Annotated in this window: 69 protein-coding genes, 3 tRNA genes and 1 other RNA gene (2 of these 73 cut by a window edge); 37 read left to right on the top strand and 36 right to left on the bottom strand. The window is 61.7% G+C overall.

Annotated features, from left to right (window positions below; all coding sequences use genetic code 11):
• The 7 genes from aroA to MU848_RS08015 all read left to right on the top strand — a co-directional run.
• A protein-coding gene (gene aroA / locus MU848_RS08045) for a 3-phosphoshikimate 1-carboxyvinyltransferase (protein ID WP_247231129.1) crosses the window boundary here: on the top strand, positions 1–503 show its end. 808 nt of this gene lie to the left of the window's left edge; only the last 503 of its 1311 coding nucleotides appear in the window; its start codon lies beyond the left edge, outside the window; its stop codon occupies positions 501–503.
• Complete coding sequence (locus tag MU848_RS08040; RefSeq protein WP_201514053.1) at positions 500–751, top strand: CBU_0592 family membrane protein; 252 nt, start codon at positions 500–502, stop codon at positions 749–751. The genes aroA and MU848_RS08040 overlap by 4 nt, the downstream gene beginning before the upstream one ends.
• Positions 748–1383, top strand: coding sequence for a (d)CMP kinase (gene cmk, locus MU848_RS08035; RefSeq protein ID WP_097091604.1), 636 nt, complete (start codon positions 748–750; stop codon positions 1381–1383). The genes MU848_RS08040 and cmk overlap by 4 nt, the downstream gene beginning before the upstream one ends.
• Positions 1384–1553: 170 nt before the next feature.
• On the top strand, positions 1554–3266 hold the full coding sequence (gene rpsA, locus MU848_RS08030) for a 30S ribosomal protein S1 (RefSeq protein ID WP_097091605.1): 1713 nt from the start codon (positions 1554–1556) through the stop codon (positions 3264–3266).
• Between the two features lie 161 nt (positions 3267–3427).
• Positions 3428–3715 (top strand): integration host factor subunit beta, encoded by a 288-nt coding sequence (locus tag MU848_RS08025; protein ID WP_097091606.1) that lies wholly within the window; start codon positions 3428–3430, stop codon positions 3713–3715.
• Between the two features lie 51 nt (positions 3716–3766).
• A tRNA-Leu gene (locus MU848_RS08020) sits at positions 3767–3852 on the top strand.
• Between the two features lie 74 nt (positions 3853–3926).
• Complete coding sequence (locus MU848_RS08015) at positions 3927–5711, top strand: cation:proton antiporter domain-containing protein (protein ID WP_201514057.1); 1785 nt, start codon at positions 3927–3929, stop codon at positions 5709–5711.
• Here MU848_RS08015 and MU848_RS08010 read toward each other — a convergent pair.
• Both MU848_RS08010 and alaS read right to left on the bottom strand, forming a co-directional pair.
• A complete protein-coding gene (locus MU848_RS08010; RefSeq protein WP_247231128.1) occupies positions 5708–7237 on the bottom strand; it encodes a DUF1570 domain-containing protein in 1530 nt (509 codons plus the stop codon). The genes MU848_RS08015 and MU848_RS08010 overlap by 4 nt on opposite strands.
• A gap of 111 nt (positions 7238–7348) precedes the next feature.
• A complete protein-coding gene (alaS, locus tag MU848_RS08005; protein ID WP_247231127.1) occupies positions 7349–10003 on the bottom strand; it encodes an alanine--tRNA ligase in 2655 nt (884 codons plus the stop codon).
• Positions 10004–10155: 152 nt separating this feature from the next.
• On the opposite strand from alaS, the gene MU848_RS08000 reads away from it, so the two are divergent.
• Both MU848_RS08000 and MU848_RS07995 read left to right on the top strand, forming a co-directional pair.
• A complete protein-coding gene (locus tag MU848_RS08000) occupies positions 10156–12423 on the top strand; it encodes an NADP-dependent malic enzyme (protein WP_247231126.1) in 2268 nt (755 codons plus the stop codon).
• Positions 12424–12453: 30 nt separating this feature from the next.
• The gene (locus MU848_RS07995; RefSeq protein WP_201514061.1) at positions 12454–13131 is read left to right on the top strand and encodes a L,D-transpeptidase family protein; all 678 of its coding nucleotides are present in this window, start codon (positions 12454–12456) and stop codon (positions 13129–13131) included.
• Positions 13132–13137: 6 nt separating this feature from the next.
• Here the strand turns inward: MU848_RS07995 and MU848_RS07990 are convergent, their stop codons facing one another.
• The 12 genes from MU848_RS07990 to MU848_RS07935 form a co-directional block, all read right to left on the bottom strand.
• Positions 13138–13722, bottom strand: a complete 585-nt coding sequence (locus MU848_RS07990; protein WP_380800500.1) for a hypothetical protein — start codon at positions 13720–13722, stop codon at positions 13138–13140.
• Complete coding sequence (gene hisI / locus MU848_RS07985) at positions 13655–14026, bottom strand: phosphoribosyl-AMP cyclohydrolase (RefSeq protein ID WP_247231125.1); 372 nt, start codon at positions 14024–14026, stop codon at positions 13655–13657. The genes MU848_RS07990 and hisI overlap by 68 nt, the downstream gene beginning before the upstream one ends.
• 62 nt (positions 14027–14088) lie before the next feature.
• Positions 14089–14165 (bottom strand) — tRNA-His (locus MU848_RS07980).
• A 256-nt stretch (positions 14166–14421) separates the two neighbouring features.
• Positions 14422–14694: an HU family DNA-binding protein gene (locus MU848_RS07975; protein WP_097091614.1), complete on the bottom strand. Its 273-nt coding sequence runs from the start codon at positions 14692–14694 to the stop codon at positions 14422–14424.
• Positions 14695–14877: 183 nt separating this feature from the next.
• Entirely contained in the window at positions 14878–17274 is a 2397-nt protein-coding gene (lon, locus tag MU848_RS07970; RefSeq protein WP_247231124.1) for an endopeptidase La, read from the bottom strand.
• 133 nt (positions 17275–17407) lie between these two features.
• Positions 17408–17731 carry a YbaB/EbfC family nucleoid-associated protein gene (locus tag MU848_RS07965; protein WP_097091616.1) on the bottom strand — a complete coding sequence of 108 codons (324 nt, stop codon included), beginning with the start codon at positions 17729–17731 and terminating at the stop codon, positions 17408–17410.
• Entirely contained in the window at positions 17728–19329 is a 1602-nt protein-coding gene (locus MU848_RS07960) for a DNA polymerase III subunit gamma/tau (RefSeq protein ID WP_247231123.1), read from the bottom strand. Before MU848_RS07960 ends, MU848_RS07965 begins: the two co-directional genes overlap by 4 nt.
• A 50-nt stretch (positions 19330–19379) precedes the next feature.
• Positions 19380–19477, bottom strand: an RNA gene (gene ffs, locus MU848_RS07955) — signal recognition particle sRNA small type.
• A gap of 41 nt (positions 19478–19518) precedes the next feature.
• Entirely contained in the window at positions 19519–20457 is a 939-nt protein-coding gene (gene blaSGM / locus MU848_RS07950; RefSeq protein ID WP_247231122.1) for an SGM family class A beta-lactamase, read from the bottom strand.
• A 3-nt stretch (positions 20458–20460) separates the two neighbouring features.
• On the bottom strand, positions 20461–20796 hold the full coding sequence (locus MU848_RS07945; RefSeq protein WP_097091619.1) for a 2Fe-2S iron-sulfur cluster-binding protein: 336 nt from the start codon (positions 20794–20796) through the stop codon (positions 20461–20463).
• Positions 20797–20814: 18 nt separating this feature from the next.
• Positions 20815–21906 carry a cysteine desulfurase family protein gene (locus tag MU848_RS07940; RefSeq protein ID WP_315862460.1) on the bottom strand — a complete coding sequence of 364 codons (1092 nt, stop codon included), beginning with the start codon at positions 21904–21906 and terminating at the stop codon, positions 20815–20817.
• On the bottom strand, positions 21903–22940 hold the full coding sequence (locus MU848_RS07935; RefSeq protein WP_247231121.1) for a cysteine desulfurase family protein: 1038 nt from the start codon (positions 22938–22940) through the stop codon (positions 21903–21905). Before MU848_RS07935 ends, MU848_RS07940 begins: the two co-directional genes overlap by 4 nt.
• A gap of 146 nt (positions 22941–23086) precedes the next feature.
• Here MU848_RS07935 and MU848_RS07930 point away from each other — a divergent pair, with 146 nt between their 5' ends.
• Both MU848_RS07930 and MU848_RS07925 read left to right on the top strand, forming a co-directional pair.
• Entirely contained in the window at positions 23087–23743 is a 657-nt protein-coding gene (locus MU848_RS07930; protein WP_037463024.1) for an alpha/beta hydrolase, read from the top strand.
• A 138-nt stretch (positions 23744–23881) separates the two neighbouring features.
• Positions 23882–24973 (top strand): HPP family protein, encoded by a 1092-nt coding sequence (locus MU848_RS07925; protein ID WP_247231120.1) that lies wholly within the window; start codon positions 23882–23884, stop codon positions 24971–24973.
• Here MU848_RS07925 and MU848_RS07920 read toward each other — a convergent pair whose 3' ends face one another.
• Complete coding sequence (locus MU848_RS07920; protein ID WP_201514070.1) at positions 24974–25171, bottom strand: hypothetical protein; 198 nt, start codon at positions 25169–25171, stop codon at positions 24974–24976.
• A 103-nt stretch (positions 25172–25274) separates the two neighbouring features.
• Here MU848_RS07920 and rpiB point away from each other — a divergent pair, with 103 nt between their 5' ends.
• The 4 genes from rpiB to MU848_RS07900 all read left to right on the top strand — a co-directional run bounded on the left by rpiB (position 25275) and on the right by MU848_RS07900 (position 28351).
• Complete coding sequence (gene rpiB, locus MU848_RS07915) at positions 25275–25712, top strand: ribose 5-phosphate isomerase B (protein ID WP_247231119.1); 438 nt, start codon at positions 25275–25277, stop codon at positions 25710–25712.
• A gap of 12 nt (positions 25713–25724) precedes the next feature.
• Complete coding sequence (glyA, locus tag MU848_RS07910) at positions 25725–27044, top strand: serine hydroxymethyltransferase (RefSeq protein WP_247231118.1); 1320 nt, start codon at positions 25725–25727, stop codon at positions 27042–27044.
• A 92-nt stretch (positions 27045–27136) separates the two neighbouring features.
• Positions 27137–27598 (top strand): transcriptional regulator NrdR, encoded by a 462-nt coding sequence (gene nrdR, locus MU848_RS07905; protein WP_097091624.1) that lies wholly within the window; start codon positions 27137–27139, stop codon positions 27596–27598.
• A 21-nt stretch (positions 27599–27619) separates the two neighbouring features.
• Complete coding sequence (locus tag MU848_RS07900) at positions 27620–28351, top strand: RNA methyltransferase (protein WP_247231117.1); 732 nt, start codon at positions 27620–27622, stop codon at positions 28349–28351.
• On the opposite strand, the gene MU848_RS07895 is transcribed toward MU848_RS07900, so the two are convergent.
• Positions 28348–28644 carry a chorismate mutase gene (locus MU848_RS07895; protein WP_247231717.1) on the bottom strand — a complete coding sequence of 99 codons (297 nt, stop codon included), beginning with the start codon at positions 28642–28644 and terminating at the stop codon, positions 28348–28350. The two genes, MU848_RS07900 and MU848_RS07895, sit on opposite strands and share 4 nt — an antisense overlap.
• 177 nt (positions 28645–28821) lie before the next feature.
• Between MU848_RS07895 and rpsD the strand changes: the two genes are divergently transcribed.
• From rpsD to MU848_RS07865, 6 genes are all read left to right on the top strand, one after another.
• Entirely contained in the window at positions 28822–29436 is a 615-nt protein-coding gene (rpsD, locus tag MU848_RS07890) for a 30S ribosomal protein S4 (protein WP_097091626.1), read from the top strand.
• A 130-nt stretch (positions 29437–29566) separates the two neighbouring features.
• Complete coding sequence (locus tag MU848_RS07885) at positions 29567–31213, top strand: M28 family peptidase (protein WP_247231116.1); 1647 nt, start codon at positions 29567–29569, stop codon at positions 31211–31213.
• A gap of 223 nt (positions 31214–31436) precedes the next feature.
• Positions 31437–31949: a PilZ domain-containing protein gene (locus MU848_RS07880; RefSeq protein WP_247231115.1), complete on the top strand. Its 513-nt coding sequence runs from the start codon at positions 31437–31439 to the stop codon at positions 31947–31949.
• A gap of 82 nt (positions 31950–32031) precedes the next feature.
• A complete protein-coding gene (locus tag MU848_RS07875) occupies positions 32032–33021 on the top strand; it encodes an agmatine deiminase family protein (RefSeq protein WP_247231114.1) in 990 nt (329 codons plus the stop codon).
• 111 nt (positions 33022–33132) lie between these two features.
• A complete protein-coding gene (gene aguB / locus MU848_RS07870) occupies positions 33133–33981 on the top strand; it encodes an N-carbamoylputrescine amidase (protein WP_247231113.1) in 849 nt (282 codons plus the stop codon).
• Between the two features lie 18 nt (positions 33982–33999).
• Positions 34000–34290 carry a putative quinol monooxygenase gene (locus MU848_RS07865; RefSeq protein WP_201514078.1) on the top strand — a complete coding sequence of 97 codons (291 nt, stop codon included), beginning with the start codon at positions 34000–34002 and terminating at the stop codon, positions 34288–34290.
• Positions 34291–34315: 25 nt separating this feature from the next.
• On the opposite strand, the gene MU848_RS07860 is transcribed toward MU848_RS07865, so the two are convergent.
• Positions 34316–34972 carry a uracil-DNA glycosylase gene (locus MU848_RS07860; RefSeq protein WP_247231112.1) on the bottom strand — a complete coding sequence of 219 codons (657 nt, stop codon included), beginning with the start codon at positions 34970–34972 and terminating at the stop codon, positions 34316–34318.
• A gap of 23 nt (positions 34973–34995) precedes the next feature.
• Between MU848_RS07860 and folK the strand changes: the two genes are divergently transcribed.
• Positions 34996–35508, top strand: coding sequence for a 2-amino-4-hydroxy-6-hydroxymethyldihydropteridine diphosphokinase (gene folK / locus MU848_RS07855; protein WP_247231111.1), 513 nt, complete (start codon positions 34996–34998; stop codon positions 35506–35508).
• Positions 35509–35552: 44 nt separating this feature from the next.
• A tRNA-Lys gene (locus MU848_RS07850) sits at positions 35553–35628 on the top strand.
• 128 nt (positions 35629–35756) lie between these two features.
• Here the strand turns inward: MU848_RS07850 and MU848_RS07845 are convergent.
• The 18 genes from MU848_RS07845 to MU848_RS07760 are packed head-to-tail and all read right to left on the bottom strand — an operon-like array spanning position 35757 to position 45698.
• A complete protein-coding gene (locus MU848_RS07845; protein ID WP_281494384.1) occupies positions 35757–36113 on the bottom strand; it encodes a DUF4326 domain-containing protein in 357 nt (118 codons plus the stop codon).
• Between the two features lies 1 nt (position 36114).
• Positions 36115–36687: a hypothetical protein gene (locus tag MU848_RS07840; RefSeq protein WP_247231109.1), complete on the bottom strand. Its 573-nt coding sequence runs from the start codon at positions 36685–36687 to the stop codon at positions 36115–36117.
• Entirely contained in the window at positions 36684–37073 is a 390-nt protein-coding gene (locus MU848_RS07835; RefSeq protein ID WP_247231108.1) for a hypothetical protein, read from the bottom strand. Before MU848_RS07835 ends, MU848_RS07840 begins: the two co-directional genes overlap by 4 nt.
• A complete protein-coding gene (locus tag MU848_RS07830; protein WP_247231107.1) occupies positions 37070–37609 on the bottom strand; it encodes a hypothetical protein in 540 nt (179 codons plus the stop codon). Before MU848_RS07830 ends, MU848_RS07835 begins: the two co-directional genes overlap by 4 nt.
• A complete protein-coding gene (locus MU848_RS07825; RefSeq protein ID WP_247231106.1) occupies positions 37606–38034 on the bottom strand; it encodes a hypothetical protein in 429 nt (142 codons plus the stop codon). Before MU848_RS07825 ends, MU848_RS07830 begins: the two co-directional genes overlap by 4 nt.
• Positions 38031–38768 carry a hypothetical protein gene (locus tag MU848_RS07820; RefSeq protein WP_247231105.1) on the bottom strand — a complete coding sequence of 246 codons (738 nt, stop codon included), beginning with the start codon at positions 38766–38768 and terminating at the stop codon, positions 38031–38033. Before MU848_RS07820 ends, MU848_RS07825 begins: the two co-directional genes overlap by 4 nt.
• Positions 38765–39898 (bottom strand): hypothetical protein, encoded by a 1134-nt coding sequence (locus MU848_RS07815; RefSeq protein WP_247231104.1) that lies wholly within the window; start codon positions 39896–39898, stop codon positions 38765–38767. Before MU848_RS07815 ends, MU848_RS07820 begins: the two co-directional genes overlap by 4 nt.
• Positions 39895–41190 carry a hypothetical protein gene (locus MU848_RS07810; protein ID WP_247231103.1) on the bottom strand — a complete coding sequence of 432 codons (1296 nt, stop codon included), beginning with the start codon at positions 41188–41190 and terminating at the stop codon, positions 39895–39897. The genes MU848_RS07815 and MU848_RS07810 overlap by 4 nt, the downstream gene beginning before the upstream one ends.
• On the bottom strand, positions 41190–41420 hold the full coding sequence (locus MU848_RS07805; RefSeq protein ID WP_247231102.1) for a hypothetical protein: 231 nt from the start codon (positions 41418–41420) through the stop codon (positions 41190–41192). Before MU848_RS07805 ends, MU848_RS07810 begins: the two co-directional genes overlap by 1 nt.
• Positions 41420–43048, bottom strand: coding sequence for a DNA cytosine methyltransferase (locus tag MU848_RS07800; protein WP_247231101.1), 1629 nt, complete (start codon positions 43046–43048; stop codon positions 41420–41422). Before MU848_RS07800 ends, MU848_RS07805 begins: the two co-directional genes overlap by 1 nt.
• On the bottom strand, positions 43048–43461 hold the full coding sequence (locus MU848_RS07795) for a hypothetical protein (protein ID WP_247231100.1): 414 nt from the start codon (positions 43459–43461) through the stop codon (positions 43048–43050). Before MU848_RS07795 ends, MU848_RS07800 begins: the two co-directional genes overlap by 1 nt.
• Positions 43461–43814 (bottom strand): DUF7694 domain-containing protein, encoded by a 354-nt coding sequence (locus MU848_RS07790; RefSeq protein ID WP_247231099.1) that lies wholly within the window; start codon positions 43812–43814, stop codon positions 43461–43463. Before MU848_RS07790 ends, MU848_RS07795 begins: the two co-directional genes overlap by 1 nt.
• Positions 43814–44296 (bottom strand): hypothetical protein, encoded by a 483-nt coding sequence (locus MU848_RS07785; protein ID WP_247231098.1) that lies wholly within the window; start codon positions 44294–44296, stop codon positions 43814–43816. Before MU848_RS07785 ends, MU848_RS07790 begins: the two co-directional genes overlap by 1 nt.
• A complete protein-coding gene (locus tag MU848_RS07780) occupies positions 44296–44814 on the bottom strand; it encodes a hypothetical protein (RefSeq protein WP_247231097.1) in 519 nt (172 codons plus the stop codon). Before MU848_RS07780 ends, MU848_RS07785 begins: the two co-directional genes overlap by 1 nt.
• Positions 44811–45125, bottom strand: coding sequence for a hypothetical protein (locus MU848_RS07775; RefSeq protein ID WP_247231096.1), 315 nt, complete (start codon positions 45123–45125; stop codon positions 44811–44813). The genes MU848_RS07780 and MU848_RS07775 overlap by 4 nt, the downstream gene beginning before the upstream one ends.
• Positions 45122–45265, bottom strand: coding sequence for a hypothetical protein (locus tag MU848_RS07770; RefSeq protein ID WP_247231095.1), 144 nt, complete (start codon positions 45263–45265; stop codon positions 45122–45124). Before MU848_RS07770 ends, MU848_RS07775 begins: the two co-directional genes overlap by 4 nt.
• On the bottom strand, positions 45265–45402 hold the full coding sequence (locus tag MU848_RS07765; RefSeq protein ID WP_247231094.1) for a hypothetical protein: 138 nt from the start codon (positions 45400–45402) through the stop codon (positions 45265–45267). Before MU848_RS07765 ends, MU848_RS07770 begins: the two co-directional genes overlap by 1 nt.
• Positions 45399–45698 carry a hypothetical protein gene (locus MU848_RS07760; protein ID WP_247231093.1) on the bottom strand — a complete coding sequence of 100 codons (300 nt, stop codon included), beginning with the start codon at positions 45696–45698 and terminating at the stop codon, positions 45399–45401. The genes MU848_RS07765 and MU848_RS07760 overlap by 4 nt, the downstream gene beginning before the upstream one ends.
• Before the next feature lie 170 nt (positions 45699–45868).
• Between MU848_RS07760 and MU848_RS07755 the strand changes: the two genes are divergently transcribed.
• A complete protein-coding gene (locus MU848_RS07755) occupies positions 45869–46288 on the top strand; it encodes an HIRAN domain-containing protein (RefSeq protein ID WP_247231092.1) in 420 nt (139 codons plus the stop codon).
• Here the strand turns inward: MU848_RS07755 and MU848_RS07750 are convergent.
• On the bottom strand, positions 46242–46859 hold the full coding sequence (locus MU848_RS07750) for a S24 family peptidase (protein WP_247231091.1): 618 nt from the start codon (positions 46857–46859) through the stop codon (positions 46242–46244). The two genes, MU848_RS07755 and MU848_RS07750, sit on opposite strands and share 47 nt — an antisense overlap.
• A gap of 333 nt (positions 46860–47192) precedes the next feature.
• On the opposite strand from MU848_RS07750, the gene MU848_RS07745 reads away from it, so the two are divergent.
• From MU848_RS07745 to MU848_RS07690, 13 genes are all read left to right on the top strand, one after another.
• Positions 47193–47618: a hypothetical protein gene (locus MU848_RS07745; protein ID WP_247231090.1), complete on the top strand. Its 426-nt coding sequence runs from the start codon at positions 47193–47195 to the stop codon at positions 47616–47618.
• A gap of 196 nt (positions 47619–47814) precedes the next feature.
• Entirely contained in the window at positions 47815–48963 is a 1149-nt protein-coding gene (locus MU848_RS07740) for a site-specific DNA-methyltransferase (RefSeq protein WP_247231089.1), read from the top strand.
• The gene (locus MU848_RS07735) at positions 48960–49202 is read left to right on the top strand and encodes a hypothetical protein (protein ID WP_247231088.1); all 243 of its coding nucleotides are present in this window, start codon (positions 48960–48962) and stop codon (positions 49200–49202) included. Before MU848_RS07740 ends, MU848_RS07735 begins: the two co-directional genes overlap by 4 nt.
• The gene (locus MU848_RS07730; RefSeq protein WP_247231087.1) at positions 49192–49419 is read left to right on the top strand and encodes a hypothetical protein; all 228 of its coding nucleotides are present in this window, start codon (positions 49192–49194) and stop codon (positions 49417–49419) included. The genes MU848_RS07735 and MU848_RS07730 overlap by 11 nt, the downstream gene beginning before the upstream one ends.
• On the top strand, positions 49412–49654 hold the full coding sequence (locus tag MU848_RS07725; RefSeq protein WP_247231086.1) for a DUF2312 domain-containing protein: 243 nt from the start codon (positions 49412–49414) through the stop codon (positions 49652–49654). The genes MU848_RS07730 and MU848_RS07725 overlap by 8 nt, the downstream gene beginning before the upstream one ends.
• Positions 49651–50250: a hypothetical protein gene (locus MU848_RS07720; RefSeq protein WP_247231085.1), complete on the top strand. Its 600-nt coding sequence runs from the start codon at positions 49651–49653 to the stop codon at positions 50248–50250. The genes MU848_RS07725 and MU848_RS07720 overlap by 4 nt, the downstream gene beginning before the upstream one ends.
• Positions 50250–50687 carry a VRR-NUC domain-containing protein gene (locus MU848_RS07715; RefSeq protein WP_247231084.1) on the top strand — a complete coding sequence of 146 codons (438 nt, stop codon included), beginning with the start codon at positions 50250–50252 and terminating at the stop codon, positions 50685–50687. Before MU848_RS07720 ends, MU848_RS07715 begins: the two co-directional genes overlap by 1 nt.
• The gene (locus MU848_RS19165; RefSeq protein ID WP_449325346.1) at positions 50684–50851 is read left to right on the top strand and encodes a zinc finger domain-containing protein; all 168 of its coding nucleotides are present in this window, start codon (positions 50684–50686) and stop codon (positions 50849–50851) included. The genes MU848_RS07715 and MU848_RS19165 overlap by 4 nt, the downstream gene beginning before the upstream one ends.
• Positions 50852–51337: 486 nt before the next feature.
• On the top strand, positions 51338–51907 hold the full coding sequence (locus MU848_RS07710) for a hypothetical protein (protein ID WP_247231083.1): 570 nt from the start codon (positions 51338–51340) through the stop codon (positions 51905–51907).
• Positions 51904–52113, top strand: coding sequence for a hypothetical protein (locus MU848_RS07705; protein WP_247231082.1), 210 nt, complete (start codon positions 51904–51906; stop codon positions 52111–52113). The genes MU848_RS07710 and MU848_RS07705 overlap by 4 nt, the downstream gene beginning before the upstream one ends.
• Before the next feature lie 29 nt (positions 52114–52142).
• Positions 52143–52751, top strand: a complete 609-nt coding sequence (locus MU848_RS07700; RefSeq protein ID WP_247231081.1) for a hypothetical protein — start codon at positions 52143–52145, stop codon at positions 52749–52751.
• Positions 52752–52851: 100 nt separating this feature from the next.
• Positions 52852–53055 carry a hypothetical protein gene (locus MU848_RS07695; protein WP_247231080.1) on the top strand — a complete coding sequence of 68 codons (204 nt, stop codon included), beginning with the start codon at positions 52852–52854 and terminating at the stop codon, positions 53053–53055.
• Positions 53056–53174: 119 nt separating this feature from the next.
• Positions 53175–53314: the 5' end (the start) of a terminase gene (locus tag MU848_RS07690; RefSeq protein ID WP_247231079.1), read on the top strand. Its footprint extends 349 nt past the window's final position; the window shows 140 of its 489 coding nt (coding positions 1–140); it begins with the start codon at positions 53175–53177; its stop codon lies beyond the right edge, outside the window.

The raw sequence follows: 53314 nt of genomic DNA, 5'->3' as shown, positions 1-53314 counted from the left end.
TCGATCTGCTGCGGGAGATGGGCGGCAATATCGTCATCGATAATCCACGAGAGGTCGGCGGCGAACCTGTCGGCGATATCGTCGTAACAGCGTCCGACCTGAAAGGCGTTGAGCCGGATCCAGCTCGCGCACCTTCCATGATCGATGAATATCCCGTTGCCTTTATCGCAGCAGCCTTTGCCGAGGGGCGCAGCATATTCCGCGGCCTTGAAGAACTCCGCGTCAAGGAGTCCGATCGCATCACCACCATGGCCGAAGGCCTTCGCGCCATCGGCGTGACCGTTGAAGAGCTGGAAGATGGCATCATCATCGAAGGCACGGGTGGCGCACTCCTTCCCGGCGGCGGTCCGATCGCCACCAAGCTCGATCACCGCATCGCGATGAGCTTTGCCGTTGCGGGACTGATATCGAAAAGCGGCGTCACCATTGACGACATGCGGCCTGTCGCCACCAGCTTTCCCGGTTTCACCACACTGCTGCAAAAGCTGGGCGCGATGCCATGACCTTTGATCTCGCCAATGTCATCGGATTGATCGGCAGTGCACTGATGGTCATCGCCTATGCTTATAGCAACATGGCGAAGATATTGAATTTTATCCTGTTCAACCTGCTCAATCTGATCGGATCGCTGCTGTTGCTTTATTCGCTGACGGTGCATTTCAACATGGCCTCGTTGGCGTTGGAGGTCGTATGGGCGCTCATCGCACTCATCGGCCTCGCCAAGGCGTTGCGGAAAGGCGAAACATCATGATCATCGCCGTCGACGGCCCGGCAGCTTCGGGCAAGGGCACCATCGCCAAGGCGCTCGGGCGCCATTATCGCTTGCCGGTGCTGGATACTGGCCTGTTGTATAGAGCGGTCGGCCTTGCCGTGGTAAAGACCGGCGGGGACCCCGATCATGAAGCTGATGCGCTGGCGGCCTGCTCGTTCAATGATGGCGTTCTCGCTGATCCAGCATTGCGTAGCGAAGCGATCGGCTCCCTTGCATCCCGTGTATCCATTCATCAGAGCGTCCGCCAAGCGTTAGTGAAGCGCCAGCGTGATTTCGCTACCCAGCCCGGCGGCGCGATCCTCGACGGACGCGACATCGGGACGGTCATTGCACCAGACGCCGATGCCAAGATCTTTGTAACAGCCAGCGTCCATGTTCGCGCGCAGCGGCGCTATGATGACGCGCTGTCGCACGGCGGCCGGCCGGACATGGACAGCCTGATTGCGGACATTCAGGCACGCGACACACGCGACATGAGCAGGGACCATGCTCCGCTGCGAATGGCCGATGGAGCGGACTTGCTCGACACCAGCAATTTGACTATAGACGCCGCCGTCCAGCAAGCCATTGCACTGGTGGACGCCCAGTTGGAACGTCGGCGAAAGGCCTGACGCGATGACGGGTGCTTGGGAATCCCAGGCGCCCTTTTCGCTTATCTGCGGGGCGTCACTCATCATGGCCGAATGGATGTTCACGCGGCAATCCGGCTGCGTGGACTGTTTGGCCTGAAAGACCACCGGACACAACCGGTAGGCCAGCAATGACGAATGAAGGAACTACCATGGCCTCTACGGCACTCCCCTCGCGCGACGATTTCGCCGCGCTTCTCAATGAATCACTTGGCGGTGAAGACGGCGGCTTCGAAGGCCGCGTCGTCAAGGGCACCGTGACCGGCATCGAAAACGACATGGCGCTGATCGACGTCGGCCTGAAGTCGGAAGGCCGCGTGCCGCTGCGCGAATTCGCCGCGCCCGGTCAGAAGGCTGACCTGAAGGTCGGCGACGAAGTCGAAGTCTATGTCGACCGCGTCGAAAACGCCCATGGCGAAGCGATGTTGTCGCGCGACCGCGCTCGCCGCGAAGCCGCCTGGGACAAGCTGGAATCCGAGTTCACCGAAAATGCCCGCGTCGAAGGCGTCATCTTCGGCCGCGTCAAGGGTGGCTTCACCGTCGACCTCGACGGCGCCGTGGCGTTCCTGCCCGGCTCGCAGGTCGATATCCGTCCCGTCCGCGACGTCACCCCGCTGATGGACATTCCGCAGCCCTTCCAGATCCTGAAGATGGATCGCCGCCGCGGCAACATCGTCGTATCGCGTCGCGCCATCCTGGAAGAAACCCGCGCCGAACAGCGCTCGGGCCTCATCCAGACGCTGGCCGAAGGTCAGATCATCGAGGGCGTTGTCAAGAACATCACCGACTATGGTGCGTTCGTTGACCTTGGCGGCATCGACGGCCTGCTGCACGTCACCGACCTGTCGTACAAGCGCATCAACCACCCGAACGAGATGATCAACATCGGCGACACCGTCCGTGTCCAGATCATCCGCATCAACCGCGACACCCAGCGCATCAGCCTTGGCATGAAGCAGCTGGAAAGCGATCCGTGGGAAGGCGCAGCCGCCAAGTATCCGGTCGGTGCGAAGCTGTCGGGCCGCGTCACGAACATCACCGAATATGGTGCGTTCGTCGAACTGGAGCCGGGCATCGAAGGCCTCGTCCACGTGTCGGAAATGTCCTGGACCAAGAAGAACGTCCACCCCGGCAAGATCGTTTCGACCAGCCAGGAAGTCGATGTCATCGTCCTGGAAGTCGATCCCGAGAAGCGCCGCATCTCGCTCGGTCTCAAGCAGGCCCAGAACAACCCCTGGGACAGCTTTGCCGAACGTCACCCGATCGGTTCGACGGTCGAAGGCGAAGTCAAGAATGCAACCGAGTTCGGCCTGTTCATCGGCCTGGACGGCGACGTCGACGGCATGGTCCACATGTCGGATATCGCCTGGGGCATTTCGGGCGAAGACGCGCTGGCTCTGCACCGCAAGGGCGAGACGGTTCAGGCCGTCGTTCTCGACATCGACGTCGAGAAGGAGCGCATCAGCCTCGGCATGAAGCAGCTTGAACGTGGCGGCCCGGCCGCTGGCGGTACGACTGCTGCTGCTGCTGGTCTCAACAAGAACCAGACGGTTACCGTCACGGTTCTGGAAGTCCGCGACGGCGGCCTGGAAGTCCAGGCTGGCGAAGATGGCGCCACCGGCTTCATCAAGCGTAGCGACCTTGGCCGTGATCGTGATGAGCAGCGCTCGGAGCGTTTCCAGATCGGTCAGAAGTTCGACGCCCTGGTGACCGGTTTTGATCGCGCCAAGAAGCCTACCTTCTCGATCAAGGCGCTGCAGATCGCAGAAGAGAAGCAGGCCGTTGCTCAATATGGTTCGTCCGACAGCGGTGCATCGCTCGGCGACATCTTGGGTGAGGCACTCAAGGCCAAGAACGAAGGCTAATCCCTTCGGCATCTAACTAAAGTAATAGGCCCGCCGGAAACTGCTTCCGGCGGGCTTTTCTATCCCAAAATGAGAAAACAACTACCGACATTGGATAATTGCATGTGAGAGGGGACTCACTATAACTAAACTGGGAACCAGAAGGGGGAGCTGGAGGACCAATGATACGTTCGGAATTAATTCAGACGCTGGCAGAAGAAAATCCAGATCTTGGCCTTCAGGAGGTCGAGAGGATTGTCGATCTCTTCTTCAAAGAGATTGTTGATCGCCTCTCCAGTGGAGGGCGGGTAGAGTTGCGAGGCTTTGGCGCCTTCACCACCCGTGCGCGCGACGCGCGGACCGGGCGCAATCCCCGTACCGGAGAGCAGGTGCCGGTCTCGGCCAAACGTGTACCCTATTTCAAACCTGGCAAGGAAATGCGCGAGCGGCTCAACAGCAAAGCTCAGTGATCATCAGCACATCTTGACCTGCGCGTCTGGACCGGTCAGGGAAAGCGCCATGCGGACGTGGCGAAATCGGTAGACGCAGCGGACTTAAAATCCGCCTCCCCCTGGGAATGCGGGTTCAAGTCCCGCCGTCCGCACCAAGGACATCATCCGGCAGCATGTGAATTTTGCCGCAAGGCTGGATATTCTGCCGCGCATCCCGCAATGATAGAGCATGGCCGGCGCGATCAATCCTCAAAGTTTCAGCGACTCCCTTGTCGTTTTGGGGGCGGCGGGACTGGTAATCCCCGGCTTTGCTCGCTTCAGGATCAGTCCCGTCATTGGGTTTATTCTGGTCGGCCTGGCAGTGGGGCCGTCTGGCCTCGGCGCGTTAGTCGCCGAATATCCATGGCTATATCATGTCACCATATCGAACAGGGAGGCCATAGAGCCGTTCGCGGAACTCGGCGTCATATTATTGCTCTTCTCGATAGGTCTGGAACTGAGTTTTCGCCGTCTCTGGACCATGCGAGCTCAAGTCTTTGGCGTGGGCGCAGCTGAACTTATCGGTGGCGCATCGCTGATAGCGATGGGACTTTACTTGCTCGGCCAGCCTCCCGCAGGCGCGATCGGGCTTGGCCTTGCGCTCGCGCTTTCCTCGACTGCCGTGGTGCTGCCGATGGTCGGTACACAAAGTGCGGTAGGGCGCGCGGCCTTTGCGATGCTCCTCTTTGAAGATCTGGCACTTGTTCCCATCATCTTCATGCTGGGCGCTCTTGCTCCCTCGGCAGCGGCAAGCGTGGACGGAGCTTGGGGCGAACTGGCGAATACACTTTTGAAGGGCGGCATCACGATCGCAGTGATGCTCATTCTCGGCCGCATCGTCCTCCCACATATTTTCAGTCAGGCTGCACGGACGAAAAGTCCCGAGGTGTTCCTCGCCGCGAGCCTGCTGGTGGTCATCGTTTCCAGCATCGCCACTTCTCTCGCAGGTCTATCACCGATTGTGGGTGCGTTACTTGCAGGCCTGTTGATCGCTGAGACCGAATATCATGGCGAAGTCGAAGTGATGACGGCACCGTTCAAGGGGCTCGCGCTTGGCGTGTTCCTGATCACCGTTGGCATGAGCCTGGATGTCAGGGTGATACTCGCGAACTGGCCCAGCCTGATTCTGGCGGTGGTCGGGGTGGTCATCACCAAGACGTTGGTCACGGCAGCTCTGCTCTATTTCTCGGGTGCTCGAAAGGGCGTTTCCCTGGAAGTAGGGCTGCTGATGGCCAGCCCTTCCGAAACTACTCTTATCGTCCTCTCGACCGCGGCTGCAGCCAAGCTGATTTTGCCCTCCACCGCTGCTTTTTGGCAGATCGTTACGGCGATCGGCTTGACTATCACGCCGCTCCTCGCCCGTATCGGCCATGACATCGCGCGCAGGCTCGAAATGGCATTAGGCGAAGATACGCCTGAATTGCAGCAGGAAAGCACGGAGGCGGCGGCCGTCGTTATCGGCTTTGGCCGTGTGGGACGGATGGTGTGCGACCTCCTGCGGGTTCACAATCAGCGTTTTACAGTCGTGGAATCGGACCCTGACGTAGTCGCTGAAGGGCGACGGGGCGGATATCCGATCCTTTTTGGCGACGTGGCGCGTGCCGAAATGTTGGACAAACTTCGTCTTGGTCACGCTCGAGCACTGATCCTCACCATGGACGATCCGGTGCTATCGGTACGAGTGACGAAGAGGGTCCGGGGATGGGTGCCGGATTTGCCCATCATCGCTCGAGCGCGCGATACAGATCATGCCGCGCAACTTTATCAAGCGGGCGCCAGCGATGCTGTGCCTGAAACGCTGGAAAGCTCGCTTCAGCTGGCTGAAACTGCGCTGGTCGACCTGGGCGTGGCGATGGGGCCTGTTATCGCGTCCATTCATCAGACACGGGAAGATCTACGCATGGGCATCAAAGATGCGGCGCAACTGGAGACGCCCCCCAAATTGAGGCGGCTCCGTTCTGACGAGGTTGCCTAAGGCCCAGCTGCTATGGCGTTATCGGATGCGGGAACGGGCATGCCACTCCCGTCCCAGTTCGGCTCCTTGTCCATCCGCTCCAACGTCTTGCTGGCGAACTCTGCCATGTTGCCGCCGTGCGGGTTGTAAGCCACCGGCAGTAAATTACGCCGCGCCTGTTTGCGATCACCGACACGCAGTTGCTGCATTGCCAAGGTCATGCGCAGCCCAAGGTCGAACGGTGCCAGTTCCGACGCCCGTTCCAGCGCTTGAATTGCCAAGGAAGATGGCGTTTTCCCCTGACGGACAAAGCTGTCATAATAATAGAAGAGCGGCAGCGGGTGGTCATTTTCGATGCGATTGAGCGCCGTGAAAGGAGCGCGTGCTTCCTTATAGCTCTCGTCGCGATCCGGCGCATCTTGCGCGATGCGATAGAGGGAAAGCCCCTTCTGGACATAGGCGTTGACCTGCCTCGAGTCCACGGCAAGGGCAGCTTCGGCGGCGGCGACCGCTTCCTTATCGTTGCCAGCGTCATGCTCTGCCTCCGCCAACGCCGAGAGGACTGCGGCATCCTTCGGGAAGCGCGAAGCTATGGCGCGCGCGTCCGCCAGAACGGCCTTGGCCATTTCACGATCGACGCCGCGCCTTGAACGAATGATGATCGGCATCACGGCGCTTGCCCCTGCCGTCATCCCTTGCACGACGACGGGGCCGGTTTTGATCATGCTGGCGGGCAGCTTGATCATGGTCATCCGAGATTTGAGCAGATAGCGATCCAGCTCATGTTCGAGCTGGCCGAAATCTCCAAACGCTTCGATAGCAGCAGACCGCGGGTCCTTACCCTGAGACATTAGAGTAAGGTAGCGTGTAAGCTGGCCCTTCCTTTCGGGGCTGAAGGTCAGATAATGATAAAGCAGCCAGCTCTTGCCATAGAAAGCGTCGTACCTCTTGCTGCGGCGCTTTTCATAGGCGGCAGGATCAAGCAAATCACCTGCAGTCACATCGGCAGCCATGTAGAGCTCATAGGCGCGATGCTGCGCCGGCCGCCCGAGTTCAACACCGCCGTCGCTAGGAAATGCGGCTGACGAAAAAAACTCCGCAGCACCTTCCGACATCCAGCGGGGCAGAGGAAAGCTGCTCGATCCAATCAGAAAATGATGCGCATATTCATGGAGCAGCGTGATCATCGACGTGTCGATTTGACCGCGCGTAGCCCTGACCTGCGGAACGATTGCGATCGATCCACCCGCGCGGGGTACATAAAATCCGCCTATATATTGCGAATTGGCCCCATACAGCTTTCGAACCTGCGCTTCGCTACTCACAACATAAATAGTGAGGCGGTTGGACGGGCTGGGACGAAGATTCGGCGATCCCGTGACCGCTGCCATGGCCGCATGGTAGCTTTCGAGCTGCTGCGAGAATAGGCGAGCCTCTGTCGCCCGGGTTTCCGCATAGACCACAAAATGGTCGCTCGAGGCTTCCAACCATTCGGCACGTGCAGCAGCGGGCGTCAGCAACAGACCGAGAGCAATAAGAAGCCGCATGATCCCCCCGAACCGGTTAGCTTGCCAGATTAGCGATGACTTGGACAGAAACAAGGTGGCGAAAGCTGATCCAGAGCTTCGCCGTTGTTTGAGCTTCCGAAGGTCCGTGCGTTACGCTTGGCAGTTAGTCAGAGCCGCCTTTACTGCCTCGACTGCCGCAACAGCCTTGTCACCGTCGGGGCCGCCACCCTGCGCCATGTCCGGGCGGCCGCCGCCGCCTTTCCCGCCAAGTGCTTCAACGCCTGCGCGAACGAGGTCGACGGCGTTGATGGAGCCGACCAGATCGTCCGTGACTCCTACAGCGATGCTGGCGCGGCCATCCATCACAGCAAGAACTGCGGAGACGCCGCTGCCGAGTGTCGCCTTGTTCTGATCGACTATGCCGCGGAGTTCCTTGGGATCGAGCCCCTCAATCACCTGACCGATGAAATTCACGCCGCCGACCTTTTCCGGCCCTGCCGCCTGCGCGCCGCTACCGCCGCCCAGAGCAAGCGCCTTCTTCGCTTCCGCCAGTTCGCGTTCCAGCTTGCGGCTCTGTTCGACGAGCGCCGCTATGCGCGCCGGAACCTCTTCGGGGGTGGTCTTGAGCGCGGCGGCCGATTGGCGCAGGCGATCTTCGCGGTCGGTGAGCCACAAGCGCGCGGCCTCACCAGTCAGGGCTTCGATACGGCGGACGCCAGAGGAAACAGCGCTTTCCGAAATGATCTTGAAGATCGCAATGTCACCGGTCGCATTGACGTGCGTGCCGCCGCAGAGCTCGACCGAATAGCTGTTCGCATCACCCTTCCCCATCGAAAGGACGCGGACTTCGTCTCCATATTTTTCGCCAAACAGAGCCATCGCTCCCGCCGATATGGCGTCATCGGGCGTCATCAGGCGTGTGGTCACCGCTTCATTGTGACGCACCTGCTCGTTCACCAGGCTTTCGATCGCGGCGATCTGGCTGTGCGTCAGCGCTTCCGGATGCGAATAGTCGAAGCGCAGGCGATCGGGCGCAACCAGGCTGCCCTTCTGCGTCACGTGCGCGCCCAGCGTGTTACGCAGCGCGGCGTGGAGCAAATGGGTGGCGCTATGATTGGCGCGTATACGATCGCGGCGGTTCACATCGACCGAGAGGTGAACGGTATCGCCTACCTTGATGCTGCCTTGGCCGATCTTAGCCCGGTGAGCATGCAGGCGCCCCAATGGCTTGGCGGTATCTTCGACATCGGCAACCAGGCCCGACAAGGACGTGATCGTGCCCGCGTCACCCATCTGACCGCCGCTTTCACCATAAAAAGGCGTCTGGTTGGTGACGATCGTAACCGTCTCGCCAGCGGTTGCGCTGTCGAAGTTCACACCGTCCTTCACGATCGCCAGCACCTCGCCCTCACCCTCGGTGGAGCTGTAGCCGATGAACTCGGTATTCCCCGCTTTTTCGGCGATATCGAACCAGATTTCGTCGGAGGCTTTTTCGCCCGAGCCCTTCCAGGCAGCGCGAGCCGCGGCCTTTTGTTCGGCCATGGCGGCGTCAAAACCTTCGCGATCGACGGTCAGGCCGCGCGAACGCAGCGCGTCTTCGGTCAGGTCATAGGGGAAGCCATAGGTGTCATAGAGCTTGAACGCAGTTTCGCCCGGCAGCGTGCCGCCTTCGGACAGGTCCAGGGTCGCTTCGTCCAGCAGCTTCAGGCCCTTTTCCAGGGTCTGGCGGAAGCGGGTTTCCTCACGCAGCAGCGTTTCCTCGATCAAGGGCTGCGCACGGACCAGTTCCTGATAAGCGCCACCCATTTCGGACACGAGGCTGCCCACGAGGCGATGCATCAACGGCTCTTTGGCGCCGATGATGTGCGCGTGGCGCATGGCGCGGCGCATGATGCGACGCAGGACATAGCCCCGGCCTTCATTGGCGGGCAGCACGCCGTCTGCGATCAGGAAGCTGGTCGAGCGGAGATGGTCCGCGATGACACGATGGCTGGCCTTGAACTCGCCATTGATCGCGGTCTTGGTCAGCGCGCCCGATTCTTCGATCAACGCCTTGAAGGTGTCCGTATCATAATTGTCGTGGACGCCCTGCAAAACAGCCGCGATACGCTCCAGCCCCATGCCGGTGTCGATGCTGGGCTTGGGCAATTCGCCGACGATCTCGTTCGCTTCCTGCTCATATTGCATGAAGACGAGGTTCCAGATTTCGACGAAACGGTCGCCATCTTCTTCCGGTGATCCCGGAGGACCGCCCCAGATATGCTCGCCATGGTCGTAGAAAATTTCCGAGCAGGGACCGCAGGGTCCGCTGTCACCCATGGCCCAGAAGTTATCCTTGGTAGGAATGCGGATGATGCGCTCTTCCGGCAGGCCCGCAATCTTCTTCCACAGGTCAAAGGCTTCATCGTCGGTGTGATAGACGGTGGCGGTGAGCTTTTCCGCCGGAAGCCCCCACTCCTTCGTAAGCAGGGTCCAGGCATGGGTGATCGCCTGCTCCTTGAAATAATCTCCAAAGCTGAAATTCCCCAGCATTTCGAAGAAGGTGTGATGCCGCGCCGTGTAGCCGACATTGTCCAGATCGTTGTGCTTGCCGCCTGCGCGAACCGATTTCTGGCTGCTGGTTGCGGTCGTATAAGGCCGGGTTTCAAGGCCCGTGAAGACATTCTTGAACGGCACCATCCCCGCATTGACGAACATCAGTGTGGGGTCGTTGTGCGGCACCAGAGGCGCTGAAGGAACGATGGTGTGGCCGTTCGCCCCGAAATAGTCGAGGAAGGAGCGGCGAATGTCGTTGGTCGATGTCATGCGCGCGATTTAGTGGGAAGCGCCCCGGCGCACAAGCGGGGCTTTTCATCGCAGCGGTCAAGCGGGGTCTCTTATCCGACAAGACACGCAAATCCGCCGTTTAGCGGCCTGGCGGCATTGCCCCTATCCTCAATCAAGAATAAGGCCGCGTCATGGATGACAATACCCGCCGCGCAGCTTTGGATTATCATCGGCTTCCTCAGCCTGGAAAGCTGAGGATTGAACCTACCAAGCGCATGGTCAATCAGCGCGACCTGGCGCTGGCCTATTCACCGGGCGTAGCGGCTCCCTGCCTTGAGATCGCCGAAGATGCTGACAAGGCGATGGACTATACCGCGCGTGGCAATCTGGTCGCGGTAATCTCCAATGGCACGGCCGTATTGGGGCTAGGTTCGATCGGTGCCCTTGCGTCCAAGCCGGTGATGGAGGGCAAGGCGGTCCTTTTCAAGAAGTTCGCCGACATCGACGTGTTCGACATAGAAGTGGACACAACCGATCCGGAGAAGTTCATCGAGGCGGTCGCGCTGCTGGAGCCGACCTTTGGCGGGATCAATCTGGAGGATATCAAGGCGCCGGAATGCTTCGCCATCGAGGCGGAACTGAAGAAGCGGATGAATATCCCCGTCTTCCATGACGACCAGCATGGCACGGCGATCGTCGTGGCCGCCGCCGTGCGCAACGCGCTGGTGCTGCAGGGCAAGTCTTTGGCAGAAGCGCGATTGGTGACGTCCGGTGCGGGCGCAGCGGCGCTGGCTTGCGTCGATTTGTTGGTTTCGATGGGCCTGCCAGTCGAGCATGTCACGCTGACCGACAAGGACGGGGTCATCCATGCGGGACGCGAGGGCATGCTGCCCAACATGGCACGCTATGCGCGGACCACGAATGCGCGGACTTTGCCCGAGGTGCTGCCGGGCGCGAACATATTCCTGGGCCTGTCCGCGCCCGGCGTGCTGAAGCCTGAATGGCTTCCCCTGCTCGCTCCCAATCCGCTGATCTTCGCACTGGCGAATCCGGAGCCCGAGATCAGGCCTGAGGTCGCGCGCGAGGCGCGGCCCGACGCAATCGTTGCCACGGGCCGCTCGGATTATCCCAATCAGGTCAATAACGTCCTTTGCTTCCCCTATATGTTCAGGGGCGCGCTCGACGCGCGCGCGACCGAGATAAATGAGGCCATGAAGGCTGCCGCCGCCGAAGCGATCGCAGCGCTGGCCCGCCTTCCGGCGCATGACAGTGTTGCGCAGGCCTATGGCGGGCGGCGGCTGGTTTTCGGGCCGGACTATATCATCCCGACGCCTTTCGATCCGAGACTGATTGCCGAGATCGCGCCTGCGGTCGCCAAGGCTGCGATGGAGAGCGGAGTCGCGAAACGTTCGCTCGACATCGAAGCCTATCGCCGGTCATTGGCGCAGCAGAACACGCGTTCGGCGCAGCTGATGTTGCCGGTGTTCGAAGCCGCGCGAGGAACCTGCCGCCGTATCGCCTATGGCGAGGGCGAGGATGAACGCGTGCTGCGTGCAATTCAGGACGGGCTGGATGAGGGGATCGTCCGTCCGGTCATCATCGCCCGGCGGCGAATATTGGAGCAGAAGCTGCCAGGCCTTGGTTTGCGCTTCGAACTCGACCGCGATGTGGAGGTTGTTGATCCCGAGACCGACCATGAATTGCTGGCAGAGTTGGTCGAGGCATATCGTGCCATCGCTGCGCGCAAGGGTGTCCCGACAGCCGAGCTACTGCGCCATGTCTATCGGAGGCCCACGGTCACAGCCGCGATGTTGCTTCGCACCGGGCGTGTGGATGCGGCGCTGGTCGGCGGGAACAGCGAATATTGGGGCCAGGTCGAGCATGTGCTGCGGATCATCGAGCGCCGGGCGGGACATAGCCGGGTCTACGCGCTGTCAGGACTGATCCTGGACGCCGGCGCGTTGTTCATTTCCGACACCCATATGGTGCCCGATCCTACGCCTGAACAGGTTGCCGAAATGGCCATCGCCGGGGCGACCGAGCTTCGGCATTTTGGCCTGACGCCCCGCGTCGCCCTGCTCTCGCACTCCAACTTCGGAGCGTCGCACAGTCCCAGCGCGCGGAAGATGCGGACGGCGCTGCAACTGGTGCGTTCGCAGGCACCCGACCTGCTGGTGGATGGCGAAATGCATGCCGATGCCGCGCTCAGTCAGTCGTTGCGGGAGCGGCTGGTTCCCGATGCGCGGTTCGAAGGACCGGCCAATCTGCTGGTCATGCCCAACCTCGATTCGGCGAACATCACGCTGACGGCGCTGTCGGCTTCCTCCAGTTCGCCTACGGTCGGGCCGATGTTGATGGGGCTGGCGCAGCCGATCCATGTACTGACACCTGGCGTAACCGCGCGCGGCATCCTGAACCTCACTGCGATTGCAGCGGCGGAGGTAGATCGGGAAGGCTGAGCTTAACCTTTTTCGTCCAACAAGGCGAACATGGCAGGATTGTTCAGGAACGTTGCGAAGCTGGCTGGGCCGAAGCTGTTGATCGGCGGCGCGCTCGGCGCTGTTGGGTTGCTGGTGGGAAGCTATGTGGATCGCGGGCGCGATCTGCAATCGCCGCGGCAGGATGCTCCCGCCCAGAAGAGGGTCGCTAGCCCGGCGCTGGTAGAGCGTAGCCGCTCGCAACCGTTGCCGGTCGATCCCCATGCTCTGGTGGTCAAGAGCGTGTTGCCGATAGAGACACCGTTTCGCCACGGCGACTATGTCTGGGATGAGAGCCGTGCCCCGGCAGCGGGTCCAGTCATCATCACAGTGGACCTGAAGGCGCAGACCTTGTCCGCTTTCCGGGACGGTCATGAGATCGGCGCGGCGGTGATCATCTATGGTGCGGACGACAAGCCAAGCCCGCTTGGAGCGTTCCCGATCACGCAGAAGGACGCAGACCATGTATCCAATCTCTACGACGCGCCCATGCCCTACATGCTGCGGCTGACGAATGACGGCGTCGCGATCCATGGCAGCGATGTCCAATGGGGCAATGCCACCCATGGCTGCATCGGCGTGCCGACAGCCTTTGCCCGCAAGCTGTTTGCGGCAGTCAAGCTGGGCGATCTGGTAATCATCACGCAGGGCAAAATGCTGGATACCGGCCATGTCGGCAAAGCGGGCTGAACGCGCCTAATCCTGTCGGCAGAGCGCGTTTCCGTTACGATCTTCCGCGCGCAGAGCAACGCCGGCCTCGCTGGCTGATCGAGGAAAGCTGACGCCCTCCAACGATCCACGGCCTTCGCACAGGGCGGCGCATTTCATGTCGAGAACCCCGGGGAAGGCGATTTGATCGCCATCATACTGAGCCACGATGATACAGCGACCGCCACGGTCGAAACTGAAGATCAGTTTATCCCCGGCGCGTCTTGCACTTCCCTGCCCTCGGCAGCTCTGATCTTCTCCGAATACCGCTTCCACGCCGAAGCGGAACTCACCGGCTTGAGCGGGGATGATGCAGAGACTGTCGCTGCCCGCCTCATGGCGCCTGCGGAAAAGGCCGACGGGAGACGATCTGGAGTTATCCGCGATGACGCCGCTTTCGATCGCCGCGCGCTCCAGCCCCGATGCGGAAGCCATGTTGCCCGAAACGGTGCCTGACCGCTCGCCACTACCTTGGCACGCGGCGAGCAGCGACAGGAGGGCTAGGCTATTCCACCGTGTCGACAGCCGACAATCCTTCTGCGCCAACGCGGCGGAAAAAGCAGGAACGCGCACCAGTATGACAGGTGGGACCCGCCGGAACCGCCTTCATCCAAACGGCATCCTGGTCGCAGTCGATCCGGAGGTCACGCACCTCCAGCATGTTGCCGGAGGTCTCGCCCTTTTTCCACAAGGACTGGCGGCTGCGCGACCAGAAATGGGCCAATCCCGTCTCTATCGTCAGTGCCAGCGCCTGATCATTCATATGGGCGAGCATCAACACCTCGCCGGTGGCAGCGTCAGTGACGACCGCTGTGATCAGCCCGTCGCGGTCATATTTCGGATTGAGGGTCAGCCCCTTGTCGCGTGGTTCGTCCATAGCCCGGCTATAAGACGGTCGAAGGCGGATGCGAAGCCCATGCAACGAGAAAAAGGGGAAGATGGGGCGATCGACGGGATCCGAACCCGCGACCTCTGGTACCACAAACCAGCGCTCTAACCAACTGAGCTACGATCGCCACAGGGCCGTTTGGCCCAGGAGAGATGCGGCACATATGCGGCCATTGGATAGCCGTCAAGCTGACAAATGCGACTATAAGGCTGAAAAAGAAACGGGGCGCGAAACCGACGGTCCGCGCCCCTCTTCCCTCTGTTCAGTACATCAGCGCAACGGAGCGTTTTCCCCCTGCTGCAGCTACTCTCCCAACCATCTGGCCGCGATGCCAAACGGTCCTATTGTGCAAGTGGGCGCCGATGACGACGCCAGTTCCGATCTTAGTTGACCGAGTCTTTGAGGCCCTTGCCAGCCTTGAACTTGGGCTGAGCAGACGCCTTGATCGTCATGGTTTCGCCAGTGCGCGGATTACGGCCCGTCGATGCCTTGCGCTGGGAAACGGAAAATGTGCCGAAGCCGACAAGGCGAACTTCATCGCCCTTCTTGAGCGCGGAGGAGATAGAATCGAACACGCCTTCAACAGCCTTGGTCGCGTCGCTCTTGCTGAGGCCGCTGCTTTCCGCAACAGCACTGATCAAATCCTGCTTGTTCATACCTTTGGAACCCCCTTCTAAATGTGTGAATACCTAAGGAATCGCGGCATAGGCGGCGCAATAAGGCGCAGCTTTGAACGGCTGTCAAAGGGAAAGCGACGAAGCCGCCACCTCCGATGAGATTTTCAGCCATGGGCTGAAAATCTCACTGAACGTAGCGGTTAATCAGCGTCGCACTTGCAATCAGTGACGAAGCGTTGCGTCACCATCCCGCCCGGCGGCCGGACTCGGCTGAGCGGCGAGGTCGTCCTCTTCCGTCCAGGCGATCGCTTCGGGCACGGACACCAGTGCGCGGGCAAGCACCTCGTCGACATGGGATACGGGTACGATCTCCAGCCCTTCCCGGATATTAGCGGGGATCTCTGCCAGATCCTTCTCATTCTCCGCCGGGATCAGCACGGTCTTTATACCACCACGGAGGGCCGCCAGCAGCTTTTCCTTGAGGCCGCCGATCGGAAGCACCCGGCCACGCAGCGTGACTTCGCCTGTCATCGCCACATCCTTGTGGACTGGGATGCCGGTCAGCGTCGAAACGATGCTGGTGACCATGCCTATGCCCGCCGACGGCCCGTCCTTCGGCACCGCGCCTTCGGGCAAATGGATATGGATATCCTTGCGCGTGAAGATGCTAGGCTTGATGCCGTAACCGGGCGAGCGCGCCTTCACATAAGAGAAGGCCGCCTGAACGGATTCGTTCATCACCTCGCCAAGCTTACCCGTCGTGCGGATCGCGCCCTTGCCCGGCACAGTGACCGCTTCGATGGTCAGAAGCTCGCCGCCGACTTCGGTCCAGGCCAAGCCAGTCACGGCGCCGATCTGGTTCTCTTCTTCACCCACGCCATGGCGGAACTTCCGGACGCCAGCATATTCGGCAAGATTTTCAGGCGTGATCGTGACCTTGTCATAGACGCCTTCCAGTATCTTGCGGAGCGCCTTACGGGCCAGCCTTGCCACCTCACGTTCGAGCGTGCGGACGCCCGCTTCGCGCGTATAATGGCGGATCAGGTCGCGGATGGCCGCTTCGGTGACTTCCAGCTCACCTTCCTTGAGGCCATGCGCGTCGATCTGCTTTTGCAGCAGGTGGCGCTGCGCGATCTCGACCTTCTCGTCCTCGGTATAGCCTTCGAGCCGGATGATCTCCATCCGGTCCAGCAGCGGCTGCGGCAGGTTCAGCGAATTGGCGGTCGTGACGAACATCACGTCCGACAGATCGACGTCGATCTCCAGATAGTGGTCCTGGAATTTGCTGTTCTGCTCCGGATCGAGAACCTCCAGCAGAGCGGACGCCGGATCGCCCCGGAAATCCTGACCCAGCTTGTCGATCTCGTCCAACAGGAAGAGCGGGTTCATCGTCCCGGCCTTCTTGAGGTTGGTCACGATCTTGCCGGGGAGCGAGCCGATATAGGTGCGCCGGTGACCCCTGATTTCCGCTTCGTCGCGCACGCCGCCAAGCGACTGGCGCACGAATTCACGTCCCGTTGCTTTCGCGATCGAGCGTCCGAGCGAGGTCTTGCCGACGCCCGGAGGACCGACGAGGCAGAGAATCGGCCCCTTCAGCTTGTTGGTGCGCGCCTGCACCGCGAGATATTCGATGATCCGGTCCTTGACCTTTTCCAGCGCGAAATGATCCTCATCCAGGATCGCCTGAGCGCGCTTGAGGTCGGTCTTGACCTTGCCCTTCTTGCCCCAAGGCAGGCCGAGCAGCACATCGAGATAATTGCGCACGACCGTCGCTTCAGCCGACATGGGCTGCATGCCCTTCAGCTTCTTGAACTCGGCGGTCGCCTTTGCCCGCGCTTCCTTGCTGAGCTTGGTCTTGGCGATCTTGTCGGCGAGCTCGGCGAGTTCATCACCCTCCTCGCCTTCGCCATTACCCAGCTCGCGCTGAATCGCCTTCAGCTGCTCATTCAGATAATATTCGCGCTGGGTCTTCTCCATCTGCCGCTTCACACGGCCACGGATCTTCTTTTCGACCTGCAGGACGCCAAGCTCGCCCTCCATGAAGGCGAAAACCATCTCGAGGCGCTTGACCGGATCAGCCTCGACCAGCAGCGATTGCTTGTCGGCGACCTTGACGTTGATGTTGGCGGCGACAGCGTCGGCCAGACGGCCGGCGTCCTCAATCTCACGCAGCTGGACCGGCGTCTCGGCGGGCAGCTTCTTGTTGAGCTTCGCGTAATTTTCAAACTGCTCCGCGACAGAGCGCATCAGCGCTGCTGCCTCCGGCCCTTCAGCCGCGATCTCCTCGATCGGCTCGACTTCGGCCATCAGATGGTTTTCAGCCATGCTGATCGACTGTAATTGCGCGCGATGCTTCCCTTCGACGAGAACCCGGACGGTGCCATCAGGCAGCTTCAGGAGTTGAAGCACGATGGCGATGACGCCGGTGTCGTAGAGCGAGTCCCGGTTGGGATCATCCTCGGCAGGATCAAGCTGCGAAACGAGGAAGATTTCCTTGTTTCCTTCCATCGCCGATTCAAGAGCAGCGACGCTCTTGTCGCGGCCGACGAAGAGGGGGACGATCATCTGCGGGAACACGACGATGTCGCGCAGCGGAAGAAGGGGATATTGCGTAGTCATTCAATCTCCGGAGGGCCGCTCCATTCTTGGCTCTGCCATGCGGTTCATCGCTTTATGGGGGCAGTTAGCGCCTCATTCAATTGGTGCCGTCCTTTTGACGGAAAGCGGGAACCGACTGCATCTCGGCTTTTCATCAGAAGGGCAGCTTGAAACCGGGGGGCAGAGGTAGACCGCTGGTCATCTTCGACATTTCGCTGGAACTGGCCTCATCCGCCTTCTTGCGGGCGTCGTTGAACGCCGCCGTGACCAGATCTTCCAGCATCTGCTTCTCGCTAGGAGCGAGCAGGCTTTCGTCGATCGACACGCCAAGGATTCGGCCCTTGGCGGAAGCGCGAACCTTTACCAAGCTACCACCGGCAGAACCCTCAACCTCGATCTTGTCGAGATTTTCCTGCGCACGCTGCAGTTCTTCCTGCACCCGGCTGGCCATGCCCAATATTTCGTTCAGATCCTTCATCGCTCTGCGCTCCATGGTTCGGTCCGATCAAGATCGGCGTCGGGGAAAGCTGCAAGCACGGCTTTCACCACTGGGGTATCGAATATCTCGGCGCGTTCCCGCACCTCAGTCTGCTGCTGCTCCTCCAACAGCGAGGGAGCAGCACTGCCTTCGCTTCGCCTGATCTGCCATGGCGAGCCTGTCGCCTTCTGCAACTCGATGGCGAGAGCCCGGCAGAAATCTCCGTCAGTCCAATCCTGCGTCAGCTGCAATTCCATCTCTGGCGGATCGAAGCGGACGATGCGCACACAATCATGAAGGAAGTCAGCGAGCCGCCCCTTTTTTTGTTCCCAAAGAAGGTCCACGACAGCCTTTACGTCGGTGGGCAGTGATGCGGCGGACGTGGTTGATGGGGTCGCTGCCGCTCCCTGGACCGACGGAACCCCGCCGTCACGCAGGAGCCGGGCGATCTCCCCCGGATCAGGCATGGTCGCGGCGTGCATGACGCGGAGCAAAGCCATTTCGCAGGATTCAATCGGGAATGCGGCGCTCGAGACTTCATCATGACCCTTGAGCAGCAACTGCCACAGACGATGGAGCGGCGCGAAGCCGATTTGCGACGCCCAATCAGCAAGCGCCTCACGCTCCTCCGCCGATTGTCCGGGTGTCGCAAGGTCACGGCCGGCCTTCATCAATGTGACGGCGTGCACCAGTTCAAGGAGGCCGCGAAGAAGAGCAAGGGGCTCGACCCCCAAAGCATATTGCTCACGCACGGCGGAGAGAAGCGCGCCGGTATCTCCCTCCAGCAGAAGCCCGAGCAGGCGACGAACAGCGCCACGATCCGACAGGCCGAGCATCTCGCGCACCTGAGCGGCGGTGACGAGCGGGGCACCCTCCCCCATCTCGGCATGGGCGATCGCCTGGTCGAGAATCGACAGGCCGTCGCGAGCGGAGCCTTCGGCTGCCTGGGCTATGAGCGCCAGGGCATCTTCTTCGGCGGCGACCTGCTCCGCCTCAACCACATGCGCGAAGTGGGCGGCGAGCAGTTCGGCCGGGATGCGGCGGAGGTCGAAGCGCTGGCAGCGGGAAAGTACGGTGATCGGAACCTTGTTCACCTCTGTCGTGGCGAACAGGAATTTTACGTGGGCAGGCGGCTCTTCCAGTGTCTTGAGGAGCGCGTTGAACGCGTTCTTCGAGAGCATGTGGACTTCGTCGATGATGTAGATCTTGTAGCGGGCTGACACGGCGGCATAACGCACCGCCTCGATGATTTCGCGCACATCGTCGACGCCGGTATGGCTTGCCGCGTCCATTTCGACCACGTCGATGTGACGGCCTTCCGCAATCGCCAGACAGGGTTCGCAGACGCCGCAAGGGTCGATAGTCGGGCCGCCCTGCCCATCGGCGCCGACGCAATTCAGCGCCTTGGCAATGAGGCGGGCGGTCGATGTCTTACCGACGCCTCGCACCCCGGTCATGAGGAAGGCATGCGCCAGCCTTCCCCGCCGGATCGCATTACCCAGCGTCTGGACCATGGCATCCTGCCCGATCAGTTCGCGAAAGCTGCGCGGCCGGTATTTGCGCGCGAGCACGCGATAGGGCTGAGGTGAATCGGACATGGTAACAATCTAGCGGCTTGAGGAGCGGCTGTCGAAGCCGGAAGCCGAATAAAGGTGGGAGCCGGAACGACCCGCGGCGAAATCGTTGTGGCTGCTTCCGTCAGGACCTGACCAGGTTGGCGACGACCACGTCCGCCCGACTCCCGGCGCGGCATATGGCGAAAGCCCATCGCGATGGCAAGGGCTGGGTTATTCCAACCCGGTCCGCTGTGCCTTTGATACGAATTCCAGTGCGGCGCGGGCCGTTTCCGCAATGGCCGCATCTGCCGTCTTGCCGTCCACCTTCGGACGATCGAGATAGATGGCGAGCAGATATTCCTCACCGGACGGAGTCTTTACCAACGCCACGTCATTATAGGCTGTGCCGCAACTTCCCGTCTTGCTCCCCGAAGTCCAGCCCTTGGGCAGACCGGCCTTGATCCGCTTGTCGCCAGTCGTGCTGCCGTTCAGCCAGGTTCGAAGACGCTCTGCGCTTTCGGGCTTCATGTCGCGGAAGATCAGACGCGCGATCAAACCAGCCATAGCGGCTGGACTGGTGGTGTCGCGAACGTCACCCTCCATATTCTCGTTGAGCAAGGGCTCTGTACGATCCAGACGCGTGACCGTGTCCCCATGTGCGCGGATGAAGGCGGTGAGGCCTTCCGGCCCGCCGATCATCGGCAGCAGCAGATTCGCCGCGCTGTTGTCGCTGACTTCCACCGCGGCTTTGGCCAGCTCCGCCATGGAGAGGCGACCGCGCTTGCGGTTGGCTTTCACGACTGGCGCGTGATCCAGGATGTCCGCGTCGGTGAAGGCGACTTGTCCCTCCAGCCCAAACCGTCCAGCATCGGCGCCCATCAACACGGCCGCTGCCAGTGGCGCCTTGAACGTCGAACACATGGCGAAGCGTTCATCCCGGTTGAAGCCGAGGAGCAGGGCGCCCTTGCTATCGACCAGCGCTACACCGAGACGCCCCCCGGTCTCCTTTTCGATCTCTCGCGGGTTGCGCACGGACTTCACGACCGATTCGCTGACCGTGTAGCGCGGAGCGGCAGGGAGCAGCGACTGGCGAGCGCCATCCTGTTGCGCGCTGGCTGATCCGGAGAGCGAGATGACCACCAATATGGCGGCACTGACGCAGCCGCGCATCCGTTACATGCCCTGCATATTGTAGGATTCGCCTGGAATGCGGACAGTCAGCCCATCAAGCTTGTCCTCTAATATGATCTGGCAGGACAGACGGCTGGTCCGCGTGGCGGCGGCTGCGAGATCCAGCATATCTTCTTCCGCTTCGCTTGCAGGGGTCAGCTTGGGAAAGTCTGCCGCCTCCACGATCACATGGCAGGTCGAGCAGGCCATCTGGCCTTCGCAGGTTCCTTCCAGCGGCTGGCCTGCCGCCTGGGCCACTTCCAGCAAAACCGAACCGGCGGCGGCATCAACCTCCCGCCGATCTTCACCGTCCGCGCTGACGAATGTGACCCTGACCATGATTGCGGCTTCCCTTGTCTACGGCGCCGCTTGTACGGCTGCCGCCTCGTTCATCATCTTTGCGGCACTCTCCAGCTCGGCCAGCGTCGTGTATCGGCCAAAACCGATCCGCACCGATCCACGCGCCGCCCGGTCCGACAATCCGATGGCGCGCAAGACATGGCTTGGCCGTCCGGAGCCGCTCGCGCAAGCACTTCCCAATGAAAATGCGACATTGCGGCAGTCCGACAACAGGCGCGCGCCATCGACGCCATCGCGGCGGATGTTGAGGTTGCCGTGATAGCGGGCTTCAGCGCTGCCGTTCAGGGTCCAGTCGTCGAACAGGACGCGCGCTTTATCCCAAAGCGCGTCGATATGAACTCGGTCTTGCGCGGCTCTTTCGCGCATCAGCCCGGCAGCGACGCCAAACCCGGCGCATAGGGCAGGCGACAGCGTACCGGAGCGCAAGCCCGCTTCTTGCCCACCGCCATATATTATGGGGTCCAGCCTGATGCCTTCCCGCAACCAGAGCGCTCCCACGCCCTTGGGCCCGTGGATCTTGTGCGCGCTGATGGCGACCATGTCGCAATTGCCGGGGATGGGAATGCGGCCATAGCCTTGCACCGCATCGCACAGGAAAAGCGCGCCCACGCGATGGGCAAGATCGGCCAGCTCTTCGACGGGCTGCATCACGCCGATTTCATTGTTCACCAGCATGGCGGCTACCAGGGACACGCCGGGCGTGATGGCGGCCCGCGCGACATCCAGGTCGACAAGGCCGTCGCTGCCAACCGGTAGCAGCTTGATAGAGCGGCCCTTCGCCCCGAGGGCAGCAACCGTGTCGAGAACCGCAGCATGTTCCGTGGCCAAGGTCACGATCTCCCCGGACGATATGCCGGAGATCACGATGTTGAGCGCTTCTGTAGCACCCGACGTGAAGATCAGTCTTCCACCTTCGGGCAACAGGCTGACGATCTGCTCGCGGGCGAGTTCCACTTGCGCCGCCGCAGCCCTGCCTAGACGATGAGCGCTGTGCGGATTGGCGAACTGGTCCCGCAGAAGCGGCACCATGGCATCGAAGACCTCGGGTGCCAGAGGCGTAGTCGCCTGATAGTCGAGATAGATGGTCACGCCCGCCTGCTCGCGGTCTTCAGCCACTGCTCCAGGAAGCGATCGATATCGGAGTCGCTTGTGGCCGGGCCGAAGCTAACCCTTATGACTTCACCGGCCGCGCCCTCATCCCAGCCCATGGCATCGAGGACGTGGCTGGTTTTAAGCGATCCGGAAGAGCAAGCGCTGCCCGCCGAGACGGAGATTCCGGCGAGGTCGAACTGGATGAGTTGAGCGCGAGCGGACACGCCGGGCATGCGGTAACTGGCGATCGCCGGACTGCGCCGAGCGGCTCGCGCGACGATTTCGCCGCCTGCTTCTTCGATCGCATGGTCCAGTCGCTGCCGGAGTGAGGCAGCAGCAGGAAGCCAGTTCGGCTGATGCTCCAAAGCCGCCGTCATGGCGAGGACAGCGGGAACGTTCTCCGTACCCGCCCGGTAGCCCTGCTCCTGCCCTCCGCTGGGTTGAAGGAGCGCCAAGTCACGCACTAGCAGCGCGCCTATGCCCGGAGGCCCACCGAATTTATGCGCACTGATGGCCATCATGTCGGCGTTGGGGAGCGGAAGCTTGCCCGCACTTTGCGCGCAGTCGGCGAACAGGATTGCTCCATCGCGGTTTAATTCATCGAGCGGCTGGACGACGCCTGTTTCGTTGTTGACGTGCTGGATGGCAAGGATCGTGTCCTTTCCATGAGATGCCGAAGCCAAAGCAATCAAGCCGTCTGGCTCAACTTTCAGCCGTTTCGCGCCAGATGTGGTGCGTAGAACCGAATCATGTTCTACCGGCGACGTGATGATGTGGGACGCCTTCGACCTCTTCAGGCCTATGGCGATCGCCTCGCTCGCTCCGGAAGTGAACAAAATGTGGCCATTCCAGTCCAGAGCGGCAGCGATACGCGACCTGGCCCCCTCAAGCGCCGCGCGGGCTGCGCGTCCTTCGGCATGGGGGCTGGACGGATTGGCCCATCGCTCCATCGCCTCGGCCATGGCGGCTTTCGCTTGGCGCAACATGGGCGTCGTCGCTGCGTGGTCCAGATAAAGGCGAGCGAGGGCCACGAGGCGATGATACTCATTGATTGCGGAAATGGCGACGACTTCTATATAGGCGGTCTGCCGCGCAACGCCAGCATTGGCTGTCGCGCGCCCGCATCCAACCGCCGGCCTCCTTCATTCGGGTGGCGGCCAGAACCATAACAGGTGCCATGCCCGACGTTATTTTCCCCGGACCCGAAGGCCGTCTCGAAGGCCGTTTCAGCCCCCCGCCGCGCCCGCGCGCACCGGTCGCGATGATCCTGCATCCGCATCCGCAGGGTGGCGGCACGATGAACGACCGCATTACGCAAGCTCTTTACAAGACGTTCGTGAAGCGCGGATTCGCGGTGCTCCGCTTCAATTTCCGTGGCGTCGGCCGAAGCCAGGGGACGTTTGACAATGGGATCGGTGAACTGAGCGACGCCGCCGCAGCGCTTGATTGGGTACAGAGCTTCCACCCCGAAGCGCAGACGACCTGGATCGCCGGCTTCTCCTTCGGCGCATGGATCGGCATGCAGTTGTTGATGCGCCGTCCGGAAATCCGGGGCTTCATCTCGGTCGCTCCGCCCGCGAACATGTATGACTTCTCGTTCCTTGCTCCCTGCCCCGCTTCGGGCATCATCGTTCAGGGAACGGCGGACGAGGTGGTGACGGCAAGCGCCGTGCAAAAGCTGGTCGACAAGCTGCGCACGCAAAAGGGCATCACCATCCATCATGACGAAATCCGTGGCGCAAACCACTTTTTCGAGCATGAGCTGGATCAACTGATGAAGTCCGTCGACAATTATCTCGACATGCGGCTGGCGCCCGACTCGCCGATCCGCTGAGCCAGCGATGATGTTTGTGAAGGGCCGCGGTTGTAACGCGGCCCTTTGCTGATTCTGGAGGCAGTCGGGATCGACCGACATGGCATCAAGAAATTATGTCTTGGCCTGCATCCCGGCCGCGACTAGCGGCGGCGGGCGATGAGTGAAGCGAAGAACAACGACGTTCGTCTGATCTGGAGCCGCTATTACAGCGCCTTCATCCCTGCGCCCGCAGGCCCCGGCTTCTTCGACCGGCTGAAGGCGGCAAGTGGGGCGATCGGCGGGATCGCGATTACAGGTTTGTTGTGCGGCTTGATGCTAGGGAATGGCATCGCCCATCCCTTGCTGGTGGCGCCCATGGGTGCATCGGCGGTGTTGCTGTTTGCAGTTCCTGCCAGCCCTCTTGCCCAGCCATGGCCAGTGTTGGGCGGCAACGTCGTATCCGCGCTGATTGGCATTACGGTGGCGAAGTTGATCCCCGACCCCACCGTCGCCGCCGCTCTGGCGGTGGGGTGCGCCATTGGTGGCATGTCCCTGCTCCGCTGCCTCCATCCCCCGGGCGGTGCCGTGGCGCTCTCGGCCGTATTGGGCGCGGTGAATGGCGCGCCGAGCTATATGTTCGCTGTCGTGCCGGTGGGGCTGAACACCGCCTTGCTCGTGGCGATCGCAATCCTGTTCCACCGTGTTGCGGGTCACAGCTACCCCCATGTTCCGCCCAAGGCTCCGAACGCACATGGAACCAGTGACCCGGCGCCTTTGCTGAGAACGCCGCCTTCCGAGCAGGATGTCGAGGAAGCGTTGCAAGCCTATGGCGATATGCTCGACGTCGATGCAGCTGACTTGCAAGTCGTTCTGCACGATGCGGAGGTCCGGGCAGCTGAACGCAGCCATGCCTCGCTGACTTGCGGCGAGATCATGTCGCGGGACATTGTTTCGGTTCGTGCTGGGCAGCCCATCACCGAAGCGGCCGCACTGCTCCAAGAGCGGCGGCTACTGTCCATGCCCGTGCTGGATGACGACGCGCGTGTCCAGGGCGTGCTTGGTCTGCTTGATCTGGCGCGCGCAGGACAAACCGCGGGCGACATAGCATCCGATCCATTGCTGGTGTCAGAGCAGACGCCCGTATCGCAATTGCTCCGTCCGCTGACGAGCGGATTGACGCATGAAGCCATTGTTGTCGGACATGACGGCGAGCTGCGCGGGATGGTGACCCAAACAGACCTCCTCGCCGCAATGGCGCTCCGCGCCTGATCAGTTGGCCTGACGTTTCAGCATTGGCACGTCAGGTCCCGGAATTGCAGAGATGGCGACATTGGCGAACATCACCAACCCGGCTATGATCATCAGAATTCCGCGCTTGCGGTCGCCCTTCTTCACCACGGCGTAGATGCCGCCGCCCGTGAGGAGCAATCCCGCGAGCATGAGTATGGATAATATCGTCGCTGCCATGAAGCAGGCCATAAGCGGCCAGCTGGACTGTGGCAATTGGGCGGCTCTGCCCCTAAGAGGCGCGGGAAACGAATCACCCTTTGCGTGACAGGACCAGTTGACCGTGAAAATCGCTCTCGCTTCCGATCATGCCGCCGTTGATCTGAAGGCGGAACTTGCCGACTGGCTGCGCGCTGAGGGCCACGAGATTGACGACCTCGGCCCCGCGACGGCCGACCGGGTCGACTATCCGGACTTCGGCTACAAGCTGGCCAATGCTGTTGCATCCGGCGCGGCAGAGCGGGGTATTGCGCTGTGTGGCTCCGGCATCGGCATTTCGATCGCCGTGAACCGTAATCCTGCCTGCCGCTGTGCGCTGGTGTCCGAGCCGCTGTCCGCCGCCTTGTCGCGTGAACATAATGACGCGAACGTCCTTGCATTGGGCGCTCGCCTGACGGGCGTCGATATGGCCAAAGCCTGCGTCACCGCCTTTCTTTCCACCGAATTCGGCGGTGGCCGCCATAGTGGCCGTGTCGAAAAACTCTCCCAGCCCGCGCTTTAAGGAGCCAGCCCTATGAGCACCGCCCCCCTCGCCCAGCCCGACCTGTCCGATATCCGTGCGGAAGGCTATTTCACGCGCAGCCTGGCCGATGCCGACCCAGCGGTTTTTGCTGGCGTTACCAGCGAACTGAAGCGCGAGCAGAACCAGATCGAGCTGATCGCTTCGGAAAACATCGTTTCGAAGGCGGTGCTGGAAGCGCAGGGTTCGGTCTTCACCAACAAGTACGCCGAAGGCTATCCGGGCAAGCGCTATTATCAAGGCTGCGCGCCGTCCGACGAAGTCGAGCAGCTGGCAATCGATCGTGCAAAGCAGATCTTCAACTGCGGCTTCGTCAATGTGCAACCCCATTCGGGCGCGCAGGCGAACGGCGCGGTGATGCTGGCGCTGACCAAGCCGGGTGACACGATCATGGGCCTGTCGCTCGACGCCGGCGGTCACCTGACCCATGGAGCGAAGCCTGCGCTGTCGGGCAAATGGTATAACGCCGTGCAATATGGCGTGCGCGAAGACACGCACCTCATCGATTATGACGCTCTCGAAGCGCAGGCGATCGAGGCCAAGCCGACACTGATCATCGCAGGCGGATCGGCCTATCCGCGTCACCTGGACTTCGCGCGTTTCCGCGCGATTGCTGACAAGGTCGGCGCGATGCTGATGGTCGACATGGCGCACTTTGCGGGCCTCGTCGCCGGTGGCGCGCACCCGACGCCCTTCGGTTTCGCCGACGTCGTGACCACCACCACGCACAAGACCCTGCGTGGTCCGCGCGGCGGCATGATCCTGACCAATGACGAAGCCATCGCGAAGAAGATCAACTCGGCGGTTTTCCCCGGCCTGCAGGGTGGGCCGCTGATGCATGTCATCGCGGCAAAGGCGGTCGCTTTCGGCGAAGCGCTGCGCCCCGAGTTCAAAACCTATGCGCAGGCGATCGTCACAAATGCGAAGGCGCTCGCTGCCAAGCTCGAACAGCGCGGGCTCGCCGTCATTTCAGGCGGCACCGACACGCACCTCGCGCTCATAGACCTGCGCCCCTATGGCATTTCGGGTAAGGATGCGGACGAGGCGCTGGAGCGCAGCTTCATCACCTGCAACAAGAATGGCGTGCCGGGCGACCCGCTGCCGCCGACCAAGACCAGTGGCATTCGCGTGGGTTCTCCCGCGGGCACGACGCGCGGCTTTGGCGTTGCCGAGTTCGAGGCGATCGGCGACATGATCGCCGATGTCCTTGAAGGGTTGCGCGACCATGGCGAGCATGGCGACGCGGCGGTGGAAGCCAATGTGCGGGATCGCGTCTCGGCGCTCTGCGCACGCTTCCCGATCTACGAAGGCTGATAGCTTCCGTCGCTATCAGGGGTGGTCGAGGCGCAGCGGCTGTGCCATCTCGTGTCTCGACTCATCCGGAAACGAACGGAGCTTATTGCTGAATGCGTTGCCCCTTCTGTGCTCATGACGACAGTCAGGTAAAGGACAGCCGCCCCACCGAAGATGGCGCAGCCATTCGCCGCAGACGACAGTGCGAAACTTGTGGAGCCCGTTTCACCACGTTCGAACGCATCCAGTTGCGCGACATCTGGGTGGTGAAGAGCGAAGGCCGCAAGGAAGCGTTCGATCGCGACAAGCTGGCGCGGTCGATCGATATCGCTTGCCGCAAACGGCAAATCGATCCGAGCAGGCTGGAAAAGCTGATCTCTGGTATTCAGCGGCAGCTGGAAACCAGTGGCGAAGGCGAAGTCCCCGCGCGCGCGATTGGCGAGATGGTGATGGAAGGCCTCAAGCGGCTCGACAGCGTCGCCTATATCCGCTTCGCCAGCGTGTATAAGGATTTCACCGACGCGCGGGATTTCGAAGATTTTGCGGGGTCGGTGAAGGAGGTTGGCAGTGAGTGAGGACTGTCTAGGGCAACCGGAATGAATGCTGCTCCTCCCTCCACACGCCCGATCATAGTCCTTGTCCGTCCGCAGCTAGGCGAGAATATCGGCAAGGCCGCGCGGGCCATGCTCAATTTCGGGCTGACCGACATGCGTCTGGTCAGCCCCCGCGATGGCTGGCCCAATCCGGATGCTGGCCCCTCGGCTGCGGGCGCGGATATCGTGCTCGACAAGGCGGAAGTGTTCGAGACGCTTGCCGATGCGGTGGCTGATTGCGCGCATGTCTATGCAACGACTGTGCGCAAGCGCGGCGTGACCAAGCCGGTCGTCACGCCGGAAGAAGCGGCGCGCGAAGTGCATCAGGCGAGCGGACGATGCGCCTTCGTCTTTGGGCCGGAGCGGTCTGGCCTGGAAACGGAGGATGTTGCGCTTGCTCGCAAGATTCTGACGGTGCCTATCAATCCGGAGTTCGGGTCGCTGAACCTTGCCCAGGCAGTGATATTATGCGCTTATGAATGGTCGAAGCAGGCCGCACTGGAGCAGCCGACCGTGACCGATCTGGGCGAACCTGCTCCGCAGGCAGAGCTTGAAGGCATGATCGGGCAGTTCGAAACCTTGCTGGACAATGCGGGCTATTTCTTCCCGCCAGATCGCGCTCCTGCGACCAAGCGCACTCTTCGCAATCTGTTGACCAAGCCGGGCTGGAACCATCTGGAGGTACGGACGCTGCGTGGCGTGCTGTCGGCGCTGGCCAACCCGCGCGCGCGCTAGGCCTTGATGCGGTCGAATTCTTCCATTTCGTACGCGATCGACGCTTCGACCAAGTGATCCCAAAGACTGGCGATCATCTCGCCGGGCAGGCCCAGCTGTTCTGCCTCCTCCCTGGCGTTGGCGATGACCTCGGCCTTGCGCGCTTCATCTCGGACAGCCCCTCGATCCTGTTTGATGCGGGCGGCGGCGCGCATGTGGGCGAAGCGTTGGGCAAGCAGTGCGACGATCTGGCTGTCGAGATTGTCGACGCCCGCGCGAACCTGCTCCATGGTCGAATAGCTTTCCGGGTTCATGGCGCTACCGATTAGGCCGCCGTCCCGCCCCTGTCGAGGGTTGACATGATCCCGCCCCTTCTCCATAGGCGCGCCTTCGCGATTGGCCCTGCATCCCGGTGAAGCAGTGGCCCTGCCCCTTGATGGCAAGCAGGCGAGGACCGGGAATAAAGTTGTTAGCAGTTGTAAGGAATTATCATGTCGAAGCGTTCCAGCGCGAAGTATAAACTCGACCGCCGCATGGGCGAGAACATCTGGGGCCGGCCGAAGAGCCCGGTCAACAAGCGTGAATATGGCCCCGGCCAGCACGGCCAGCGTCGCAAGGGCAAGATGTCCGACTACGGTATCCAGCTCAAGGCGAAGCAGAAGCTGAAGGGCTATTATGGCGACATCACGGAAAAGCAGTTCAAGAAGAACTATACCGAAGCCGCACGGATGAAGGGTGACACCGGCCAGAACCTGATCGGTCTGCTGGAACGTCGCCTGGACGCAGTGGTTTATCGCGCAAAGTTCACGCCCACCATCTGGTCGGCCCGTCAGCTGGTGTCGCACGGTCACGTTTATGTGAACGGCGTCAAGTGCAACATCGCGAGCCGTCTGGTGAAGCCGGGCGACGAAATCACCCTGGGCAAGAAGGCGCAGGAAATGGCGCTGGTTCTGGAAGCGCAGAGCCTGCCCGAGCGCGACATCCCTGACTATGTGTCGCCCGATGGCGCTGCCAAGGTCACCTATGTCCGCGTTCCGACGCTGGACGAAGTGCCCTATCCGGTGAAGATGGAACCCAATCTGGTCGTCGAATTCTATTCGCGCTGATCAGTCTACGAGCTTTTCGTACGGAAAGGCGGTCCTTCGGGGCCGCCTTTTTTGTTTGTCCAACAAGCCTTGCCGGACTGAGGGGGTACTGGCAGAACCACGGCATTCCTTATCCTTCAAGGCTATTGCCATGCGCCTGCTTCCCTCGACTTTGCTGATCGCTCTCCTCACCAGCAGTGCTGCGATGGCAGCACCTTCCGGCATCAGCCCGTCGATCGAAACCATGAAGGAGGTGGTGAAAGAAATTTCCTCGGATGCTTATGAAGGGCGCGCGCCGGGGACGGTGGGTGAAGAAAAGACGCTTTCCTATCTGGTGCAGCGCTTTGCGGCATTGGGACTGAAGCCCGGCAATAAAGGCAGCTGGTTCCAGGACGTCCCCCTGGTGGAGATCGCCGCCAAGGATGTTTCGCCTTTGCGCTTCACTGGCGGCAAGGCGCCGGTATCCGCCGTATATGGCCCCCAGATGGTGATCGCGACCTATCGCACCGCTCAGCCACATATCGAGGTGAAGGATAGTCCGGTTGTCTTCGTGGGCTATGGGATCAACGCGCCCGAGAAGAAGTGGAATGATTATGCCGGTGTGGACGTGCGCGGCAAGACGGTCATCATCCTGGTCAATGATCCCGATTACCAGACCCCTGGCCGGAGCGGCCCATTCAACGGGCGCGCCATGACCTATTATGGCCGCTGGACCTACAAGTTCGAAGAAGCCGCGCGCCAGGGTGCGGCGGCCGCGATCATCGTCCATGACACGGTGCCCGCCGCCTATGGCTGGAACGTGGTTCAGTCGAGCTGGACCGGCGCACAGCATGTGGCCGACCATGGGGATGGCAATGCGAAGCAATCGGCCGCCATCGGATGGATGCAGAAAGACAAGGCTGCGGCGCTGCTGGCGAGCGCGGGCCTTAACCTGAATAGCCTGAGCGCGGCAGCGAAGAAACGCGGGTTCAAGGCGGTGCCGCTGAAAGGCGTCAGGGCGAATGTCTCATTCGACAACATCGTCCGCAAACATCAGTCGAAGAATGTCGTCGCGTTGCTGCCCGGCAAAACGAGGCCGGACGAATATGTGCTTTACGCGGCGCACTGGGACCATCTGGGCCGCTGCGAAGCCGCGCCGGACGGAGACGATATCTGCAACGGCGCGATCGACAATGCCACTGGCACGGCCGCCCTGGTCGCGCTGGCGGAAGCCAATGTGAAAGCGGGCCCGGCGGCACGCAGCCAGGTGTTCCTTGCGGTAACAGCAGAAGAGTCCGGGCTTTTGGGATCGGCCTATTATGGCAATCATCCGGTCTTCCCGCTTGGCCAAACCGTGGGCGGCGTCAACATGGACGCCCTCGGCATGGCAGGGCGCGCGAAGAACGTCGTCGTGATCGGCAAGGGCAAGTCGCAGCTGGACGCATATCTGGATCGCGCCTTGGCCGCGCAGAAGCGCGTTGCGAGCCTGGAGCCCACGCCGGAAAAAGGCTTCTATTACCGATCAGACCATTTCAGCTTCGCGAAACATGGCGTGCCCATGCTCTATTTCGAAGGCGGCCAGGATCTGGTGAGGGGCGGCCCCGCGGCCGGGGCGGCAGCCGCAAGGGAATATGAAGAACATCGCTACCATGGCCCGAAGGACGAATATGATCCCAAATGGGATTGGAGCGGCGTGAAGGACGACCTGAAGCTCTATTATGACGTCGGCAGAGCGCTGGCCGACACGACCGCTTGGCCCAACTGGACGCCCGGTGATGAATTCCGCGCGATCCGCGACAAGAGCCGGGCGGGCCGGTAGAAACCTTGGCACCTGTTGCGCAGAAGCATGCCAGGAGGCTCGTCATGGCTCGCTCAACGCCGTCCCATGATTGGACAGGCGTCCGTTAAGTTAATCATTTCCCTTACGGAAACTTGGCCTCTATCCCTGACCTGCCGACGATTCGGCAACGTAACGATAATAAGATTGGGGATGGGTCGTGGAAGTTAACAAGGCTGTTACAATCTTGCATGTTGGCAAGTTGGTGACGGCGCGGAGAGAATGCCTCTGCGTCGTCCATTCTCTGTCGCCGCGTGAGGCACTGGTGCGGACCAGCGTGCCGATGACAGCGGGCGAGAGCGTCACCCTTGGCCTGCGCAACGGATTTTCCGTTCCGGCGGTCGTGGGCATGAATATAGGTGACCATGTTTCGCTGCTGTTCGAAGAGCATATCGCCATTTCGACCATAATCGCGGAACAGAGGAACGGCCGTAGCGAACGCGAAGCTGTCCGGCTGAACATCTTCACGCCTGTCACGGTGGCTACGGGAACCGGCATGCAGGCATGCATGATGCAGGACATATCCCTGTTCGGCGTAAAGCTATTGGACGAGTCCGGCGAACTGCGCGAAAATATGCAGGTCCAATTGATCATCGAAGGCCTGGGCAAGCGGGACGCCACGGTGCGCTGGCGTGAGGATGCTTATGTCGGATTGCGTTTCGAAGTGGCGCTGGGATTCAAGTTGCTCGACGAGTGGACGGCGCAGATAACGACCTGATGGCGCGGCGAATTGGCGCTGTAACGCAAGCCGCAATGCTGTAGAGCGCGGCAAGCAACGCCGTACCAGCAGGAGAAAGCCGATGACATTCCAGATGCCTGCCGAATGGGCGCCGCATGAATGGACCTGGATCGGCTTTCCCACCTTTCCCGAAGAGTGGCCTGGCGCGTTCGACGCGGCACGCGAGCAGATCGCCGCCTTTGCCAAGGCGCTCCGCGCGGATGGGAAAGGTGAGGAGGTCCGGCTGGTCTGCGCCAATGATGGTGATGCGGAGATAGCGCGCTCGCTCGCTGGCCCGGACGTGACCATCGTCACGCAGAAGCTGGGTGACGTCTGGCTGCGGGATACTGCTCCCATCGCGGTCATGCGTGGGCATGAACGGGCCTTGGTGGATTTCGGGTTCAATGGCTGGGGCGGTAAATATCAGATGCCGGGCGATGAGGATATCGGGGCGCGATTGGCCGCGACGACGGGATTGCCGACCTCCTCGCAACATTGGATTTTCGAAGGCGGCGCGATCGATACCGATGGCACCGGATTATTCGTCACGACCGAGCAATGCCTGCTCAATCCCAACCGCAATCCGGATCTTGATCGTGGCAAGATCGAAACGCTGCTGGCGGGGTCACTGGGCCTGTCCGAAATGCTGTGGCTGGGCGATGGTCTGCTCAACGACCATACGGACGGCCATGTGGATAATCTTGCGCGCTTTGTTGCGCCAGGCCTGCTGGCGCTGCCGGAAGCAAGCACGGATGATGACCCCAATGCGGCCATCTATGCGGACGCGCGCGCAAGGGCCAAGGCGTTCGGCCTGGAAGTGGCGTCAATCCCCTCCCCCGGCCGTGTACTGGTGGATGGCGAGGTGATCCCTGCAAGCTACATGAACTTCTACATCGGCAACGCTGCGGTCATCGTGCCCATCTATGGCCAGCCCAATGACCAGGCGGCGCTCGATGCGCTCAAGCCCTTTTTCCCGGGGCGCGAGATAATAGGTCTCCGGAGCGATGCGATATTGTCGGGCGGCGGCAGTTTCCATTGTTGCAGCCAGCAAATGCCCTTGCCGGGACAATAAAATCGAAGGGAGCTTCCTTGACCGGTGCGGAGGTTGCACTCCGCCAATCCTGCTCTATCTCCCAACCTCATACCGCCCGGTTGGGCATTCGCCTCTAGGACTTTCGAGGATATGACCAAAGTCACCGTTGCCGCGCTTCAGCTCGCCTTTTCAGACGATGTGGACGACAATGTCGCCATGGTGGCCGACCATGTGGTGAAGGCGGCGGCTCGAGGCGCCAAGATCGTCCTGCCGCCCGAACTGTTCGAAGGTCACTATTTCTGCAAGGTCGAGGACGAGGCTCTGTTCGCCAACGCCAGGACGATCGACGAACATCCCGCCGTTTCCGAGATGCGCAAGGTGGCGAAGGCGGAGCGCGTCTACATTCCCACCAGTTTTTTCGAGAGGGATGGCCAGCATCATTACAATTCCCTCGCCATGATCGATGATGAGGGAGAGATCATGGGCCTGTATCGCAAGAGCCATATTCCGGATGGGCCGGGATATGAGGAAAAATATTATTTCCGTCCCGGCAATAGCGGGTTCAAGGTCTGGAAGACGCGTTACGGCACGATCGGCGTGGGCATCTGCTGGGACCAATGGTATCCGGAGGCAGCCCGGGTAATGGCACTGATGGGAGCGGAACTGCTCTTCTATCCTACCGCGATCGGATCGGAACCCTATGACGCGGATCTCGATACGAGCCGCATGTGGCGCCGCGCGATGATCGGCCATGCGGTGAGCAATTGCATGCCGGTGATCGCCGCCAACCGGATCGGCGAGGAAGACGGCCAGAAATTCTATGGTCACAGCTTCATCAGCGATGAATGGGGCGATTTCGCAGCCGAGGCCGATGCGCGCGACAATGGCGCGCTGGTGGCCACGCTTGACCTGGCGCAGGCGCGGAAGCATCGCGCGGGCATGGGCTTCTTCCGGGACCGGCGGCCGGAATTATACGGCCGGATCGCGCAGGATATCTAAGCTAGGGAGAATGATGCCATGACGGTCGCGCGCCATTATCTGATGCATGCCAGAGAAGGATCGGAGGCAGCATTGGAGAGCGCCCTTCGCGCACTGGCAGCAGCGGTCCAGCCGCTGCCCGGATGTGAGGGCGTCGAGATGCTTCGCGACCTTGGCAATGAGCGCCGCTTTGTCTTCATCGAGCGCTGGGCTGATGTCGATGCGCACAAGGCCGCTGGTCCGATGCTGGACAAGCGGCTGTTCGAACCGATGATGGCGGCGCTGGATGGGCCGCCGGAGGGAGCATATCTCGACTATCTGATAGGCTGAGGTCTGCGGCCGCTGCCTGGCCGCGTCAGGTTGAAAGTAACGCGATAGCCTTTTCGAAAACCGCTTCGAACATCTCGTTTGTCAGGCGGCCAGTCATGACGTTTCTCTTGGAACAATGATAGCTGTCGATGACTATCTTGCCGCTCGGCATGCGGTATTCCGCCATATGAGCAAAGCGCGCCTTGGGAAGTTTGCCGCCCAGCACCTTCACGACGGACTGATGGGCGACCTCACCCAGCGCGACGAATATCCGCGCATTGGGTAAGGCGTCGGCAGCCGACTTCAAGAATAGGCGGCAGTTGTGCGCTTCTTGCGGCAGGGGTTTGTTCTGCGGCGGAAGGCATTTTACGGCATTGAGGATGATGACGTCGCGCAGCGTCAGCTGATCATCGGGCCGGGCCTCATAAGACCCTTCGGCAAGACCCGTTTTCAGCAATATGTTGAAAAGAAGGTCGCCCGCAAAATCGCCGGTGAATGCCCGCCCGGTTCTGTTGGCCCCCTGCTTGCCCGGCGCCAGTCCCACCACTGCGATGCGGCCAAGCGGATCGCCAAATGCAGGGACAGGCGCATTCCACCAGTCGGGATGCTCGGCCCGGCATTCCTGACGCAAGGCGGCCAGGCGGGGGCAGAGCGGACAATCCAGCGGCGCTTCCGCATCGGCTATGGGGCTTTGCAGCGTCATGTGCAGCGGTTAGGCGCAGTCACATGGTCAAGACAAGCACTCTTCATCGCTATGCGCTTGCGCTCGGTTCGAACCGGCCATTGTCGGCAAAGCGGACACCAAGAGCGATCGTGCAGGAGGCGGCCGGCAGATTGGGCGAGATCGGCCGAATTGTGGCGACGGGACCGATATTGACGACCGAGCCGATCGGCCCCTCCTTACGGGAATATGCGAACAGCGCGCTGCTGATCGAAAGCAGGCTGACCCCGCCAGAAATGTTGCGGGCACTCAAGGCGATCGAAGCTGACCTGGGCAGGCGGAGGCACCGCCGCTGGGGCGCCCGCACCATCGATATCGACATCATCCTCTGGTCAGGGGGACGCTGGTCGAACAGGTGGCTTCACATTCCGCACCGGGCTTTCCGCACGCGCGATTTCGTATTGTCGCCGCTCATGACCATCGCCCCGCGGTGGTCCGATCCGCTTTCGGTCCTTTCCATCCGGCATCTTCATGCACGCTTGCGAAAAGCTGCGCCTTTGCCGCGTCCTAGAGGTTGACCAGCCGCATCACGGCCTCTAGTGCGTGCGGACCTCGTGACGGAGGGCCCTTAGCTCAGTCGGTAGAGCAACTGACTTTTAATCAGTAGGTCGCTGGTTCGAATCCAGCAGGGCTCACCATCGGAACCCTCGACAACTAAAGGGTTTTTTGCGCTTTGCGCGGCTGGTGAAGCTGCGCCATTTCGACAAGTATTTCGACATTCATTTCGACAAATCAGGTCTGTTCATGGCCTGTTCTGGTCATCCCCCTACCTCCCCTCTGTGTCGGAGAGAGCGGCGGGACGGTTCGCTAGTTCAAGCAGCACATCGGCATGGCAGCATCCGTCTGATGCGTGAGGCTCAATCGGGCACCAGCAGGCTAGGTTCTTGCCCCGCAACTCCGCCTGCGCAGCCGCCACCAGAGCCTCATTGTCGGACGCAACGGCACGATAAAGGACGAAGGCGTGGCGCTTGTCTTGAACGGGTCGGCCACCAGTATAGGCGCAAGAGACGCCAGGTTTGAACGGGTTGCCCCATTTCGTAGTCCGGTCCACCTTCACGGTGTTCTCCGGCATTCGCCAGCCCCTCGTGCGCCGAAGCTGAACGCGCCGGGGCCTCTCCACCATGCTATCCATTCTGCTTCTCCTGTTCCTGGAGAGCGTGCAGCCGTCCCATCTCAGCGTCGATCGCCGCGCGGCATGACGGCAATTTACCCTTGCCCCCGTGGCTGTCGTGCAGATCCACGGACATATGTTCGAGCATCAGCCGATTGACGTTGTGGTTCAGGATCAGTTGCCAGCCATAGTTGGTCCCGTAGGTAGCGTTCAGGCGCTGATTGCAGCGGTCGAGGAAGTCGAGCCTGTCTCGATCCATTCGCAGCCGTGCGGTCTCATCCTCCGCGCTCTCCAGCCTCTGCTTCAAGGAAGCGATTTCTGCTTCTAGCGCCGCTGCCTTCCCGGCTGCATGTTGGGCCATCAGGTCATGGTAGCATGCCTGCGAATATTCGGGCGCTTCATCCTCATGGATCGCAGTTACGCCGTCGTCAGGGCTGGCATCGCTCGCAGGGTAGCGGCCAGCATATTCCTTGATGCCGGTGTATCCCTGATTGCCGGGGCGATAGTAGAGGCCGCGCTTGACCAGTAGATAGCGGTCCTGCGTCACTTCCGCAGTCACGCCCTGGTCGGTGTTAGGGTGGGTCATGGGCAACTCTCCCAATATTCCATGTCGTTGTCGGCAAGCTCGACCCCATCGCCCCAATAGAAGCGCGGATCACCGAACTTGATTTCTTCGCTGTCCAGAAAAGCCTCCACGATGCCATCCGCCGTCTGCCAGCACCACTCGCGGTCAGGTTTACGCCTCCAGATGCGGACGCCGAACAGATGGACAGGATTGCGCGCCTTCTCCCGGATGCGGTCGGCCACGGTCTGCGTGAAGCGCTCGCGGTCCTTCATGCTGAAGCCGGGTTCGTAACCCTGCATCGCCCAGCGCACGTGGCGGCGTAATTGCTCCTTGAACTGTGAGCTGGCGAGATAATCCCGTGCAGCCTGAGCGCCTATGCTCTCGGCATAGCTTTTTAGCAGGCTCACTCCCCGCTCTCCTTCGTTTCGGTGGATGGTGGGGACAATGCAGCTATGGCCACCCGCATTGCCTCAAGCGCTTTGGGCTTGGTGTCGGCTATCAGCCCGCTATCCCACCATCCTTGCCCGCCGAAGAAGTCGCAGTGCGCCTTGGCGGCAGCTTCGATCTGCGCCTCCCGTGGCTGTTCGGGGAGGGGGTGGGCACGAATTGCCGCTTCGTGCGCTTCCACGATCCGACAAGCCAGCCATGCAAGGCTGCTGTCAGCCATGTTCGCCTCCAGCCATAGGGCGATATGGTCGGCGTTTGTGATGTCCAATTCGCGGGTGAGACGGTCAGTTTTTGCATTTGCCGCAGCGATTTGCTCTGGCGTAAACATGGCGTCCCTCGCCTCTAATGCGTGCTTCTCGCAACGGATGGACCGCTTGTCCCCTTGGGCGTAACCCTCAAAGCTGGTCGGCTCCGGGCAATCCATGCAGCGGAAAGAGTAGTGGCCGGGCGCATAGCCCCATGGCCGCAGGTCCGGTTTCAGTTCCTCGCCGCTCATGCGCCGGTCTCCGGGGTTGAGGAAAAACGATCACCAGTCTCATGCGACCAGAACTGGCGATAATCGCACGCTGGACATTTCCATCCGCGAACGGTCGGGTACAGCAGACCAGGCTCATCGCCAGACTCGTCAGCGTGCCAGCGGTGCGCCCGGTCGGTCCTGTCGCCGCCGCAGGTGTAGGGGTGCAGACTGCTATCTGCTTGCCGCTTTTCGAGCATGGCGACCTGCTCATCCGTCCATATGACGGGATACTGGAGTTCCAGCGCCTCACTGGCGGCATCGAGCAAACTGCCGTCGATCTCTTCCGACAGATTTTCAGCGCCGTCCGCCTGATAGCAGGCGTCGAGTAGGTTGCGCAGGGCGGAACGGAGGGCAATGACCTCCCCCTGATCGCTATATGGCTTTGTTGATGCGGATTGGGTCATGCTGCTTCTCCGAACAGATCTCTTGTTACATATCCGGGGTGCAAACCGATTTTACTGGGAGGATTGGTTACATATTCCGGGTCTGATTTATTTGAGACCCATGATTTGTAACACCGCCCAGCGATATCGATCAGTAGATCGCGGAACGGCTCTGGCGTCCCGATGCGCGGTGAACTATCGGTGCCGCCACCCTTGCCGCCCACCTCGCCAAGACGCTTGGCGCGCTCCAACCCCATTCGCTCTACGATTGCAGGGTCGAGGCGACTTTCGCCAATGCCCCAATCCAGCTCCGGTAAATTCTCACGCGCTACGCCATAGACCAGCAACAGCGTCGGCTTGCGTGCGTAATGGCCGTACCTTCCCTGCTCTACGCAGCAAGTCCAGCCTCCATCTCCGGTTGGTATCCAGCCACCCGACCGGGGAGGAACAGGGATACCGAACGCCTTCCACGCGTGGCTACCCCAGGGATGCTCCATGACGCCGCCCCAGCGCCTCGCATCAGCAAGCCCGCACTTGAAGCAGCCGCCGTCATCACCCTTTTTCTTCCTGATGCCAGTTCGCTTGATCCAGAGCGGCTGACCGGCCCAAAGCTTGCCCCATCGCTGGCAAGGGGAATGAACAATGACGGGATGCGGGCCAAGGTAGGTCCTTGCATCTCGAGCCTCATCCCACGGGTCAACGCCTGGCAGGCCGAAATAGCTGCCGCCAGTTTCGACATAGAGGGCTGCTATCATCCCCGCCCCCGTTCGGTTTCGGTTGCAGGGGTGGAACTTACAAGGCTCGCAATCCTCTCAATCATCGCTCCCGGCACACAATCTCGATAATCACCGAGAATGTCCTTGATCCTGGCCACCGCCCCCTGTTCCCCCACTGGCGCAGGGGTGGCTTCCTCCTTATGCGGGAGGGTGGAGAGGGCGGCGATGGCTGTTGCCTGATCGTTGCGCCGCTGCTCGGCCCAATACCGCATCGCGTGGTAGTTGTAGGCATTCACGTCCCGGCCGTAGTCTTCTTCAATGCCTTGCAGACCGAAGCGACTGGCGGCGATCTGCTCCAGCGCCTCCGTCATCTTCTCCACGCTCTGCGATGTCGGGGGAGAAAGGGCGGCGGCCGAGCGGAGGGCATCGCTAACAGCGCGCATCTTGTCACGCGCATCGTCACCTTTGCCAAAGTGCAGTTGCAGGGACCAGAAATCGCAATCGACTACTTCGGCAAACGAAGCCTCTCCGATCAATCCGATCGCTTCCCCGCTCCCCATATCGGGGTGGGGTGATGGTGAGTTGCGGGGAAGGGCGGGCGGGCGGTAAACCAGAACGGGCGCTTCACCGTTCGCCCCCTTGGAAGCGATACGGGCCGCGACCACCATCGCTGCCTCAAGCGTCGTTTCGCGCTCAATGGTCACGCCTTCCGCCATCAATTTGCCGTTGATGTAACGGTCGAACTCAAAGGGCGCATCCCCCGCCTTGGCTGCTGGCTCTGCTGTTAGGGCTGCGAGAACGTCATCATAGCGCAGTGCCTTCATTCGCTCGTAAGCGTCGTCTCGGTCTCCCTGCACATATTCGACTGTCGCCCCGCCGCAGCGGATTACATAGCGCCCGCGAATGTCGGGTTCATCCGTCACCCACCAGCGGTCAATGATCGGCTTGAGGTAGGCCCGCCCCAATTCCTGCACCGTGGCTGCTGGCTGGGATTGGGCGGCGAGGGCTTCACATATCGCTCTGATATGCTCCTCACCTATGCTGGAAAACTTCCCAACTCGGCTGCACTCATCCAAGTGAGCGATAATCTGCCCGGCTAATTCCACAGGCGGGATTACAGCATCACCTTGCAGAGCGGGCACCGTGCCGGGGTTGGTTTCGTTGGTCATGCTTCGTCCTTCACTTCCTCACGCGCACCCAGCTGCTCGACATGCTCGCGCCGCTTGAGCGCGATCCGCCTGCCCTTCTCGGCCGTCGCCTTGTTGTAGGTTCGCGTCTGCGCCATCGTCTTGTGGCCAGAGATCGGCCGGACATCGTCCTCGCCAGCGTCGCCGATCTCGGTGATGCCGCCATGGCGAAAGCCGGTGAACGTCATCGCCTTCGGCAGGCCCGCCTTGTCGCAGATCCGGCGATGTACGGTGGAGAGCCAGCGCGGCGTGAACGGCTTGCCGGTACGCTCATCGAGGATGATCTGCCCCGTCGGCTGGCCGAACTCATCCTTGGCCGCCCGCTCGCGCAGGTCGCGCAGCTCCTGCTCCAGATCAGGGTAGAGCTCGACCGTCTCGCCATCGACCTCGATCGTGAGTTCCAGCCACACCGGGTTATTTGTCTTGCGCTGGGTGAGCGCGATCGCGATGCCCGGTTTCCAGATCGACCATTGCAGGCCAGCAGGCGGAGCCTCACCGGTGCGCTCCTTCTCCTCGTCCGGCCAGAGCCCGAACACATGGGAGACGCGCTGGCAGCCTTCGAAGCAGAGCGCCGCGGCGGCCGCCATGTTCTGAAAGCCCATCTCCCGCGCCGTCTCGCGGTAGAGATCATATTCCGCGCGAGTCGTGGCCCGGTTCTCCTTGCTGGCCGTGCTCTTGATGCCCATGCCTGCAAAGGGGTTGGCGGTAACGCCCGTCGTCCTGCTGTAGCGCAGCGCCCACCGCCAGACGAGGCGGCCCACCTGCATCGCATAGGACGCCTCCCGCTCGCCCTTGGTCTCGCGCAGCTTCTTGTAGAGCCCGTCGACCGAGCCAGCGTCGAGGCTGCCAGCGTTCCACCCGCCCAGCTTCGCGCCAGACTTGGTGGGGAACTCCACCAGCATATCCATCAGCCGCCGGTAATCGCGCTGCGTCTTCGGCCGGTTGCGCGTGTAGCGGTCCTGCTCGCGATACCAGCCGAACAGCCAGGCGACGGAGCCAGGCTTGATTGTCCGGCGCTCCATACCGAGTCGCCACTCTTTCAGCGCCTCGTTGAGCGCGTCCGCCTTCTCGACCATCGCATCGAAGCTGGTGCCGAGCGCTGCCGACGAGACAGGGCATGGATGGCCATGACGGATGACCGGGATCTCCTTGCCGGTCTTCTTGTCCTTCTTCGGCCGAGCCCAGCTGGGCAGCTTCCAGAAATAGGCATAGTCGCCGGATGCGAGGCGCACGCGGCTGACATAGGCAGGCAGTCTGATCGTGGCCTTGCCCATCAGAATTCAGGCGCTCCGCGGGCGGTAGAGCCGAACAGATCGGCGAGCGCGGCGTCCAGGTCTGCCTTCAGGGCGACCATGGCACCTTTTGGGCCACGCGGGCGGAAGCGCACCTTGCCGGAACGCACCCATTCCTTCATCTGCTCGCCGCTGACGCCAGTATAGGCCAGCGCCCATTCCCGGTTCATAGCGGCTGGCCAGTCAGGCAGCTTTTCAAGCGCGAGGCCCATCAGGCCACCATCCTTTCGACGCGTTGAAGGTAGAAACGGATCATGTTGACCGGCATGGAGTTGCCCAGCGCCTTGTAGCGCGGGCCGTCCGCCATGCAGTCGGTCACCAGATCGCCATCGGGCGTGCAATCGGCGAGCCGACCCTCGATCGCCGCGTGCGCTGCCTCGTCCGGCGTCACCTTGCGCGATCGATACGGGATGGCGGTGAAGTGATCAGGAAAGCCCTGCAGCCGCTCGCATTCGACCGGCATCAGGCGGCGAACGCCCATCTGCTGCTGGATGTAATCGCCGCCTTGGTTCCCGCCGACCGGGCCACCCGCCATGAGGGGCTGGGCTATATCCGTCTCCCTCGCCTTGTAGTCCTTGCCGCTGTTCATGGGCATGATCGAGAAGGCGACCGCCTGCACCTCCGCGCGCGCCTCCAATGTGTATGCGACGTCTTCTTTCACCCCCACCCCATCGGGACCAGCAGCTGGATTTTCCCTCGTTGCGCCAGCTTGGATGGCGTAAGCGACGGCCTGCGCCTGCGGGCTGGATGATCCGAGTGAGCCGAACACCTCTTCACTGTGGCAGAAATCCTCACGGCTATTGAAGCTGATCGGCTGGAGCACAGCCTGCCCCCGGTTGGACTTGTGCTGAGCGTGCTCGATCGTGCCTGCTATGTCCGCACCGATGCTGCCATTGGTCAGGTCGACGGGCACGATCGGCGTGCCGCGCCCTGTGCCATCTTCACTCGCATCAAAGCCCTCGCCGCGCAGCGCGTGAGTGACGAAGGTTTCCACCTCAAAGTCTACCCGCTGCCCTTTGGCTGTGAGGCAGGCGGCTCGCTCGATTGGTCCGCTGGTGTTACCCCCCCCGAAACATTCCGCGACATAGGCTTGGCTATCGCCACGGTGGCTGCTGTTTGCGCGAGCGCGGAGTGTAGGGCTGACGGCAACGTCTTCCCTCTGTTCTCTGCGCGGCGGATTATTCCCAGACACGCCACAGCGCTCAAAAAGTACCGCTGCGGGATCGATCCCGTCCACAAAACTTGCGACAACGAGCACACGCGCCCGGCGCTGGGCCAGTCCGAAATATTGAGCGTCCTTAACAACCCACGCGGCTTTTCCGAAGGGTCCATCAACCATGCCCGCACGCGACCACCGTCCGCGTTTGAGTGGTGAAACGATGGGGGTATCGCTTCCGACAATTCCTGCCAGGAAACATCCGAAAGGGTTGTCGGCGTGGGAGAGGATGCCGGGGACGTTTTCCCAGAGGAAGCCCTTGAGGGATCCGGCTCGTCGAAGAGCATGAACAAGGCGCAGAAACTCCATGGTGAGATTGCCTCGGGCGTCGGCCATGCCGCCGCGCAGACCAGCAATGGAAAAGGATTGGCAGGGCGTGCCTGCGACCAGCCATTGCGGGAGGGCAATGCCCAGGCGGCGCAGGAAGCGACCGCGGATCGCGGTGAAGTCGCCCCAGAGCGCCGGGCCGGTTCCGCTGCGGGCGCGGCTGGCGTCTTCCGCGCCATGACGATAGGCCATGATCGCCCGCGGCGCGGCTTCGATATCGCTGGCGAAGATCCAGGACCAGTGGGGCATGGCGACTTCGGGCGCACCGATGCCAGAGCAGATGGTGGCGGCGAGCATCAGTCCGGCTTCCCCACCATCAGGTTATGAGCATGCACCAAGGCGCTGATGTTGAGCATGCCGGTCGGATCATCGCCGAAGCTGAGAAGCACGGTGCGATCGGCTGGGTTGTCATCCGCCAGCGCGACGATGTGCAGGCCTTCGGCTGGCCACGCCTCATCCTCTGCAAGTTCACCGGGATGCCGATTGCTCTCCGCCCACCGCTTGCCCCAATTGGCGACGAGCCGCTCGATCGCGGCATCGATCGGGTCTGGCGGGTCGAGCGGAACGCCATGCTCCGCGCAAAACTTGCACAGCGCCGGATTGCCCGCGCAGTAAGTGTAGATGCCCGTCGGCCCCTTGGTGGCGTGACGAGCGCCCCAGCGCGGGGTGCGGATGATCTCGAATTCGTTGAGACCGGCGCCGAACTTCATCAGACAAACGCCTTTGGCGGAAGCGGCACAGCAGCAGCGTGCGGCCGCCAGAGGTGCAGACAATAATCGTGATTGCTGATGTGATCAGATGAGCTGACATGCAGCTGCATCGCCACCTCATCGTCGCGGAAAAATGCACGCTTCACATGATCCATCTCGCCCCAGGTTGGACAGCGTGGAAGATCGGTCGTGACCGACACATGATCCCATCCTGCATCATTGCTGGCGATGCAGCGAAGCTCGACACCGTTCCGGACGAGCCGAAAGCAGCCGGCGCGATCATCGCCGACGCCACCCAAGTTGCGCTCCCACGCCTTGTCACGGAAGCGGTTCAGTTCGCGAAGGCGCCGCATCAGCCCATCTCCCCGCAGCCGCGCCCGACGAGCTCGCCATTGTCGCCAGCGGTAAACTCCTGCCAGGGCACCCAGCCCTTGGGGCACTGGAAGCCCCAGTCGCGAACCTTCGGCCCTGTAAAGAACAGCGACACGGCAGCCTCCCCGTCCACCAGTTCGAGGCGATGCAGATCCGTCGCCTGGCGCGTGATGAGGCTGCCGGGCTCGCGGATGAAGGTGCCCTCCGGCGTGATCTCACGATAGCGACCAGCGATCAGGTAGCTGGTATTCGCCCATGGGTGATCATGAAGCGCGCGATCGTCATCGTCCCGCAATATCCAATGCAGATAGACGTTCTGGTGCTCATTCCGGGGTACGATCCACCAGCGGAGCAGATAGGGAGCGTCACGCTCGCCGATCACGAAGTCGGGATCGCGCGCGACAACACGCTCCGCCCACGCCTGCATATCGTCGAGAGAGGCGTAACCAAGACCGAGGCCCATCAGAACGGCACTCCATCGTCATACGGGGTGGGGAGATCGGCCGACATCGCGATGTCAGAGCGGCGCACCATCTGATTGCTGCGAATTTCCATCAGCCGACCGCGCAGCTCCATAGCCGTGCCCTGCGCATGCTCCAGGCGGCGTTCAGCGTTTTGCGCGCGGTTCTCGAAGAACCTGCGCTGATGCTCGGCATCACGCTTGGCAGCTTCAGCCTCGCGCAAGCTTTCGCGTGTGCGATCGTGCGCGCCCCGCGCCTCGTCCAGGTCGGACGCCTGATGCTTGTTCTGCATCCGCAGCTTTTCCAGCTCGCCAAGGAAGTCTACCGGCTCGACCAGGATCTCTCCGCGCGCCGCCGTGCTCTCCCGACCTCCTTGGAAATATTCTCCGCTTTCAAGGCAGTAGGCATCACACTTCCACCCGTCAGACGCTTCGGTCGAATATTCAGACTTGAAGCCGTAGCCCCCCTCTTCAGTGCGGAAGAGGCCAGGCGGACACGCATTGAGGGTCAAAAAGCTCACAGTTCATTCTCCCGCTCGCACGGCGCAATGTCGGCGAGATCGCTGGTGCAGACGGGGCATGTGCAGCCCGCGCCCGGTGTGGATGAGTTGGCAGGCCGACCGGCCTCGACGGCCGACCCGCTAGGATCGAATGGCGACTTGGAGAGGGGGGATTTGTCGCCCGAGGCTCCCGTCCGGTGCGCGCTCAGGGGGCAAGTGCGCAGTTCGGACAGTCTTGGTTGCTTGAGGATAGCGATGGCGCGTTCCACCACGAGGTGGGATGCCTCGAGGGAGCGCTGCGCCTGGGTGCGGATGGCGGCATGGTCGATCACTGCGCGCCTCCGCTCATCGCGGCCAGCGCCGTTGCGGTCAGCTTGAAGATGCTGAGCAACAGAGAGGCTGCCGACAGATAGGCTATGCCGAGCAGGATGGGGCGCACGGCGCTCCGGATCTCATCAGGGCCATTCGGCATCAGCGTGGGCCGTCGTACATGAGCGCGGCCATGATCTGGTCGCCATAGGCGCGAAGGTGGACGTAGATCAGCCAGCAGGAGCCGAGGCCCATGCCCAGCAGGAAGAGGCTGGCGGCGATGTGTGCGGGCGCGCTCACTGGATCACCAGCAGCGTTGCGCGTTCGGGGCGGTCCGACGGCAGCGTGATAACCGGCTGGGGGTTCTCCAGCCGCTCAGCCGCCGCCAGCATCCGGCTGGCTCCGGTGATCAGCGCATAGCGTGCCGCTTCGGGATCAGTCGGCAGCAGCCGATGCGCCTCAGCAGCTGCATGGTGGCCGATGTTCACAAAATCGACGGTCCGATAGGACTTGAACGCCGGGTCGCGCATCAGCGCGGTTGTCATCCTCAGCGCTTCAGCAAACGCCGTTCCGACAGAATTGCGATCGTGGGACATGATGATCTCCCCACCTTTTCGTGCCCCCGGCTGGATGCTGGGGAGATCAGGTGATGGAGCATGGATAGTGTGTAGCTACACACCACGTCAAGCCTAAAGTGTGTGGCCACACATCGTTCTTGTTTTGTTTACAGCCTCTGTGGAAAGTGGCTGCAGGAGGAGCGATTCGCATGGACGACGGGATCATCTATCAGCACTTGGTCGGCGTGAGCCATTTTCAGGATGCTCTGACGAGGTGTGCACCCGGTCAACCGGTGAGGATTATCCACGAACCCGACAATCCGCATGACGAAATGGCGCTGCGCGTAGATTCGATGACAGGCGAGACGATCGGCTACCTTCCACGCCGCAGCCCGGTACACATCGCCGTCCATCAGCACGGCCGAGGCGTGAGCGCGGTGATCGACAGCATGGGCATGGGGCGCGCCTGCTTGTTCGGCGCGCGTCTCAGTCTTGCGCTATGTGACGATGTTGTCCCCATCCAATCACACTTTGCGGGGCGACCGGCACCTGAAGCACCGAGGGGCGGCTTTCGCTACTGGGTCAAAACCCCAGCCGACGCCGTGCGGCTCTTGGCATCACAAAGATGATTGGCGTCGCCCACTCCAGTTCGACGTCAACGATGTCCTCAGCGTTGAGGCTCCGAAGCGTGAAGAAACCGGGCCTGGAGCCGTGAGCAAGCAGCTTCACGTATGTCTCGCCGGTTGAGAGTCGGACAGCGCAGTAATCTCCGATGTCCTCCTCGCTGACGCCCCGAATATCGGTCGCGATGTAGACGATATCGCCGGATGAGTAGCGCGGCAGCATGGAGGTGCCCTGTACCTCGAGCGCTTCAACATTTGAGCCAAGTCCTGGCGGAAGCGGCGCCGTCCGGTCATCGACTTCCTCGTAGATAACGCTTCCGCCTGCCCCGACGCTACCTCTGAGCGGCACCGTGTTCGCTCCACCCACAAGATCGCGGATATCCACTTCAAGCGCGCCCGCGATCCGGTGCAACGTGCCGAGCTTGATGTCGCGGTCTTCGTTGTCGAGCAGGTCACGTACTGATGTGTCGCCCAGCCCCGCTTTTTGCGCGAGGGGTTTGTTCTTCATGCCCTTGCGCGCCATCGCCTTGCGCAAAGCATCACGCACCCGCTGAAGCTCGTCCGATCGCTCTGTCATGTGTGTTCTTACACACTTAAAGCGCGGACTTTGATAGTGGTGTGGCAACACACCTTGACAGTGTGTGGCTACACACCTATCCATTGCTGCATGGCTACACTGCTCCCCGAAATTGAGCTTTTCCTCCAAGCGACTGGGATGGCGCCGACTTCCTTCGGCAACCAGGCTTTGGGCGATCGTCACTTTGTCCGCCAGTTGCGGTCTGGGCGCAGGTGCTGGCCAGAGACAGAACAGCGCGTCCGGGTGTTCATGGCCAGGTACCGGAAGGATGCTGCGTGATGTTCGATGCGTCTGTTCATAGCCATGTTACTACCGCGAAAGGACCGCGTCATCATGTCTGCTGAAAGCCGTTTGGCGCGAGATGTCGAGGAACGGCAGATCACGATGTTCGCCAGCTTCGTCGGCCCCGCCCTGCACATCACCCGCGCGGCGTTGGCCGTTGCGAGCAAGGTGCCGGAAAGCACGCTCAAGAGCTATGCGAATGGCGCGGCCATGCCGCTGCACGCTGTGCTCGCCATCCGCCCCTTTTTGCCTGCCGCTGCAATCAACATGCTGACGGAGCCGGGCGGTGTCCGCTTCGCCACCACTGACGCGCAGGAGGCAAATTGGGACGCCATCGCCGCTAGTGCGGCTGGGCTGGTCGCGGAAGTCTGCGAAGCACGCAAGGATGGCCAGATCGATCATGTTGAGAAGGCGCGGCTTCGCGCCAGAACCCGGAACCTAATCGCCGAGGCCGTGAGCGCGGTCGAGGAAGGCTGAAACTGAGCGGGCGCTGATCGCCCTGGAGTGAACCATGACCTGCGCAACTAGCGCGGCGCTGGCAGAGGCCGGTTCCGCGAACGCTATTACTTTGCCTGCGATTCCGGTCGCCACGATCATTGGCAGCGCCACCCTCTATCTCGGCGATTGCCGCGACACGATGGCAATGCTCCCTGCCAACTCGATCGACAGCATCGTGACCGATGCCCCCTATGAGTTGGACTTCATGGGACGGGCCTGGGACCGCACCGGCATCGCATTTGATCAAAAAATGTGGGCAGCGGCGCTCCGCGTTCTCAAGCCGGGCGGTCATCTGATCGCATTCTCCCACGCTCGCACTTATCACCGCATGACCTGCGCCATCGAAGATGCGGGCTTTGAAATCCGCGACCAGATCATGTGGATCTATGGCTCAGGATTCCCGAAATCTCGCAATCTGGACGGGGACCGTGAAGGATGGGGGACCGCGCTCAAGCCAGCGCACGAGCCCATCGTACTCGCTCGCAAACCGCTGATCGGCAGCGTCGCGGCGAACGTTGCCGCACACGGCACCGGAGCCATCAACATTGACGGCTGCCGGGTACCGACCGACGAAAAGCTGCGGGCAGGTACTGGAATCATCCCGGTGCGCCACGAACCAGACGTTCCCCGCGGCCGTGCGGGCGAAGCGAGTGCAGGTCACCGCTATAGCGATCGGGGCGCAACCAACTTTGCAGCCACCCCCGGTCCGCGCGGCGGCGATGCGCGCGGCCGCTGGCCTGCGAACGTCGTTCATGATGGCAGCGACGAGGTGATTGCTGCGTTTCCAGATGCCCCGGGGCAGCAAGGCGACCTCAAATCCCACGCGAACTGCCGCCAGTCTCCTAACGGCATTTTCGGCGGCATGCGTCCGGCATTGGATCACCCTGCCCGCCGAGACTCCGGAACGGCTGCTCGTTTCTTCTACTGCGCCAAGGCAGGCAAGGCTGATCGGGACGAAGGGCTTGATCAGTTTGAGCCGAAGGAATTCGTGGCCTTCCAGACCGCTAACGGCACGAGCGGCAAAGCCAGCAGCATCAGCGAAGGCCGGGACACACAGTATCGAAACACTCACCCGACAGTGAAGCCGACGGCGCTGATGCGCTGGCTCGTCCGTCTCATCACCCCGCCGGCGGGCGTGGTGCTCGATCCCTTTATGGGGAGCGGTAGCACGGGCAAGGCGGCCATGCTGGAGGGCTTCGGCTTCATCGGCTGTGAGCTGACCGCTGATTATATGCCGATCGCGGCGGCTCGCATCCAGCACGCTGCAGCCATGGCAGAAGAAGAAGCGGCACAGGGCAGCTTGTTCGCGGAGGCGTCGAAGTGAGCCGCCGCTACCGCCGCCGCACCTTCGCCGAAGTGACCGCGCAGGCCCGCGCCGCCGAGCGCGCCAAAGTCGCCGAATTCGGCCGGTGGCAGATCGCCGCCGTCGCCAACCTAGTCGCCGCCGGGAAGGTGGACGCTGAAAGCGCATCCCTGCTCAGCGTTCGGCTGGAAGCCTTTGTCGAGCAGGTCGAGCAGGGCCTGCACATCGTCGCTTTGGAGGCTCCCGTACATGGCCATTGAACCGCCGGAGCCCTGCCCCGAACGCGCCCGCCTAGAGGCCATCATTGCCTGCTGCGAAAAGCGCACCCGACGCGCGGCGCACAAGAAAGCCATAGCCGGGCAGGAGCTCGCTGACGCGAAAGCTGCGGAGGCCCGCGCTCGCGATCGCCTGGCGCAATGGCACATCGACAATCCGGACCCACAGGGTTCGCTACTGGAGAAAATTGATCATGTCTGAAGGAAACGTCGCTGCCGACCAGTTGCGCTTATTCATCGAACGCATTGAGCGGCTTGAGGAAGAGAAGAAGGGTATCGGGGACGACATCAAGGACGTCTACCTGGAAGCCAAAGCGAACGGCTATGATGGCAAGATCATGCGGCAGATCATCCGCTTGCGGAAGATGCCCGCCCACGATCGCCAGGAGATGGAGGCGATCCTCCAGACTTATTTGTCAGCGCTGGGGATGGAATGAGCGAGATGCTTCTATGCGAGGCTGGCTGCGGCGCGAGCTATCGGCCATTCCCGCGCCGTAAGACAAAGCTTTGCATCCAGTGCAGCCGCAGCGCCAATGGTCGGCACCCGGACAAGATCGCGAAGAGCAGGGATGCCATGCTCCGCCGCATGGCCGATCCTACGATCAAGGCCGAGACGCTGAGGCGGGCCCATGATGGCTTCCGCAAGCGAATGGCTGATGATCCTCAGATGCGCGCCGAGATGGTTGAGCGCTGCAGAACATTGGGCAAGTCGATGCTCGGCCACAAGCATATGCCCGCGGCTGGGCCCGCTCGGCGCAAGGCTGTCGAGAGCCGCCGCCGCACGCTGTTCAGTTGGTGCCCAGCTGAATATTTCGAGCAGTATCGCCACCTCGTTTACGCGAAGCGGGTGCGGGCTGCTGACGCCAGAGCGATCGTCGAGCAGCAGATCAAGGCTGATGAGGCAAACATGTCTGCATTCGATAAGCAGCTGCATCGCCTCCGCCGAGGTGAGGCGACGATCGTGCAGAAGTTCACGCCCAAGGTCGACACCGGCCCCTTCACGCTTGGCGGCGTCGCCTCAGGGATGATCTGATGGCGGCCGCCTGGTTTATGAAGGAGCCGCGCAAGCGTGCGTCCAGCCGAAAGCAGGCTGGCAGCGTACGTCCGACCGGCATGGCGGAGCGCCCGGTGCAGCGCGGCGCGATTCGCCTTCTCGCCATGCAGGGCATCGAAGCCGTGCACGTTCCCAACGGCACGCATCTGGCGGGTGATAAGCTGGCGCGCATCAAACAGATGGCTGCGCTTCGCAAGGATGGGCTTCGGCCCGGCTTCCCAGACCTGATCCTGTTTAACCGTAAGGTGCAGCTTCAGGTCGGCTTCATCGAGGTCAAGCGTGAGATCGGCAACGATCTGTCTGGCGACCAAGAAGACTGGCGCGACGACCTGATCGCATGGGGCTTTCCTTGGGCTCTGATCCGCCAGCCGGAAGAGGCGCTCGACGCTGTTCGTGAATGGGGGTGGATTAAGTGAGCGAAGAACAGCCTAGGCAGCGCCGCCGGCTGCGCATGGAGGCAATGCGAGTGCATTGCCCTGTTTGCGGAGCCTTTCCTCAACAGCCGTGCGTCGGTCGCCGCGGTGGTGCGCGGGTCGCCATCCACCTCGACCGCTATGAGATTGGAGCGCCGTCAGCGTGAGCCTCAACACGGCACAACTGGAATATCTGGCGTCTAAGGGCATGTCCCTTTCAGATGCAGTCGAACTGTCGCGGCTGGGCGACATCCGCAAGGATCCGACGGCAGCTGTTCGCCAGCAGCGGAAGCGTGACAAGGACAGGGCGGAGCGTGACTCGTCACGCCGTGACGTCACGCGTGACCCCCCCAATGATATTATATCTAACCCCCCAGAACTTTCCCCAGATGAGACTATCGTCTCATCATCCCCAAAATCAGGTTCGAAGCGGAAGTCTGCCGCTGGTGATGCGCTTCCCGCCGACTGGCAGCCAACCTTGACCGAAGCCGCTCAGCGGATCGTGGATGGCTGGCCCCCTGGGTGGCTTGCAGCGCGGGTCGCGGAATTCCGGGACCATGCCAACGACAAAGGCCGGAAGTCGAAGGACTGGCAGGCCGCATTCCGCACTTGGATCACCAAAGCCGACGAATGGCAGAGACAGCGAGAACAGCATGACCGCCCAAACCGCAATCACCGCCAGGACCGAGACGAGCCCACCAATCCGATGGTCCGAGCCGTCCTTGCCAGCGAAGCTCGACGCGTTGCTGGAGGAGAACAGGAGTTTCACTGACCTGCCCGTCGTCGGCCCCGTCAGCGCGGCGCACCTGCGCGAGTACGTTGCCAGCTGCCAGCCACCGATGCCGGCACGCGAGCAGATCGAGCGGATGATCGGCCGCATCGCCGTGATGATGCCCAGCCCCAAGCTGACGGACAAGGAGGCGGCGGAGCGCCTCAGCCTCTATGGCCGCGCTCTCAGCGTGCATGCCCTGCCCGACCTGCATGCCGCATTCGACGTCATCGTGCGCACCTGCCGGTTCTTTCCTACGGTGGCGGAGATCGAGGCGATCATCGCCCCAATCAAGGGGCGCCGGACACGGCGCGAGGGCACCGCCCGCATGATCCTGCTCAAGCACGAGCGGGAATGGAGCGAACCGCAGGAGAACCTCACCGCCGATGAGGCCCAGCTGTTGGGCAGCATCTTGGCCGATCCGATGGGCAAGAATGAAGGAGCGAGCGCATGAACATGAAGGCTGCTCGCCGTGCTTCCGGCCTCTCTCGCGCTGCCTGGGCCAAAGCCTTGGGTGTGAACGCCGCCGTCACCAAGCGGTGGGAGAAAGCAGCTGATGCGCCATATCACCGCGCCCCGACCGAGCGGCGCATCCTCGCCATTGAGCAGCTGCTGACCCGCCAAGGCGTCAATCTGGCGGAAATTGAAGCACAGCGTTAGAACAAGAAGAGAACGGAGTTAACGGGCACATGGCACGGCGGAAGACATCAGCGCGTAAGCAGGAGCGCCAGCATCGGGAGATTATTGGCCCGACGCCGGAGCAGATGAAGCGAGCGAACTATGACATCGGCGACATCGTCGATGTTGAGCCAGGCAAGACGGCTGTGACAATCGGGAAGGCTTATCGCCGCGAACCCTATTTCGAAGAGCTTGCCCGGCGTGATGGCACTGGCATTAGTGGCGATGATCTCCGGTGCCTGCGCTTTTACCGCAATCGGTACGAGGCCTGCCAGCGGTCACCGGTGAAGTCGGTGCTGAACAGGGATCACGGCAGCGGCACAGGCGACGGCCCTATGCTGGCGGCGCTCATCTCGTCCGACGAATTCAAGTTCTTGGAGTTCGCGGTGCGGGGCGCGACCGTCCACACATTGCGAGCGGTGGCACTGGAGGACAAGAGCTATGCGCAGGTGGCGATGGAGCGCTGGGGTAGCCGCGAGCAGCACTGGATCGTGAAGGGCGAGCATAAGACCAAGCTCGTTCCTAAGTCTGGCCGCCATGCTGAAGCGATCAGGGGTGAATTCCTGGACGCATTGGCCAAGCTGACCGAGAGCACTTTGCCTTACATTCGCACCGGTTAGGGGTTGCGCCGGGGTGCCACGTGTGGCAACTATCACAGCATAGGAATTGCGCCCGGTGCCAAACGGCATGCGGGCGCTTCTCATATCTGGAGCATGTCATGTGACCCAGCGCGCCTCGCCTGCCGATGAGATGGAGCGGCTTGCAGGCGAGTTGCACATGCTGGCGTTCGACATGCGTGAGCCGTCGCGGTCGATCTGCCGGGCCGACAGGCTCATCAACGAGGCGGAACGGATCGCGGCAGCGGTCAGGGCCGCCGTGCGCGGGCCAACCCCCTCCCCTTTGGGTCCTTCCCGGCATTCCTAGCTATACGGGGGGCAAAGGCGCAGAAACTCGCTAGCCACAGGTCCTGCCTTAGTTCTTCCTCTCTCAAGTAAAAAACGACGGTTTTCTGCGGTTCTCATAGTAATCGGACAGGGAAGTGCATGGACATCGACCTGAACGAGCCAACTAGACCTCAACTCGCGGCGCTGTTCGGCTGCTCTAGCCGTTGGGTTGGCGAGCTCCGTTCCAAAGGTGATCTGCCCGCGGACGGCGCTAGCTGGGCAGAGAACCTTGAGGCCTA

Origin of the sequence: Sphingobium agri (genome assembly GCF_023051225.1) — a bacterium.
Lineage (GTDB): Bacteria > Pseudomonadota > Alphaproteobacteria > Sphingomonadales > Sphingomonadaceae > Sphingobium > Sphingobium agri.
This window is presented reverse-complemented; position numbering and strand designations above follow the sequence as displayed.

Excerpts from the sequence above, each read along its gene's own strand:
- MU848_RS07995 (WP_201514061.1), top strand. The coding sequence starts at position 12,454 with ATGGCAGGATTGTTCAGGAACGTTGCGAAGCTGGCTGGGCCGAAGCTG.
- MU848_RS07760 (WP_247231093.1), bottom strand. The coding sequence starts at position 45,698 with ATGTCCCACGATCGCAATTCTGTCGGAACGGCGTTTGCTGAAGCGCTG.
- MU848_RS07745 (WP_247231090.1), top strand. The coding sequence starts at position 47,193 with ATGTCTGCTGAAAGCCGTTTGGCGCGAGATGTCGAGGAACGGCAGATC.
- MU848_RS07770 (WP_247231095.1), bottom strand. The coding sequence starts at position 45,265 with ATGCCGAATGGCCCTGATGAGATCCGGAGCGCCGTGCGCCCCATCCTG.
- MU848_RS07945 (WP_097091619.1), bottom strand. The coding sequence starts at position 20,796 with ATGGTCAGGGTCACATTCGTCAGCGCGGACGGTGAAGATCGGCGGGAG.
- MU848_RS07965 (WP_097091616.1), bottom strand. The coding sequence starts at position 17,731 with ATGAAGGATCTGAACGAAATATTGGGCATGGCCAGCCGGGTGCAGGAA.
- MU848_RS07900 (WP_247231117.1), top strand. The coding sequence starts at position 27,620 with ATGAATGCTGCTCCTCCCTCCACACGCCCGATCATAGTCCTTGTCCGT.
- MU848_RS07750 (WP_247231091.1), bottom strand. The coding sequence starts at position 46,859 with ATGACAGAGCGATCGGACGAGCTTCAGCGGGTGCGTGATGCTTTGCGC.
- MU848_RS07710 (WP_247231083.1), top strand. The coding sequence starts at position 51,338 with ATGACCGCCCAAACCGCAATCACCGCCAGGACCGAGACGAGCCCACCA.
- glyA (WP_247231118.1), top strand. The coding sequence starts at position 25,725 with ATGAGCACCGCCCCCCTCGCCCAGCCCGACCTGTCCGATATCCGTGCG.
- MU848_RS07975 (WP_097091614.1), bottom strand. The coding sequence starts at position 14,694 with ATGAACAAGCAGGATTTGATCAGTGCTGTTGCGGAAAGCAGCGGCCTC.
- MU848_RS07755 (WP_247231092.1), top strand. The coding sequence starts at position 45,869 with ATGGACGACGGGATCATCTATCAGCACTTGGTCGGCGTGAGCCATTTT.
- cmk (WP_097091604.1), top strand. The coding sequence starts at position 748 with ATGATCATCGCCGTCGACGGCCCGGCAGCTTCGGGCAAGGGCACCATC.
- MU848_RS07885 (WP_247231116.1), top strand. The coding sequence starts at position 29,567 with ATGCGCCTGCTTCCCTCGACTTTGCTGATCGCTCTCCTCACCAGCAGT.
- MU848_RS07705 (WP_247231082.1), top strand. The coding sequence starts at position 51,904 with ATGAACATGAAGGCTGCTCGCCGTGCTTCCGGCCTCTCTCGCGCTGCC.
- MU848_RS07830 (WP_247231107.1), bottom strand. The coding sequence starts at position 37,609 with ATGAGCGGCGAGGAACTGAAACCGGACCTGCGGCCATGGGGCTATGCG.
- hisI (WP_247231125.1), bottom strand. The coding sequence starts at position 14,026 with ATGGACGAACCACGCGACAAGGGGCTGACCCTCAATCCGAAATATGAC.
- rpsD (WP_097091626.1), top strand. The coding sequence starts at position 28,822 with ATGTCGAAGCGTTCCAGCGCGAAGTATAAACTCGACCGCCGCATGGGC.
- MU848_RS07875 (WP_247231114.1), top strand. The coding sequence starts at position 32,032 with ATGACATTCCAGATGCCTGCCGAATGGGCGCCGCATGAATGGACCTGG.
- MU848_RS07865 (WP_201514078.1), top strand. The coding sequence starts at position 34,000 with ATGACGGTCGCGCGCCATTATCTGATGCATGCCAGAGAAGGATCGGAG.
- alaS (WP_247231127.1), bottom strand. The coding sequence starts at position 10,003 with ATGACATCGACCAACGACATTCGCCGCTCCTTCCTCGACTATTTCGGG.
- MU848_RS07715 (WP_247231084.1), top strand. The coding sequence starts at position 50,250 with ATGGCGGCCGCCTGGTTTATGAAGGAGCCGCGCAAGCGTGCGTCCAGC.
- lon (WP_247231124.1), bottom strand. The coding sequence starts at position 17,274 with ATGACTACGCAATATCCCCTTCTTCCGCTGCGCGACATCGTCGTGTTC.
- MU848_RS07795 (WP_247231100.1), bottom strand. The coding sequence starts at position 43,461 with ATGAAGTTCGGCGCCGGTCTCAACGAATTCGAGATCATCCGCACCCCG.
- MU848_RS07700 (WP_247231081.1), top strand. The coding sequence starts at position 52,143 with ATGGCACGGCGGAAGACATCAGCGCGTAAGCAGGAGCGCCAGCATCGG.
- blaSGM (WP_247231122.1), bottom strand. The coding sequence starts at position 20,457 with ATGCGCGGCTGCGTCAGTGCCGCCATATTGGTGGTCATCTCGCTCTCC.
- aguB (WP_247231113.1), top strand. The coding sequence starts at position 33,133 with ATGACCAAAGTCACCGTTGCCGCGCTTCAGCTCGCCTTTTCAGACGAT.
- MU848_RS07790 (WP_247231099.1), bottom strand. The coding sequence starts at position 43,814 with ATGCGGCGCCTTCGCGAACTGAACCGCTTCCGTGACAAGGCGTGGGAG.
- MU848_RS07785 (WP_247231098.1), bottom strand. The coding sequence starts at position 44,296 with ATGGGCCTCGGTCTTGGTTACGCCTCTCTCGACGATATGCAGGCGTGG.
- MU848_RS07805 (WP_247231102.1), bottom strand. The coding sequence starts at position 41,420 with ATGGGCCTCGCGCTTGAAAAGCTGCCTGACTGGCCAGCCGCTATGAAC.
- MU848_RS07725 (WP_247231086.1), top strand. The coding sequence starts at position 49,412 with ATGTCTGAAGGAAACGTCGCTGCCGACCAGTTGCGCTTATTCATCGAA.
- MU848_RS07920 (WP_201514070.1), bottom strand. The coding sequence starts at position 25,171 with ATGGCAGCGACGATATTATCCATACTCATGCTCGCGGGATTGCTCCTC.
- MU848_RS07815 (WP_247231104.1), bottom strand. The coding sequence starts at position 39,898 with ATGACCAACGAAACCAACCCCGGCACGGTGCCCGCTCTGCAAGGTGAT.
- MU848_RS07930 (WP_037463024.1), top strand. The coding sequence starts at position 23,087 with ATGCCCGACGTTATTTTCCCCGGACCCGAAGGCCGTCTCGAAGGCCGT.
- MU848_RS08040 (WP_201514053.1), top strand. The coding sequence starts at position 500 with ATGACCTTTGATCTCGCCAATGTCATCGGATTGATCGGCAGTGCACTG.
- MU848_RS07720 (WP_247231085.1), top strand. The coding sequence starts at position 49,651 with ATGAGCGAGATGCTTCTATGCGAGGCTGGCTGCGGCGCGAGCTATCGG.
- MU848_RS07895 (WP_247231717.1), bottom strand. The coding sequence starts at position 28,644 with ATGAACCCGGAAAGCTATTCGACCATGGAGCAGGTTCGCGCGGGCGTC.
- MU848_RS07825 (WP_247231106.1), bottom strand. The coding sequence starts at position 38,034 with ATGACCCAATCCGCATCAACAAAGCCATATAGCGATCAGGGGGAGGTC.
- folK (WP_247231111.1), top strand. The coding sequence starts at position 34,996 with ATGGTCAAGACAAGCACTCTTCATCGCTATGCGCTTGCGCTCGGTTCG.
- MU848_RS07840 (WP_247231109.1), bottom strand. The coding sequence starts at position 36,687 with ATGACCCACCCTAACACCGACCAGGGCGTGACTGCGGAAGTGACGCAG.
- MU848_RS07845 (WP_281494384.1), bottom strand. The coding sequence starts at position 36,113 with ATGGTGGAGAGGCCCCGGCGCGTTCAGCTTCGGCGCACGAGGGGCTGG.
- nrdR (WP_097091624.1), top strand. The coding sequence starts at position 27,137 with ATGCGTTGCCCCTTCTGTGCTCATGACGACAGTCAGGTAAAGGACAGC.
- MU848_RS07810 (WP_247231103.1), bottom strand. The coding sequence starts at position 41,190 with ATGGGCAAGGCCACGATCAGACTGCCTGCCTATGTCAGCCGCGTGCGC.
- rpsA (WP_097091605.1), top strand. The coding sequence starts at position 1,554 with ATGGCCTCTACGGCACTCCCCTCGCGCGACGATTTCGCCGCGCTTCTC.
- MU848_RS07820 (WP_247231105.1), bottom strand. The coding sequence starts at position 38,768 with ATGATAGCAGCCCTCTATGTCGAAACTGGCGGCAGCTATTTCGGCCTG.
- MU848_RS08015 (WP_201514057.1), top strand. The coding sequence starts at position 3,927 with ATGGCCGGCGCGATCAATCCTCAAAGTTTCAGCGACTCCCTTGTCGTT.
- MU848_RS08025 (WP_097091606.1), top strand. The coding sequence starts at position 3,428 with ATGATACGTTCGGAATTAATTCAGACGCTGGCAGAAGAAAATCCAGAT.
- MU848_RS08000 (WP_247231126.1), top strand. The coding sequence starts at position 10,156 with ATGGATGACAATACCCGCCGCGCAGCTTTGGATTATCATCGGCTTCCT.
- MU848_RS07730 (WP_247231087.1), top strand. The coding sequence starts at position 49,192 with ATGGCCATTGAACCGCCGGAGCCCTGCCCCGAACGCGCCCGCCTAGAG.
- MU848_RS07800 (WP_247231101.1), bottom strand. The coding sequence starts at position 43,048 with ATGCTCGCCGCCACCATCTGCTCTGGCATCGGTGCGCCCGAAGTCGCC.
- MU848_RS07925 (WP_247231120.1), top strand. The coding sequence starts at position 23,882 with ATGAGTGAAGCGAAGAACAACGACGTTCGTCTGATCTGGAGCCGCTAT.
- MU848_RS08010 (WP_247231128.1), bottom strand. The coding sequence starts at position 7,237 with ATGCGGCTTCTTATTGCTCTCGGTCTGTTGCTGACGCCCGCTGCTGCA.
- MU848_RS07860 (WP_247231112.1), bottom strand. The coding sequence starts at position 34,972 with ATGACGCTGCAAAGCCCCATAGCCGATGCGGAAGCGCCGCTGGATTGT.
- MU848_RS07960 (WP_247231123.1), bottom strand. The coding sequence starts at position 19,329 with ATGTCCGATTCACCTCAGCCCTATCGCGTGCTCGCGCGCAAATACCGG.